General features: G+C 67.3%; 54 protein-coding genes and 1 riboswitch. Of the genes, 29 read left to right on the forward strand and 25 right to left on the reverse strand.

The window, feature by feature from the left end:
* Window positions 1–280 precede the first annotated feature (280 nt).
* From BJG92_RS02120 to BJG92_RS02130, 3 genes are all read left to right on the forward strand, one after another.
* On the forward strand, window positions 281–538 hold the full coding sequence (locus BJG92_RS02120) for a mycoredoxin (protein WP_024367105.1): 258 nt from the start codon (window positions 281–283) through the stop codon (window positions 536–538).
* Window positions 539–635: 97 nt separating this feature from the next.
* Window positions 636–1721 carry an S-(hydroxymethyl)mycothiol dehydrogenase gene (locus BJG92_RS02125; protein WP_232082368.1) on the forward strand — a complete coding sequence of 362 codons (1086 nt, stop codon included), beginning with the start codon at window positions 636–638 and terminating at the stop codon, window positions 1719–1721.
* Window positions 1718–2362 (forward strand): MBL fold metallo-hydrolase, encoded by a 645-nt coding sequence (locus tag BJG92_RS02130; protein ID WP_232082369.1) that lies wholly within the window; start codon window positions 1718–1720, stop codon window positions 2360–2362. Before BJG92_RS02125 ends, BJG92_RS02130 begins: the two co-directional genes overlap by 4 nt.
* A gap of 76 nt (window positions 2363–2438) precedes the next feature.
* Here the strand turns inward: BJG92_RS02130 and BJG92_RS02135 are convergent, their stop codons facing one another.
* A complete protein-coding gene (locus BJG92_RS02135; RefSeq protein WP_232082370.1) occupies window positions 2439–3212 on the reverse strand; it encodes a lipoate--protein ligase family protein in 774 nt (257 codons plus the stop codon).
* Here BJG92_RS02135 and BJG92_RS02140 point away from each other — a divergent pair.
* The 3 genes from BJG92_RS02140 to BJG92_RS18350 all read left to right on the forward strand — a co-directional run bounded on the left by BJG92_RS02140 (window position 3205) and on the right by BJG92_RS18350 (window position 4430).
* A complete protein-coding gene (locus tag BJG92_RS02140; RefSeq protein ID WP_232082371.1) occupies window positions 3205–3588 on the forward strand; it encodes a DUF2177 family protein in 384 nt (127 codons plus the stop codon). The genes BJG92_RS02135 and BJG92_RS02140 overlap by 8 nt on opposite strands.
* A 226-nt stretch (window positions 3589–3814) precedes the next feature.
* Window positions 3815–4294, forward strand: coding sequence for a DUF6325 family protein (locus BJG92_RS02145; RefSeq protein WP_232082372.1), 480 nt, complete (start codon window positions 3815–3817; stop codon window positions 4292–4294).
* Between the two features lies 1 nt (window position 4295).
* Window positions 4296–4430, forward strand: coding sequence for a hypothetical protein (locus BJG92_RS18350; protein ID WP_269461655.1), 135 nt, complete (start codon window positions 4296–4298; stop codon window positions 4428–4430).
* A gap of 139 nt (window positions 4431–4569) precedes the next feature.
* Here BJG92_RS18350 and BJG92_RS02150 read toward each other — a convergent pair whose 3' ends face one another.
* Both BJG92_RS02150 and BJG92_RS02155 read right to left on the reverse strand, forming a co-directional pair.
* Complete coding sequence (locus BJG92_RS02150) at window positions 4570–5373, reverse strand: thioesterase family protein (protein WP_232082373.1); 804 nt, start codon at window positions 5371–5373, stop codon at window positions 4570–4572.
* Between the two features lie 98 nt (window positions 5374–5471).
* Window positions 5472–5756 carry a DUF427 domain-containing protein gene (locus BJG92_RS02155; protein WP_232082374.1) on the reverse strand — a complete coding sequence of 95 codons (285 nt, stop codon included), beginning with the start codon at window positions 5754–5756 and terminating at the stop codon, window positions 5472–5474.
* Window positions 5757–6000: 244 nt separating this feature from the next.
* Here BJG92_RS02155 and BJG92_RS02160 point away from each other — a divergent pair, with 244 nt between their 5' ends.
* The gene (locus BJG92_RS02160; protein ID WP_232082419.1) at window positions 6001–6714 is read left to right on the forward strand and encodes an endonuclease/exonuclease/phosphatase family protein; all 714 of its coding nucleotides are present in this window, start codon (window positions 6001–6003) and stop codon (window positions 6712–6714) included.
* Window positions 6715–6753: 39 nt separating this feature from the next.
* On the opposite strand, the gene BJG92_RS02165 is transcribed toward BJG92_RS02160, so the two are convergent.
* The 5 genes from BJG92_RS02165 to BJG92_RS02185 form a co-directional block, all read right to left on the reverse strand.
* On the reverse strand, window positions 6754–7227 hold the full coding sequence (locus BJG92_RS02165; RefSeq protein ID WP_232082375.1) for an SRPBCC family protein: 474 nt from the start codon (window positions 7225–7227) through the stop codon (window positions 6754–6756).
* A 72-nt stretch (window positions 7228–7299) separates the two neighbouring features.
* Window positions 7300–7626: a YciI family protein gene (locus BJG92_RS02170; RefSeq protein ID WP_232082376.1), complete on the reverse strand. Its 327-nt coding sequence runs from the start codon at window positions 7624–7626 to the stop codon at window positions 7300–7302.
* A gap of 128 nt (window positions 7627–7754) precedes the next feature.
* Window positions 7755–8192, reverse strand: coding sequence for an SRPBCC family protein (locus BJG92_RS02175; RefSeq protein ID WP_232082377.1), 438 nt, complete (start codon window positions 8190–8192; stop codon window positions 7755–7757).
* 33 nt (window positions 8193–8225) lie between these two features.
* Window positions 8226–9203 carry a TIGR03086 family metal-binding protein gene (locus BJG92_RS02180; RefSeq protein WP_232082378.1) on the reverse strand — a complete coding sequence of 326 codons (978 nt, stop codon included), beginning with the start codon at window positions 9201–9203 and terminating at the stop codon, window positions 8226–8228.
* Window positions 9203–9565: a helix-turn-helix transcriptional regulator gene (locus BJG92_RS02185; RefSeq protein WP_232082379.1), complete on the reverse strand. Its 363-nt coding sequence runs from the start codon at window positions 9563–9565 to the stop codon at window positions 9203–9205. The genes BJG92_RS02180 and BJG92_RS02185 overlap by 1 nt, the downstream gene beginning before the upstream one ends.
* A 27-nt stretch (window positions 9566–9592) precedes the next feature.
* On the opposite strand from BJG92_RS02185, the gene BJG92_RS02190 reads away from it, so the two are divergent.
* Window positions 9593–11287 carry a SulP family inorganic anion transporter gene (locus BJG92_RS02190; RefSeq protein WP_232082380.1) on the forward strand — a complete coding sequence of 565 codons (1695 nt, stop codon included), beginning with the start codon at window positions 9593–9595 and terminating at the stop codon, window positions 11285–11287.
* 144 nt (window positions 11288–11431) lie between these two features.
* Window positions 11432–12889 carry a DUF5129 domain-containing protein gene (locus BJG92_RS02195; RefSeq protein ID WP_232082381.1) on the forward strand — a complete coding sequence of 486 codons (1458 nt, stop codon included), beginning with the start codon at window positions 11432–11434 and terminating at the stop codon, window positions 12887–12889.
* A gap of 49 nt (window positions 12890–12938) precedes the next feature.
* Here BJG92_RS02195 and BJG92_RS02200 read toward each other — a convergent pair whose 3' ends face one another.
* Both BJG92_RS02200 and BJG92_RS02205 read right to left on the reverse strand, forming a co-directional pair.
* Window positions 12939–13130, reverse strand: a complete 192-nt coding sequence (locus BJG92_RS02200) for a DUF1918 domain-containing protein (protein WP_232082382.1) — start codon at window positions 13128–13130, stop codon at window positions 12939–12941.
* A 75-nt stretch (window positions 13131–13205) separates the two neighbouring features.
* Window positions 13206–13880 carry a serine hydrolase gene (locus BJG92_RS02205; RefSeq protein ID WP_232082383.1) on the reverse strand — a complete coding sequence of 225 codons (675 nt, stop codon included), beginning with the start codon at window positions 13878–13880 and terminating at the stop codon, window positions 13206–13208.
* A gap of 10 nt (window positions 13881–13890) precedes the next feature.
* Here BJG92_RS02205 and BJG92_RS02210 point away from each other — a divergent pair, with 10 nt between their 5' ends.
* Window positions 13891–14136: a hypothetical protein gene (locus BJG92_RS02210; RefSeq protein WP_232082384.1), complete on the forward strand. Its 246-nt coding sequence runs from the start codon at window positions 13891–13893 to the stop codon at window positions 14134–14136.
* Window positions 14137–14523: 387 nt separating this feature from the next.
* On the opposite strand, the gene BJG92_RS02215 is transcribed toward BJG92_RS02210, so the two are convergent.
* Window positions 14524–14721, reverse strand: coding sequence for a helix-turn-helix domain-containing protein (locus BJG92_RS02215; protein WP_232082385.1), 198 nt, complete (start codon window positions 14719–14721; stop codon window positions 14524–14526).
* A gap of 222 nt (window positions 14722–14943) precedes the next feature.
* Here BJG92_RS02215 and BJG92_RS02220 point away from each other — a divergent pair, with 222 nt between their 5' ends.
* The 5 genes from BJG92_RS02220 to BJG92_RS02240 all read left to right on the forward strand — a co-directional run bounded on the left by BJG92_RS02220 (window position 14944) and on the right by BJG92_RS02240 (window position 18835).
* Window positions 14944–15507 carry a dihydrofolate reductase family protein gene (locus BJG92_RS02220; RefSeq protein ID WP_232082386.1) on the forward strand — a complete coding sequence of 188 codons (564 nt, stop codon included), beginning with the start codon at window positions 14944–14946 and terminating at the stop codon, window positions 15505–15507.
* Window positions 15508–15635: 128 nt separating this feature from the next.
* Window positions 15636–16400 (forward strand): phosphatase PAP2 family protein, encoded by a 765-nt coding sequence (locus tag BJG92_RS02225; protein ID WP_232082387.1) that lies wholly within the window; start codon window positions 15636–15638, stop codon window positions 16398–16400.
* A gap of 9 nt (window positions 16401–16409) precedes the next feature.
* Window positions 16410–17156 carry a DedA family protein gene (locus BJG92_RS02230; protein ID WP_232082388.1) on the forward strand — a complete coding sequence of 249 codons (747 nt, stop codon included), beginning with the start codon at window positions 16410–16412 and terminating at the stop codon, window positions 17154–17156.
* A 1-nt stretch (window position 17157) separates the two neighbouring features.
* Window positions 17158–17832 (forward strand): response regulator transcription factor, encoded by a 675-nt coding sequence (locus tag BJG92_RS02235; RefSeq protein ID WP_232082389.1) that lies wholly within the window; start codon window positions 17158–17160, stop codon window positions 17830–17832.
* Window positions 17825–18835, forward strand: a complete 1011-nt coding sequence (locus tag BJG92_RS02240) for a HAMP domain-containing sensor histidine kinase (protein ID WP_232082390.1) — start codon at window positions 17825–17827, stop codon at window positions 18833–18835. Before BJG92_RS02235 ends, BJG92_RS02240 begins: the two co-directional genes overlap by 8 nt.
* Before the next feature lie 225 nt (window positions 18836–19060).
* On the opposite strand, the gene BJG92_RS02245 is transcribed toward BJG92_RS02240, so the two are convergent.
* Window positions 19061–19855 carry an NlpC/P60 family protein gene (locus BJG92_RS02245; RefSeq protein ID WP_232082391.1) on the reverse strand — a complete coding sequence of 265 codons (795 nt, stop codon included), beginning with the start codon at window positions 19853–19855 and terminating at the stop codon, window positions 19061–19063.
* Window positions 19856–19859: 4 nt separating this feature from the next.
* A riboswitch (cyclic di-AMP (ydaO/yuaA leader) is annotated at window positions 19860–20060 on the reverse strand.
* Window positions 20061–20228: 168 nt separating this feature from the next.
* On the opposite strand from BJG92_RS02245, the gene BJG92_RS02250 reads away from it, so the two are divergent.
* Window positions 20229–20498 carry a hypothetical protein gene (locus BJG92_RS02250; RefSeq protein WP_232082392.1) on the forward strand — a complete coding sequence of 90 codons (270 nt, stop codon included), beginning with the start codon at window positions 20229–20231 and terminating at the stop codon, window positions 20496–20498.
* A gap of 26 nt (window positions 20499–20524) precedes the next feature.
* Here the strand turns inward: BJG92_RS02250 and BJG92_RS02255 are convergent, their stop codons facing one another.
* A complete protein-coding gene (locus tag BJG92_RS02255) occupies window positions 20525–21193 on the reverse strand; it encodes a DNA alkylation repair protein (protein WP_232082393.1) in 669 nt (222 codons plus the stop codon).
* A gap of 94 nt (window positions 21194–21287) precedes the next feature.
* Here BJG92_RS02255 and BJG92_RS02260 point away from each other — a divergent pair, with 94 nt between their 5' ends.
* The 3 genes from BJG92_RS02260 (at window position 21288) to BJG92_RS02270 (ending at window position 23555) form a co-directional block, all read left to right on the forward strand.
* Entirely contained in the window at window positions 21288–21821 is a 534-nt protein-coding gene (locus tag BJG92_RS02260; protein ID WP_232082394.1) for a hypothetical protein, read from the forward strand.
* Between the two features lie 202 nt (window positions 21822–22023).
* Window positions 22024–22491, forward strand: a complete 468-nt coding sequence (locus BJG92_RS02265) for a sensor histidine kinase (protein ID WP_232082395.1) — start codon at window positions 22024–22026, stop codon at window positions 22489–22491.
* A 53-nt stretch (window positions 22492–22544) separates the two neighbouring features.
* Window positions 22545–23555 carry a hypothetical protein gene (locus BJG92_RS02270; protein ID WP_232082396.1) on the forward strand — a complete coding sequence of 337 codons (1011 nt, stop codon included), beginning with the start codon at window positions 22545–22547 and terminating at the stop codon, window positions 23553–23555.
* A gap of 27 nt (window positions 23556–23582) precedes the next feature.
* Here BJG92_RS02270 and BJG92_RS02275 read toward each other — a convergent pair whose 3' ends face one another.
* From BJG92_RS02275 to BJG92_RS02285, 3 genes are all read right to left on the reverse strand, one after another.
* Window positions 23583–24566, reverse strand: a complete 984-nt coding sequence (locus BJG92_RS02275; RefSeq protein ID WP_232082397.1) for a dienelactone hydrolase family protein — start codon at window positions 24564–24566, stop codon at window positions 23583–23585.
* Between the two features lie 15 nt (window positions 24567–24581).
* Window positions 24582–24767 (reverse strand): hypothetical protein, encoded by a 186-nt coding sequence (locus BJG92_RS02280; protein WP_232082398.1) that lies wholly within the window; start codon window positions 24765–24767, stop codon window positions 24582–24584.
* Window positions 24768–24835: 68 nt separating this feature from the next.
* The gene (locus BJG92_RS02285) at window positions 24836–25654 is read right to left on the reverse strand and encodes a nuclease-related domain-containing protein (RefSeq protein ID WP_232082399.1); all 819 of its coding nucleotides are present in this window, start codon (window positions 25652–25654) and stop codon (window positions 24836–24838) included.
* A gap of 332 nt (window positions 25655–25986) precedes the next feature.
* Here BJG92_RS02285 and BJG92_RS02290 point away from each other — a divergent pair, with 332 nt between their 5' ends.
* From BJG92_RS02290 to heR, 4 genes are all read left to right on the forward strand, one after another.
* Entirely contained in the window at window positions 25987–26265 is a 279-nt protein-coding gene (locus BJG92_RS02290) for an alpha/beta fold hydrolase (protein ID WP_232082400.1), read from the forward strand.
* Between the two features lie 286 nt (window positions 26266–26551).
* Window positions 26552–26929 (forward strand): hypothetical protein, encoded by a 378-nt coding sequence (locus tag BJG92_RS02295; RefSeq protein WP_232082401.1) that lies wholly within the window; start codon window positions 26552–26554, stop codon window positions 26927–26929.
* A 2-nt stretch (window positions 26930–26931) separates the two neighbouring features.
* Window positions 26932–27474 (forward strand): hypothetical protein, encoded by a 543-nt coding sequence (locus BJG92_RS02300; protein ID WP_232082402.1) that lies wholly within the window; start codon window positions 26932–26934, stop codon window positions 27472–27474.
* A gap of 96 nt (window positions 27475–27570) precedes the next feature.
* A complete protein-coding gene (heR, locus tag BJG92_RS02305) occupies window positions 27571–28371 on the forward strand; it encodes a heliorhodopsin HeR (RefSeq protein ID WP_232082403.1) in 801 nt (266 codons plus the stop codon).
* A gap of 12 nt (window positions 28372–28383) precedes the next feature.
* Here heR and ggt read toward each other — a convergent pair whose 3' ends face one another.
* The 7 genes from ggt to BJG92_RS02340 form a co-directional block, all read right to left on the reverse strand.
* On the reverse strand, window positions 28384–30201 hold the full coding sequence (gene ggt, locus BJG92_RS02310; RefSeq protein WP_374199751.1) for a gamma-glutamyltransferase: 1818 nt from the start codon (window positions 30199–30201) through the stop codon (window positions 28384–28386).
* A gap of 93 nt (window positions 30202–30294) precedes the next feature.
* Window positions 30295–32172, reverse strand: coding sequence for a plasmid pRiA4b ORF-3 family protein (locus tag BJG92_RS02315; protein WP_232082405.1), 1878 nt, complete (start codon window positions 32170–32172; stop codon window positions 30295–30297).
* 94 nt (window positions 32173–32266) lie between these two features.
* A complete protein-coding gene (locus BJG92_RS02320; RefSeq protein WP_232082406.1) occupies window positions 32267–33325 on the reverse strand; it encodes a LacI family DNA-binding transcriptional regulator in 1059 nt (352 codons plus the stop codon).
* Between the two features lie 43 nt (window positions 33326–33368).
* On the reverse strand, window positions 33369–34826 hold the full coding sequence (locus BJG92_RS02325) for a glycoside hydrolase family 1 protein (RefSeq protein ID WP_232082407.1): 1458 nt from the start codon (window positions 34824–34826) through the stop codon (window positions 33369–33371).
* Window positions 34823–35761, reverse strand: a complete 939-nt coding sequence (locus tag BJG92_RS02330) for a carbohydrate ABC transporter permease (protein WP_232082408.1) — start codon at window positions 35759–35761, stop codon at window positions 34823–34825. The genes BJG92_RS02325 and BJG92_RS02330 overlap by 4 nt, the downstream gene beginning before the upstream one ends.
* The gene (locus BJG92_RS02335) at window positions 35758–36747 is read right to left on the reverse strand and encodes a carbohydrate ABC transporter permease (RefSeq protein ID WP_232082409.1); all 990 of its coding nucleotides are present in this window, start codon (window positions 36745–36747) and stop codon (window positions 35758–35760) included. The genes BJG92_RS02330 and BJG92_RS02335 overlap by 4 nt, the downstream gene beginning before the upstream one ends.
* Window positions 36748–36750: 3 nt before the next feature.
* Complete coding sequence (locus tag BJG92_RS02340) at window positions 36751–38043, reverse strand: ABC transporter substrate-binding protein (protein WP_232082410.1); 1293 nt, start codon at window positions 38041–38043, stop codon at window positions 36751–36753.
* Between the two features lie 302 nt (window positions 38044–38345).
* Here BJG92_RS02340 and BJG92_RS02345 point away from each other — a divergent pair, with 302 nt between their 5' ends.
* Window positions 38346–40292, forward strand: coding sequence for an adenylyl cyclase (locus tag BJG92_RS02345; protein ID WP_232082411.1), 1947 nt, complete (start codon window positions 38346–38348; stop codon window positions 40290–40292).
* A gap of 144 nt (window positions 40293–40436) precedes the next feature.
* Here the strand turns inward: BJG92_RS02345 and BJG92_RS02350 are convergent, their stop codons facing one another.
* Window positions 40437–40724 carry a hypothetical protein gene (locus BJG92_RS02350; RefSeq protein ID WP_232082412.1) on the reverse strand — a complete coding sequence of 96 codons (288 nt, stop codon included), beginning with the start codon at window positions 40722–40724 and terminating at the stop codon, window positions 40437–40439.
* Between the two features lie 351 nt (window positions 40725–41075).
* On the opposite strand from BJG92_RS02350, the gene BJG92_RS02355 reads away from it, so the two are divergent.
* From BJG92_RS02355 to BJG92_RS02365, 3 genes are all read left to right on the forward strand, one after another.
* On the forward strand, window positions 41076–42698 hold the full coding sequence (locus tag BJG92_RS02355) for a M1 family metallopeptidase (protein ID WP_232082413.1): 1623 nt from the start codon (window positions 41076–41078) through the stop codon (window positions 42696–42698).
* Window positions 42699–42757: 59 nt separating this feature from the next.
* A complete protein-coding gene (locus tag BJG92_RS02360; protein WP_232082414.1) occupies window positions 42758–44179 on the forward strand; it encodes an ATP-binding protein in 1422 nt (473 codons plus the stop codon).
* 546 nt (window positions 44180–44725) lie between these two features.
* Window positions 44726–46363 (forward strand): HNH endonuclease signature motif containing protein, encoded by a 1638-nt coding sequence (locus tag BJG92_RS02365; RefSeq protein ID WP_232082415.1) that lies wholly within the window; start codon window positions 44726–44728, stop codon window positions 46361–46363.
* Between the two features lie 39 nt (window positions 46364–46402).
* Here BJG92_RS02365 and BJG92_RS02370 read toward each other — a convergent pair whose 3' ends face one another.
* On the reverse strand, window positions 46403–46582 hold the full coding sequence (locus tag BJG92_RS02370; protein ID WP_232082416.1) for a hypothetical protein: 180 nt from the start codon (window positions 46580–46582) through the stop codon (window positions 46403–46405).
* A gap of 18 nt (window positions 46583–46600) precedes the next feature.
* Here BJG92_RS02370 and BJG92_RS02375 point away from each other — a divergent pair, with 18 nt between their 5' ends.
* Complete coding sequence (locus BJG92_RS02375; protein WP_232082417.1) at window positions 46601–46993, forward strand: VOC family protein; 393 nt, start codon at window positions 46601–46603, stop codon at window positions 46991–46993.
* 50 nt (window positions 46994–47043) lie between these two features.
* Window positions 47044–47754: SDR family NAD(P)-dependent oxidoreductase (locus BJG92_RS02380; protein WP_232082418.1), on the forward strand; the 711-nt coding region annotated here is incomplete at its 3' end.

The raw sequence follows: 47754 nt of genomic DNA on the forward strand, positions 1-47754 counted from the left end.
CCCCGACGCCCCACCGCCCCACCGCTGACAGCCGGGACCCCGGACAATGCCTAGGCGAGCCTCAGGAGCGTGACGTTCTGTGCAGGCGCCTCCCGACGAAAGCGGCGCTTTCGGGTTAGCTTGTGCAGACGACTGATAAATGACCGGGCCCCTGTGCGGCCACGTCGCGGGCTGCGCGGGAATAGCGGCCCGCGGGTTACGGTTATTGGCAGTGACATACGACTTTCGTCGGCAACGGCACTGCCACCGCAGGCCGTCAACCAGCTTTGAGGAGAACTTCGTGGATTTCACCCCCGAATCCGGCACCATCACCATGTTTTCGACTACCTGGTGCGGCTACTGCAACCGCCTGAAGAAGCAGCTGGACGCCCAGGGCATCGGGTACACCGAGATCAACATCGAAGAAGTTGAAGGCACCGCAGACCTCGTGGAGAAGCTCAACGGAGGCAACCGGACCGTCCCCACGGTGCTGTTCCCGGACGGCACGGCGGCCACCAACCCCTCCGCGGCGGAGGTCAAGAGCCGCCTCGCGGCATAGTCCGCCCCAGTTCAAGCACGACATCAACCACGACGGCGCGGCCCCCACGGGACCGCGCCTCACCGCGTGTTGCGACGCGCATGAGGGAGCAATTTCCATGGTCCACAAAGTCAAGGGCGCAGTCGTCCGTTCCAAGAACGCCCCCGTCACCCTCGAGACCATCCTGGTCCCGGATCCCGGCCCCGGCGAGGCCCTCGTGGACATCCTCACCTGCGGCGTCTGCCACACCGACCTGCACTACAAGCAGGGCGCCATCAACAACGATTTCCCCTTCCTGCTCGGCCACGAGGCCACGGGCGTCGTCAGTGCCGTCGGACCGGACGTCACCGAGGTAGCTCCCGGCGACCGTGTGGTGCTGAACTGGCGCGCAGTGTGCGGCGAATGCCGGGCGTGCCGCCGCGGCCAGCCGCAGTACTGCTTCAACACCCACAACGCCGCCCAGAAGATGACCCTTGAGGACGGCACAGAACTCAGCGCGGCGCTGGGCATCGGCGCCTTTGCCGAGAAGACCCTCGTCGCCGCCGGCCAATGCACCAAAGTTGACCCCGACGCCGACCCCGCCGCGATCGGGCTGCTCGGCTGCGGCGTCATGGCAGGCCTCGGCGCGGCCATCAACACCGGAAACGTCAAGCGCGGCGATTCCGTCGCCGTCATTGGTTGCGGCGGCGTCGGCGTGGCCGCCATCGCCGGCGCCGTGCTCGCCGGCGCCACCACGGTGATCGCCGTCGACATTGACCCGAAGAAGCTGGATCGGGCGAAGGACCTCGGCGCCACCCACACGGTTGACTCCTCCGCCGTCGACCCGGTCGAGGCGATCCGCGAACTGACTGGCGGCTTCGGCGCAGATGTGGTGATCGACGCCGTCGGACGTCCCGAGACGTACAAGCAGGCCTTCTACGCCCGCGACCTCGCCGGCACCGTGGTCCTGGTCGGTGTGCCCAGCCCCGAGATGACGCTGGAGCTGCCGCTCCTGGATGTCTTCGGCCGCGGCGGCTCGCTCAAGTCCTCGTGGTACGGCGACTGCCTGCCCTCGCGCGACTTCCCCATGCTGATCGACCTCTACCGGCAGGGCAAGCTGGACCTGGACGCCTTCGTCACGGAGCGGATCACTATCGACCAGATCGAGGAAGCCTTCGACAAGATGCACTCCGGCGCGGTGCTCCGCTCGGTGGTCGAACTGTGAACGGCGGCGTGGGCGGGCTCCGGATCGACCGGCTGGTCACCTCGGGCACCTTCTCTCTCGACGGCGGCACCTGGGATGTCGAGAACAACGTCTGGATCGTGGGCGACGACGCGGAATGCCTCGTGATCGACCCGGCGCACGACCCGGCTGCCATCGAGGCCGCCGTCGCCGGCCGCAAGGTCACCGCGATCCTGCTGACCCACGGCCACGATGACCACATCGGCGCCGTCGGCGAGCTCCGGAGCCGCGTCAACGCCCCGGTGTACCTCAACCGGGAAGACTGGATGCTGTGGGACCGGGTCTTCACGGGCACCGAACCGGACCAGGCGATCGCGGACGGAGACACGTTCGGCGTCGCCGGTGCACGCCTGGTGGCCCAGCACACGCCGGGCCACTCCCCCGGCTCCATGTGCTTCACCCTGGCCAGCGAGAGCACCGTCTTCAGCGGCGACACCCTCTTCCAGGGCGGCCCGGGCGCCACCGGCCGGTCCTTCAGCGACTTCCCCACCATCATCGAATCCATCAGGAACCGGCTGCTGACCCTCCCGGCGGACACCGTGGTGCTGACCGGCCACGGCGATTCGACGACGGTCCGCGCCGAGGCGCCGCACCTGGAGGACTGGATCGCCCGGGGACACTAACTGACTGGCAGTTGGGGCCGTTTTGAGCGCTCAGAACGGCCTCTGCTGCCAGCCAGATGGGCGGGGGCACCAGCCCTCAGCCGAGGAGACTGCCAAAGTCGCCATAGCCCAGCGTTGCGTAGCGGGAGTAGGTGTCGATCACGGCGGCCTCGATGGCGTCCACGTCCAGGTGCGGGACGAGGTCGTTGACGGCACCGGCCGTGGCGGGATCCCAGTCCAGTCCCAGGGCTGAGTAGCTGGCCTCCAGCACCGCGCGGATCGGGGCCGAGTTCTCCACCACGATGACCGAGCTGAACAGCCAGCCGCCCGCCACCACCCGCTGGGCCGTGCCGATGAGCTTGATCCGGTGCTGCGGAAACTCCGGATCCTGCCCGTGGACGCTGAATTCGCCCGGGCAGTACTCGCCGGGGATCTCCCCCACCGCGGCGTCCACGCCGGCGCTGCGCAGCGCCACGGCCAGCAGTTCGCCGAAGAAGGAAAAGCGCCCCTTCGCGCCGGCGATCGCATCCGTGGCCGGTTCCAGGTGATCGATCACGAGAGTCCCCTCGTGGTAGGCGGCGGCGCGTCCGCCTGCCTTCCGGATCAGCGGCTCGAATCCCAGGTCACGGCAGGCCGACGCCGCAGCCTCGAAGCCCGGCAGATGGGTGTCCCGCTGACCGAACGCCACGGTGGGGGCGGGCCGGTAGAGCCGCAGCAGGGGCCCCGCCCCGCCGGTCTTGACCCTGCGCAGGAGCTCGACTGCGAAGTCCAGGTCCCGGGCAGCGCCCAGGGAATCCCCCTGCCGGAAAACCGTCAGGGTCCGCGTTGCGCCAGCGTCCTCCGGCATGTTGTTATGCTCCCTTATGGTCATTTTGCAATTCCTCGTCGTAGCCGCCGCATTCGCCGCCATCGATTCCGTGTGGCTGAAGTCGACGAGCAAGTTCTACCGCCGGAATCTGGGCCACCTCATGGCGGACAAGCCCAATCTAGGGTACGCCGTCGTCTTCTACGTCCTGTACATCGCCGGGATCGTCTTTTTCGCCCTCCAGCCGGCGCTCGACGGCGACAGCTGGCTCAGTGCGCTGGGCTACGGTGCCGCGCTCGGAACCTTCGCCTACGCCACCTATGACCTGACCAACGCGGCGACACTGAAGAGCTGGCCGCTGGTCATCATCGTTGTGGACATCCTGTGGGGTGCCGTGCTGACCGGACTCGCCACGGTGGTCGGCTGGCTCGTCTTCCACTAGGGACAGCGCCGCCACCCGGGCAGGCTGACGCGAAAAGTCCTCAGTCGTTGCCGGCTGGGCCCGATTACCGAACCCCGGGACGTGGGGAAGGCCTTCGTTGGGGAGCCGAAGCGGGGTGTGGGATCACCCTGCCCGGATGAGGCGCCGTGCTTCAGCGGGAGCAGAGAATGGAGCTGCGGCGGTCCGTCGGATCGCCTAGTCCGCAATGAAGACGGAGGTCATCAGCATGGCTGAGACATTGGATGAACTAGGGCCGGTGGACTGGCTCGTTGTGGAGTTCCCCGGGCCCGACTTCGGTAAGGGCCAGATCGCCCCGTATCTGGAGGACCTGGTCAAACGTGACCTCGTCCGGGTGCTCGACATGGTATTCCTGAGGAAGACCGAGGACGGCGAACTCGAGATGGCGGAGATCTCCGACCTCGACATGACCGAGCTCGGCGAGATACGCACGGCCGAGGCCGACCTGGCCATGGTGCTCTCCGAACAGGACGTCCTTGACCTGGCCGAGACGATCCAGCCCGGCCACTCCGCCGCGGTGCTGGTCTGGGAGAACCAGTGGGCGGCCCCCTTCGGCGCGGCCATCCGCAAGGCCGGCGGCCAGCTCGTGGCCAGCGGCCGAATCCCGACCCAGGCAGTCATCGCCGCCTTCGAGGCCGACGCCGAAGCCGAAACCCAGTCGCCCGACGAAATGAAGGAAGGAGCCTGACATGCCGCTCGTAGCACGACGCAGGCGCCGGACCGCCGCCGCAGTCGGCGGGGCCGTCGTCGTCGCCCACGGGATAAACCGCCGCCATGACCGGCGCGACGACCGGCGGGACGACCGCCGCGACCGCCGCGACTGACCCCGCGGCTGACGCCACAGAGCCGGCTCCCGGCTCCGTCAGGTGCGCGTGACCCTCCCGGGGTCACGCGCACCCCACCGTCCGCCTGCTGAGGCCATCGTGTTCACCAGAGTCAAAAAGCCCCTAGGGCGGCCGGGCCCTAGGACTTCCGGAGCGTCAGGATCTGCTCGGCGCGGCCGAACGGGCCCTTGAGGTCGTGAAGTACGGTCGAGGTCAGGCCAATGCCGTCGGTGCCGAAGGAGACCTCGTTGTCCAGCCCCAGCCATTCTCCTTCCGGGCGCCGGTACATGTGGATCTGGAGGTCCAGGTTGGGGAAGGCGTAGCTGTCCTTGCCCGGCGGGACACGTGCGGCGATCCCGTTCGCAGTGTCCACGAGGCCCACCAGCCTGGCCAGGTCACTGCTGTCCTTCTGGTCCGTCAGCGGGTGTGCAGTGCGCAGCCAGACGGTTCCGGACCCGGCACGGTGGCCGTCCGCGATCCTCATCTCCAGCGACGCGATGTAGCCGCCCGGCCAGATGCTTGCGGCGTCGTAGGGTTCGCACGCCTCCGGCGCGGGGATCCGGGGGTCCTCGAAGGCGGCGATGGCGGAGGTGTCGGAAGTGATCATCCGCCAGGCCGTGGCGCGGATTGCCGTGCGGTCGCCAGCCACGAGCTCCGCCTGCACCAGCTCGATGGTTCGGCCTGGCCGCAGGGTGGTGGTGACCACTTCGAACTCGCCGCCGGGGATCAGTCCGAGGATCTCGTAGCTGAGCCGCGCCATGCGCATGTCTTCCCTCGGCTCGTGCCGGGCCAGGCAGTCTGCCATAATGCCTGACGCGGGCGCCATGTGCTGTTCGTGTGCGTTCCAGGCGCCCTGGGCGTGGATCGTGGAGCGGAACTTTCCGCCGCCCAGTGCCTCGTAGTAAAAATCGCCCTCGGCAAGCACCGGTAGTTCAGCAGTCAACGTAGACCCTTTCGCAGCTTCAATCGGAGAATCCCCGTCCACCCTATCGCCTGCCGCTGCCTGCCTGCCGCTAGCTGCCCTGACTGCCCCTGCCTGCCTCAGGCTTCTACGCGGACGCCCCGCCAGAACGCCACATGGTCCTTGATGTGCGCCGCATCGGACTTCGGCTCGGCGTAGAACCAGGCCGCGTCCTGGTTCCGCTGGCCGTCCACCACGAGGCTGTAGTAGCCGGCCTCGCCCTTCCAGTGGCAGACGCTGCTGTGGCTGCTGTCCTCCAGGTACGCGGAGTTGACCGAGGAGAGCGGGAAGTAGTGGTTGCCCTCCACCATGACGGTGTTGTCGCTCTCGGCGATGACCGCGCCGTTCCACAGTGCCTTTGCCATGATGTTGTTTCCTTGCTGGTAGACGGGAAGTGCGGGCCGCGGGCGGCCAAGGCCCCCGCTACTGGCTCAACGCGATACAGGGCCCATAGGTTCCGCCGGGACATTGGGTCCGTGGCGGAGAAACGATGAATCCTGCGTGAAATCGGGCCTGACCCGCGCGGCCAGCGTTCCCGTCCGCTCCGCAGGACTGGGTAGACTCGCAATCAGGCTATCCACGACTATCCTCCGAAGAGGTGCTCCCCTGATTCGAGTCATCAGCTACAACCTCCGCAATCACAAGGCCAGTGGCGAGCTCGTTGATCTGGCCAACGAATTTGAGATTGATGCATTGTGCCTTCAGGAGTGCGATACCGACGATCTGCCGGAAACCATCGGCGACCTGCACCTTGCCGACGCCACCAAGGGCAACCGGCTGGGCCTGGCGATCTACTACCGCATGGACCGCTTCACGGCCTACGAGACCAAGACGTTCGCCCTGAAGAAATCCCTGCACGACCGCGTCATGTCTCCGGCGCACGAGCGGCTCATCGGCACCCGGGTGACCGACAAAGACACGGACCATGATCTGATCATCGCCTCCTTTCACGCGGCCCCGCTGACCGCGTCGAATTCGCTGCGGCGGAACCAGATCCACGCTGCCCATGGGGAACTGCTCAGCATGGGCGAAGGCCTGATGTCGCTCATGGTGGGCGACTTCAACTACCCGTTCTTCACCAAGTACCTGACGGCCCAGATGAAGGACGCCGGGTACGACCTCACTCTCAGCGACCGGCGGACCTACACGAGGTACAAGGTCTTCAAGGGACACTTCGATTTCGCGACGTCCCAGGGGCTGGAGATCGAAAGCGTGGAGACGCTCCCGCGCGGCGCCTCCGACCACCTCCCGATCCTGATTTCGGCGGAATACGGCCAGGCCTCCCCGGCAGCTGACGGTGCGGCGACACCGACCGCAGACTGACCGCCTCCGCCAGGAAGCTCCTCGGCAGGCCAGCGGACCCTATGATCCCGTCTTCCCGTGGGCGACGGCGCCGGCGAGCGAGGCCAGGCCTTTTTCGAAGTCCGTGCCCACCATCTTGTCCATGTTCATGAACAGGGAGAAGAGCTTGCCGATGCCCTTGTTCTCGCCGGTCATGGTCCAGGTCACCTGCGTGCCGCTCCCGGCAGGGGCGAAAGTGAAGGTTGTGGGGTTGACCGCTTTGAACGGCTTGGTGAATTCAATGCGGATCTTGATGCTCTGCGGCTGGGCGGATTCCACGATTTCCATGGTCCCGCTGCCGGCCTTCCGGTCGCCGCTCCAGGCGTACTTGGCCCCGACGCCCGACTCGCTGCCCGAGTAGCTCCGTTGCATGGCGGGATCCACGGACTCCCACGGTGACCATTTGGCCCATTCGTGGAAGCTGTTGACCAGCGGGAAAATGTCCGCGGCCGGGGCGGGAATTACGGCGTTTCGGGTGACTTCATAGGTTGACATGGGGTTATTCTAGGGCGCGGCAGGTCCGGTTGGACACCGAACCGGCCGCCGCATTCGTGCCGGTTTGTGAGACTACATCTCGCCGAGCTCGAAGATCTCCAGGGTGAATTTTCCGTTGCCGTCGGCAAGGAACGGGTGGCCGTCAGCCAGGGCTGTGGCCGCCGCGAGGTTTTCGGCTTCCACGATCGAGTAGCCGTTCAGGTCCGAGGCTGCCTCCACGGCGCCGTCGTCCACCAGTGCGGTGCGGGACGGAGCGAAAGGCGCGCCGATGTCGAGCAGGGCTGCGCCGGTTTTCTCGATCCAGACGCCCCAGGCGGCTGTCTGCGCCGCCGACAGCTCCTCGCTGAACTGATCCACCGGTGTGGCCGGACCCTTATAGAGATAGATGAACTTGCTCATGACATGTCCTTTCATTGGGTGTTCGCTGTTAGTACGGCCTCGCGTTGATGCTTCAGCCGCCCCTGCCCGCGCGAATCACACCGGGCCGGGATCCTGGGCGGATGATGCCGTGCCCGGAGGCGCGGCATTCACTCCGCTTCGAGCAATTCTTTGAGCTTGGCGAGGTCCTTCCGCATCGCTTGGCGCATCATGGGAGCCATTACGAGATTCACGACGGCGGAGAACCCCGCCGGATTGCCCGTGTTGCGCAGGGTCATGCGGGTAGATGAGCCCCCCGCGTCAGAGAAGGTATAGGTGGTCTGCATCGGAAACGGCCCCTGCGCTGTCCGCATGACCAGCTTCCTGCCCGGATCCAGTTCGGTGAATTCGTAGACGTAGTCCAAGGTCCTGCCCAGGAACTGCGCCCGGAACGCGAGTCTGGATCCGACGACGAGGGGCGGCGCTGATTCCCAGCTGACTTCCTTGATATTCGTGTACCACTCGGGGGCGTTCCCGGGGTCCGCGGCGAAGCCGGCCACTACCTCGCGTGGCCGGTGGATGAGGATTTCCGTTGCTACATCAACCATGGCAATCTCCTTTCGGCGGGGCATCGTCGCCGGTCAGATGCCGGCGACCTCGCGGCCCGTGAACGCGATGAGACGCTCCAGGCTGGCTGCCGATTCGTCCACCAGGGTCTCCTCGGCGAAGGTGGTGCCGCGCATCTGCGGGCGGATGGTGTTCCGCGCGAGGCCCAGCACATAATCGGAGAGCACGGGCGATACGGCAAGGTCCTGCCCGGTGGCATTGGCGAAATCCCAGGCGTGGACCAGCAGCTCCAGGTTGAGGATGTTCGCGACCAGCGTGGCTGGAAGCTCGGCGAAGCCCATATCCAGGCTTCCTGCCAGGCCGTGGGCGCGGAAAGCTTCCAGCGTGTCCTGCGCGGCGTCTGCAATCCGCGCCTCCGGCGACGCCGCCGGCCGATCGGCGACCGACACGCCGAGGGCCTTGCCGATCGAGGCAATGGATCCGAAGAGATGCTCCAGCAGTCCGTGAACCGTGAAGTCCTCGCACGGGGTGGCCAGCTCCATGTCCGAGGGCTTGAGCCCGCGGAGGATGCGCTGGGCCGCGGCAAGGGCGGCCTCGGCGCTGGCGAGTTCGTCGATGGGGTCCGGGGCGGCCGACCACTCGTCGGGGCCGGCATCTCCGTGCGCGGCCAGCTGCACCAGGCGTGCCAGGAAATGGGTCCAGCCCTCGGCATGCATGACTTCCTGTTCCGGGGTCAGGCCCTCGTGGATCAGCTGGACGGTTGTTCCGCCGTCGACGGCCTCCAGGTTCACCCGCACCGTCGAGGCGCCCGGCGGCAGTTGGCCGTCACCCTCCCAGCCCCAGGTGTAGACCACCCGCTTTCCGGGCTCGATTTCCGTGAAGGTTCCCATCGCCACGTGGCCGGGAGTGACGGTCCAGCGGTATTCCCCGCCGACGCGAAGGTCCACCCTCGCCGCCACGGTTTTCCAGCGGCGGAGCCTCTCCGGCTCTGTGAGGAGCGCAAATGCGGCATCCGGATCCACCGGGAGGAAGACGGTTTTGTTGAATGACATCAGATTGTCCCTTGCGATGTTGGGGGGCGGAGCCGGCCGGCGTCGGACACCAGCAGGTCCAGTTCGTTTGTCCAGAAAGAGTCAAATTGTTCACGCAGCCGGACCATTCCTGCCGTGTCCAGGCGGTAATACCTGTTCCTGCCGTCCTTCCGGGCGGAGACCAGCCCCACGTCGCACAGCAGCAGCAGGTGCTGGGAGATGGCCGACCGGCTGACCGGAAAATGCGCGGAGAGCTCGGTCACGGTCCTCTCCCCCTCAGCCAGCAGCCGAAGGAGTGTGCGCCTGTTCGGCTCCGCAGCTACTTCCAGAAGATCAGGCACACTCAATACGTTAGCGCTCACTAACGTATTGCACAAGTCCATTCATCCGATCCGGGCTACGCTGGCATCGTGCAGAGCAAGTGGACGCGGGCCGTCCCGCCGGGCATCCGCCTCGTCCGCGGGTATCGATGGCCCTGGCTGAAATCCGATCTGGCCGCCGGGGCTGCCCTCAGCGCGGCGCTCATTCCGGCCGGCATGGCGTATGCCGAAGCCGCGGGCCTGCCGGCGGTCACCGGACTCTACGCCTCAGTGGTTCCGCTCCTGGTTTACGCCTTGTTCGGGCCGTCCCGAGTCCTGATCCTGGGCCCGGACTCGAGCCTCGCACCGATGATCGCGGCCGCCGTGCTGCCCCTGGCCGCGAGAGGTTCGGACCACGCGGTGGCACTGGCCGGCATCCTGTCCCTGCTGATCGGCATGTTCCTCCTCTCCGGGCGGGTCCTGAGGCTGGGGTTCGTCACCGGCCTGCTGTCCAAGCCCATCCGGGTCGGGTACCTCAACGGCATCGCCGTCGCCGTTATACTCAGCCAGCTGCCAAAGCTGCTCGGAATACCGTCCCAGGGCGGCTCGCTGCTGGACAACGCCGGCGGCACCGCCCGCGCGGTGTTGCAGGGGGAGATCAATCCGCTCGCCTTACTGTTCGGTGTCGCGTCAATCGCCCTCATCGTCGGCTTCCGCTACCTGCCGTGGAAGATACCCGGCGTGCTGATCGCCGTCGTGGCTGCCACGGCGCTTACCGCCGCCCTGGACCTGACGGCGGCGCTGCCCACTGTGGGGGCGCTGCCTCGCGGGCTTCCGGCGCCCGCCCTCGGCGGAGTCAGCCTGGCTGAAGTTCTCGCCCTGCTTGGCCCGGCGGCCGGCATCGCGCTGATCGCTTTCGCGGATACCTCGGTGCTCTCGAAGAGCCTTGCCGCCAGACAGGGCAGCGAGGTGAACGGGAACCAGGAAATGGCCGCCCTGGGCCTGGCGAATGTGGGCAGCGGGCTGTTCGGCGGTTTCCCGGTCTCCGGCAGCACATCGCGCACCCCGATCGCCCTCCAGGCCGGCGCGCGCAGTCCCGCCAGCGGTGTGGTGGCGGCCGTTCTGGTGGTGATCTTCATGCTGGTTGCGCCCGGCGTGACAACGTTCCTGCCCTCCAGCGTGCTGGCCGGCGTCGTGATTGTTGCGGCGGTCTCACTCCTTGATGTGAAGACATTTCTTCGGCTGCTCAAGGTGAGCAGGACTGAGGCTGCCTTGCTGGCCGCGACATTCCTGGGGGTGGCGATGATCGGCGTGCTGCAAGGCATCGTGCTGGCGATCGGCCTGTCTCTGATCGCCTTTGTGCGCCGCGCCTGGGACCCCTACCGCACGGAGTTGGGCAGCGTGGAGGATGTTCCCGGCTACCACGACCTGAGCCGGCACCCTGAGGGCCAGCGCATCCCGGGACTCGTCATTGCACGCTTCGATGCCCCGTTGTTCTTCGCGAACGGAGCCGTCTTCACCGAACACCTCCGCACGCTGGTAGCGGGGGCGCCGGGGCCGGTGCGGTGGGTGATCGTGGCCTCCGAGGCCATCACCGATCTCGACACCACCGCACTGGATGACCTCGTGGCGCTTGATGACGAACTCGCCAAGCGCGGGGTCAGCCTCGTCTTTGCGGAAATGAAGGGCCCCATCAAGGACCGTCTGATCCGTTTCGGCGTCAGCAGCCGCTTTGGACCGGACCACTTCTTCCCCACCGTCAACAGCGCGGTGCGAAGCTACAAGAAGATCTTCGACCTGGAATAGCCGGGCCTCGGCCGGCCACGCCGGTGATGCTGCCCGCGGCCGCTTCGGTGGGGTCGACGACGCCGGGCGCGGCGTTCTTCTTGACGGATTCCATCCCCGCCCGGCGCCGTCGACGCGGCCGGAAGCAGGCACTACGCTCAACAAATGGGAATCATGCGGAAAGTGCTCGGCGTCCTGATCCTGGTGATGATCGGGCTCCTGGGCGCCGTGCCGGCGGCGCTGGCTGTCCGGCCGGTCGACGTCGTCGTAGAGGACCGGGCAGGTGTCCTGGACCGCAACACGCTCCTGCCCGCTGTACAGGGCATGGAGTTCTATCAGCCCACCAAGGTGGCTGTGTATACCTACAACGGCTCGGCGGAAGAGAACCTCAACGAGGAGGTCCTGCGCTTTGCCCGGGCCGAGCACCCGGAGTGGATCAGCGCGGACGGGCAGAAGTGGGCGGACGGGCTGTTTATCTTCGCGCTGGACCCGGTGGGCCGGCACGTCGGAACGTACATGGGCGAGGACCGGAAGGTCTCCCCCGCGCAACGCGACGACATCCAGAACGCCGCCAAGGAACTGCTGCGCGACGCCCAGTGGACGGACGGCACGATTGCCGGAATCGAACGCGGCGCGGAGTTGATAAATCAGCCCTGGTACCGGTCCACCGCCTTCCTGGTGACGGCCTGGTTGACGGTGGCGGCCGCCGTCGCCGGCGCCGGCACCTGGCTGATAGTCCGCTGGCGGACCAGGGTGGGCAGCCGCAAGGAACTGGCCCGCGCCGATGCCAGCTACTCGAACGTCAGCATGGACCTGGAGGTTACCGAGCTCAACGCCGGCACCATCCCGGAGTCCTCCCGCTATGGCAGCACCGTCCTGGAGAAGCACCGCACCTTCCTGGCGAAGTACAACCGGGCCACCGGGCTCGCCAACCAGGTCCACGGCATGTCTGCCAGGGACCTGAGCCGGCGCCCGAACCTGAAAGTGGTCCGGGAATTCGCAGATTCCGCGGCCGAGCTCGACGCGTTGGATGACGTCATCGCGGACACCAACGCCCTGCTCAACCGTGGCTCCGCGTGGGCGTCGGCCTGGGACCGGCAGCTGGCGCCCTTCCGCACCGACCTCGGCGCCCTCGAACAGATGCTCAGCCGGCCCCACGCAGAAGGAGAGTCCGCGAGCGCGGCGGCGCTCAGGTCTTTCCGGGATGAGAGCCACCGGGAGCTCGAGCGGTGGACCGCGGAAATTTCGGACGGGACGATCACGCCCGAAACGGCCCTGGACCGGTTGCGGGACGCGCGATCGCACCTCTCAGAGCTGTTGAAGAACCACGCAGACACCGTCATCGAGGGCTTCGCCAAAAACGAGAAGGAGGCCGGCCTCATGCGCCGGCAGATGGAGAGCGCCCAGGCCGGTACGAAAGCCAAGTACGGCCGCACCTATGAGCCCAGCATCCTGGGCACGGTCTACCCGTCCTACTATTTCTTCTCGGTGCCCACCTTCAATTCCGGCTTTAACACAGGCGTCAGCTCGGTCAGCAGCACCCGCGGCGGGGACGGCGGTACCACGGGTTACGGGAGCACCGGCGGAAGCTTCTCAGGCTCCGGCAGCTCGTCGAGCTTCTAGGGGCCCGGGCCTCCCGCGCGGCAATTCCGCCTCCCGGTGCACAGGACCGTCAGGTCCTTCCGTGGCGCTCGACGACGAAATCGCCGCCGGGAAACATGATCGTCTCGTGACCGTCGTCGAACCGTACATGGTACGGCGGCGCTCCGTCCGCTCCCTTGACCTCGAGGATCTCACCGTGCCGGTCCGAGGATTCGACCGTGGTGCCGCGGATGACGATGCGGTCTCCTGTGGCTGCTTTCATGGCATTCACCTCCCTTCTCCAGCGTACGTTTGCCGCTTCCCGGGGGAAAGAGCCTGCGGCGACAAGAGGCCGGGGTCAGAAGACCCCGGCGGTGACCGTCCTGGTCAACTCCTGGATGACCCGGGTGCGCGCAGCCATATCCGAGGTGTCCTTGCCCAGGGTGTAGACGACAAAGACGCAGGCGCGCTCCCGCCCAACCAGGATGCTTGCGTCATGCAGGTTGCCGAAGAGCAGGCCATATTTGTGGAAGACGCTGATGCCAGCCGGTACCGCCGCCGGGATCAGCGCTTCGTAGTTGGTGTTCCGCATGTAGGACAGCAACTGGGCGGTGTTCTCCGCGTTGAGTAACCGGCCGCTGTAGAGCAGGTGCAGCGTCCTGGCCGTTTCGGCCGGCGTCAGGGTGTTCATGGTGCGGTCGTAGCTGATCCCGATCGACGACGCATAGTCGGTCAGACCCGCCTGGCCGACGGCGCCCATGATCAGCGCCCAGGATTCATTGTTGCTCTGCTGCACCATCTGCCGGATCTGAACGCCCGCCGTGGACACCCCCATCCGGGCCCCCAGCGAGGCCCGGCCGGTTTCCACCAGATGGTAGTAAGACGCCGCAGCGAGGATCTTCGCCGTGCTGGCGGCGACAAACTTGGCTTTCACCCCGTATTCGTGGACCACGCCGTCGGTCACGTCAATCAGCGCAACGCCCACCTGGTAGCGGCTGTTGGCCCCGATGACGGCATTGATCCGGGCGTCCATTTTCGGACTGATGCGCGGGACTGCGGCAGCCGGAACGACGGCGGCCGGCGCCGCCGTCGACTTCGCGTTTGCCATTGCCGCCGCACTTGCCTTTGCCTTTGCCGTCGGCGCCGCCCTCACCTTCGCCCTCGGCGAGGATGCTCCAGTTGACGGGTGCGCAGGCGCTGAAGGCACTGAATGCTCCCCCGGAGCGGAGAGGGCAGCCTCGGGCGGCGTAACTGCATCTGCCGGCACCCTCGCCTGGATGGCAACGTAGAAGCTGGTTGCCGAGATGAGCGCCAGCACGGCGGCGGCCGCAGTCGGCAGCTGGGGGCGGATCCTGACCGTGACCGTCCGCGGCGGCCGGGCTGGGCGGCTGACGGCGTCCGGTCTGTGGCGGCCGGAACCGTAGTGGCGGCCGGGTCCCTCGGGCTCCATCGGATCTCATCCCCGGCACAGCGAAGAGAGCCGGACAAGTGCTGCTGCCAAGGGCGCGTTCGCAGGCATGCTCCTCCTCCGAAGGTAAGAACCGCGGTGCGGTGGGTGTCAAAGTCTCTGCATTCTGCTCCGTGCCGGATCCGGGCGCAAGGCGTTGAACTTGGGAAAACCTTGGACCAGCACCCGGCGCCAGCTTTCGGCGCGCCAGCTCCCAGCGCGCCAGCCCTCAGCGCACCACGATCTGGAGGCCCAGGACATTGGTCACGGCCACCACGGCTTGCAGGGAGGGGTTGCCGGAGGCCTTCTCGATCGCCCGCACGGTCCGCACGGAGGTCCCGGCAAGCTTCGCCAGGTCTTCCTGCGTCATGCCTGCGTTCTTCCGGGCCGTCCGGATCATTGCCGCAATCGACGCCACATCACGCATTGGATGCTCCCCTCCGGCAGGACGCTGCCGGTGCCGGCAGCCCAGACTCTTTCAGGGTGGCCCACCGTGCGTCATTCGGCAAGATGCTGCCGGTATCGCGCGCAGTGTGGTTCTGCCTTTCGGCCCTTCCGTTCGGTGCTGCCCTTAGGTGCTGCCCTGCCCCTCCCGCGGCCTGCGGCGTACGCTGGGGACGGAAACCCTGGCCCCTGAAGGAGCACGCCGATGCGCAAGGTCATCCTGATGATGCAAGTGTCCCTGGACGGCTATATCGAAGGGCCGGACCAGGACATCAGCTGGCACCAGGTCGACGAGGAACTGCACCGCCACTTCAACGATGAGCTCCGGCAGATGGGCGGCTTCCTCAACGGCCGCGTCACCCACGAACTGATGGCTGACTTTTGGCCCACGGCCGACGCGGACCCCACAAGCAGCCCAACCATGGTCGAGTTCGCCGGAATCTGGCGGGACATGCCCAAGACCGTATACTCCAGGACCCTGGGCAACGCCGGCTGGAATACCACGGTGGTCCGCGACGTCGCCGTCGAGGAGGTCCTGCAACTCAAGCAACAGCCGGGCGGTGACCTCTCGCTCGGCGGTTCCGACCTCGCGGCGTCCTTCAGGCGGCTGGGCCTGATAGATGAGTTCCGAATTTACGTCCACCCGGTCCTGATCGGGCGGGGCAAACCGCTCTTCCAGGAGACGGACGCCACGACGGGGTTGCGGCTGCTGGAGAGCCGCACGTTCGGCAACGGGGTAGTGCTGCTGCGCTACGCCCCGCAGTCCTAAGCCGGCTGTACCGCTGCCGGCACGGCTTCAACGTGCCCGGCCGCACTTCTTACGCGTTTCTTAACGGCGTGGCGGGAAGGTAGTTGCAGGCGCCGACCGCGCGCACTGCCCCCGAGCCTGAGGATCCCATGCCTGGACCCACCCCCCTTCACCGCGTTGAGACGCCCACGGCGCCTGCCGCTGCGCGTCCCGCCGACAGCCCCCGATTCTGGGCCCTCCCGCAGCCGCGACACTGGCTGCTCCTGGGCGTTCTGCTGTCCGCGGCCGTCCTGGCACTTGGCCTGACGGCACAGCTGGTGCCCGGCGGCAGTGCGGCCGAGCTGGGGGTGGACCAGATTCTGAGCCAACATCACGCGGCCGTTCTGACCGGCGTAGCGATGGCGCTCAGCGTCGTGTTTGGCCCGGCGCCCGGCGTCGTCCTCATCTGCGCCGTCTCCCTCTTCCTCTGGGTAGTCCGGCGGTCCCTGGTCAAGGCCGTTGCGTTTGGCCTCGTGGCCTCCTCAGGCTGGGTGGCCAGTGAATTCTTCAAAGTCATCGTTGCCCGCCAGCGGCCCAACCCGGCACTGCTCTTCGATCCGCTCGGCCCGGAAACCGGGTCCGACAGCTTCCCCAGCGGGCACGTCTCCTTCGCGGTCGCGCTGGGATTCGCACTGTACTTCCTGGCCCGCGGAACCCGCTGGGCCAAGGTCACGGCCGCCGCCGCAGCAGTGCTGGCCCTCGCGGTGGCGTGGTCGCGGCTGTACATCGGAGTCCACTACCCCACCGACGTGACCGCGTCCTTCCTCGCCGCGAGCGCTGCAGTGATCCTGCTCGCCGGGCTGTGGAACCGTTTCGCTCCCGGCCTGGCGGACCGCCTCCCGGCAGCCGCATCCCCCCGATCAGCCCGACGCTAAGGAATGACCATGCATAGCCTGTACGCTTCAGGACTCGCCGCAGCCGCGGCCGGATCCCCCTCCCTCCTGGACCCGGCGAGCCTGCTCGAGGGCCTGGGACCGGCCGCCCTCGGCGTGATCGGCCTCATGGTCTTCATAGAATCCGGTGTGCTGTTCCCCTTCCTGCCCGGAGACTCCCTGCTCTTCACTGCCGGCCTCCTGCACGAGCAGCTGCAGCTGACGCTGCCGGTCCTGATCGGCGTAGTCACCGCGGCTGCCATTGCCGGCGACCAGGTGGGCTACATGCTGGGGCGCACGTTCGGCCGGAGATGGTTCAAAGACGATGCCCGGATCCTGAAGACAGCCCATCTGCGCACCACGGAAGACTTCTTCCGCCGCCACGGCGGTGCCGCGGTGGTGCTGGCCCGCTTCGTGCCCATGGTCCGGACCTTCGCGCCGTTGAGCGCGGGGATCGGCCGCTACGGCTACAGGTCCTTCACGCTCTGGAACATCGCGGGAGCCCTGGCCTGGGCCACGTCCGTGACCCTGCTCGGCACCTGGCTGGGCCACTTCGAGGTCATCGCCAAGAACATCGACATCATTGCCGTCGTCATGGTCCTCGCCTCCGTCCTGCCCTGGGGCATCCAACTGCTCAAACGCCGCCGCCTGAACCGCCGCGCCCCTGCCCTGGCCGCGGACAATGCCACGGATGCCGGCCCCGCGGACAACACGGCCCATGACGTGCCGGTCCAGGGGATGTCGGGGAAGAATAGCTGACATGACACCTGTTGCCCTGCCCTCCCTGCTGCTCGTGGAGGACGACGCCGAGCTGGGGCCGCTGATCGCCGAACTGCTGGCCGAGGACTACCGGGTCCGCCTCGTCGCCACCGGCCAGGACGGGCTGCACCTGGGACTCACGCAGACGTGGGACGTGATGGTCATCGACCGGGGCCTTCCCGTGATGGACGGACTCAGCGTGGTCAGGGCGCTGCGGGCGAAAGGAATCTCCACCCCCGTCCTGGTCCTGACCGCCCTCGGGGAGACTGATGAAAAGGTCACGGGGCTCGACGCCGGCGCCAACGACTACGTGACCAAACCGTTCGACGCCGGCGAACTCGCCGCGCGTTTGCGCGCCCTGACCCGCACCTTCGCCTCGAACTCCACGCCCGTCAGCATCGGCGAATGGGAACTGGATCCGGCGTCGCGCTCCGTGCGGTCTGTCTACGGACAACTCGTGTCCCTTACGGCGAGGGAGAGCGAACTGCTCGGCGCCCTGGCCGGGGAGCCGGACCGGGTTTTCACCCGGGAGGAACTGCTCAGCCGGCATTTCCATGCCGCAGACCAGCCCGGAGTGATCGACACCTACGTCCACCATCTTCGCCGGAAGATCGCCAAGAGCGTGATCCGCACCGTCCACGGCGTCGGGTACCAGATCGGCGACGCACATGAATAGCCGGGGTCCCGCGCCCATCGACGCGGACCAGGACACCCTGCGCAAGGCCTCACTGAAGGTCGCCCTGCGGATCAGCGCCGCCTGCGCCGTGCTGGTCCTCTTTCTCCTCGCCGCCGCCACTGCCTACCTGATCAACAAGCTGGCGAACCCTGACGTGCCCGCCTCCGCTGCCGCCGGGAAGGCCTACACCTACCTCGATTCCAAAGACCTGATCGAGGCCATGATCATCGCCGGAGTGGCGGGGATCGTCCTGGCCGGCGTCATCGGGTGGCTCAGTGCGCGGAGCGCCATCCGTCCCCTGGGGGACGCGCTGGCCCGTCAGCGGCGCTTCGTCCAGGATGCCAGCCATGAACTGCGCACACCCTTGGCCATCCTGGACGCACGCATCCAGCTCGCCCAACGCGATGCCGTCCCGGATTCGAAACCGGGCCGTGCCCTGGCCAAAATCCGGGAGGACACGGCAACGCTCACGGGCATCGTCAACGAGCTGCTCCTGGCGGCAACCGGGGCAACCCCGGATCCCGGGACCGAGCCTGCCGATCTGGCCGCCGTCGCCTCCTCTGTCGCCGAGAGCCTGCAGCAGCTCGCAAGGCGACAGGACGTCAGGCTGTCCTTTTCCGCGGATCCCTCCGCCGGCCCGCCACCGCTGGCCCGGATCGACCCGGACTCCTTCCGGCGCGCGGTGCTTGCCCTGGCCGCTAACGCCCTGGCGCATACCCCGGCCGGCGGGCAGGTCAGCATCAGCACAACTGCTGAGAACAACCAGGCGGTCATCACCGTTGCGGACACCGGGGCAGGCATCACCGGAGTGGACCAGGCCCGGATCTTCGACCGCTTCGTGAGAACCCCCGGCTCCGACGGAACCCGGGGGCAGCGAAGCTTCGGGATCGGGCTGGCGCTGGTCCGCGAAATCGCCACAGCCGCCGGCGGCACAGTCGGCGTCGCCCGGACCGGCCCGGACGGAACCGCCATGGAACTGCGGCTCCCCCTCGTGGTGCGCTGACGGCCCGGACTGCAGGTTCGGGCCACCGGGTTCGTCCGCCGGGGAAGCGGGGTGCGGCGGTGCGGAGCCCGTCAGCGCAAAAATGCTCGGGCCCCGGACAGCGGAAAGACCGGTTGATCCTTTGCCCAAGGCAAATCATCAACCGGCCGTTCCGGGTGTGGCTACAACGAGCTAATGCTGCTCGATGCCGCTACGAGATTCCGGTACTGCTAGATTCCGGTACTACTAGATTCCGGCGCGCACGAACGTGACGGGACCCGTGGCGGTGAGCCAGGACAGCGGGTGCGTCATGGTGGCGTTCACGCCGTTCATGCCGGCACTGACGGCCTGGCCGTTGCCCGCGTAGATGGCCACGTGGCCGGACTGGACGATCATGTCGCCGGGCTGGGGATCGCCCACCACTTTGCCGTAGCCCATGAAGGCCATCGGTCCGATGTCGCCGACCGGGATGCCGGCAGCATTCAGGGCCTTTTCCACCATGGCGGTGCAGTCCTGCGTGATGCCGATCTGGCCGTAGGCCACTGAGAGCAGCGTGGCGTTGACTCCCCCGGCAGCGGCCGGAGCCGGGGCCGCGGCCGGAGCTGCGGCGGGAGCCGGAGCTGACTGGACCTTCACGGTCGCCTTGGCGGCGGCCGGGGCCGCGGCCGGCGCTACAGCTTGGGCCGCCGGCGCTGCAGCCGGCGCCGTCGGCGCTGCTGCTGCCGGTGCGGGCTGCTCGACCACCGGGGCCGGAGTGGAGGTCACTGCCGGGCGCTCAAACGTAATCTGGACGGCGGAATCCGCGCTGACGGCGGCGCCCACCTGGCCTTTGACGTCAACGGATGACGCCGGCGCGGAGTCGCGCTGAACCGGGGCCTCGGCAGCGTTGGCTGCCATGGCGCTGCTGAGCACCAGCCCGGAAGCGGCGGCGATCACTGCGGCCTGGCGGCCGAAGATGCCTGCCTTGGTGGATGAGAATGCTGCACGGCGTTTGCTGCGGACGTCGGCGCGCTTGGGCGCAAGGGTATTGCTGAAAGTCATGAAAGTAGCCTCTCCCAATGCCTGCGAGGTGAGCTGTCGGATTCGGATGGGAGGCACCCGGCCGCACGCTGGCCCGTAACTTCGGGCTGTGCGGCTTCACCCCAAGACCCTGCATTAATAGCGGGTCAAAAGTGGTTTCCCCGTCTCTGCCGGACGTTGTTGCGAGTTATCCCCACGCCGCGGCAGAGTTAGGCAATCGGCTGGGGGAGAGCCCGTCTCGGAAACAACAGGCACCTAACAACGGTAACGGAATGATCACGTCATGTCACATTGAGGTAACGGACGCAGGGTCCGGACGGGCGAAATCCCGGCGGCAGGCCCCACGTCAGGCATAGGATGATGCCATCAGCGTTCCCCGAAGCGGAGGCCCGGCATGAACAGCCCCGAAGTGACCAGGCATTGTGTCGCCATTTGCCAGCTGAGCAATCAGCCGCACGAGGACTTCAGCGTCAACACCGAGCTGCTGGTCCTGGAAAACGGGGAAGTCCACGTCTCGACCTGGGATGCTGAGCCCCGCGACGGCGGTTTCGACGTCTTCGTCCTCAATGACCGCGCCGATGCTGCGGGGTTCATGGTGGTTACCGACTGGGAGTTCCTCGACGGGAAGGCCTATGCGGTGGTGGAGCGCCGCTCCGGCAAGTAGGAGCGCCGTCCGATTGGGACAGGCACTCAGAATTGCAGCTCCGGCCGGTGCTTTGCCGCAGCCGCGAGCACCAGGGCAGCCGCTTCCCTGACGATGCCGCCGTCGCCCTCCTGCGACTCCGACTCCGACTCCGACTCCGGGAGGGGCGTTTCCGCCAGCACGGCCCGGGCATGACGGACGATGCGCGCCCAGTCCCCCGATCCGGCGCGGAGCGCACGCAGCGGCGAAAGCAGGGCGGCCCGCCGCAGCCAGTTCTCAGGATCCCGGACCCAGCGATCGAGCACGCTATCCGCGCGCACCCTGCCGACGACGTCGAGCCCCGAGATCATGGGTCCTACGACGTCGACGGCGAGCGGATCGACCAGCTCGCGGAGCGCCGCGGAGCGGATGAAGCCTTCAATCCGGGTCAGATCGGTGTTGGTCAGCACTGCGACGCTGGCCTGCAGCAGGACCACGGCGGCCTGCCGGCGCTCGAAGACGGGCACATCCCACAACTCGGTGCAGAGCGCAGTGATGCCGTCGTGGTTCAGCTCCGGGTGACGGCGCAGGGCATCGCGGACCGTCCCCCGAACCGCTCCGACCGAGGCTCCGTAGATCGCCACCCCGGCGCCCAGCCGGGCCCGGGTCTCCTCCGCCCGCCTCCACGACGACTCGCGCTGGAGCGCGAGGTCAATGAATTCACCGGCATCGCTCATCGGTTCATTGTTACGCATCCCATCCGCCCGAGTTGTGGGGCGGCCGGAAGGAATATCGTGAGCACTCTTGGCATGAGCGCAATCTACTGACAGGGTGACCGGCATGAAGACGCGGACGTTTATCCGATCACGTGCCGTTGGTGTGGCCGGGGCACTGCTGCTGGGCGGCTGCGCTTCCCCGCAGACCCAGGGATCCAGCGCCAGCTGGGCCAACGCATACCCCACGCTGAGGGAACTGACCGGGGCCTCGGACGCCATTCTGGTGGGAACGGTGCAGAAGTCCACGCCAGTGCCAGCCGTGGACGGCATCCCCTTCACGGACGCAACTGTGGCTGTGAAAACGTGGCTCAAGGGGACACCAGCGGCATCCGCCATCACGGTGCACCAAACCGGCTCGGCCGCACGGGACACGTTCGTCAGCGCGGGTGACCCCATCATGGAACCGGGAGAGTCTTCGATGCTCTTTGTCCTCAAGAACAGCGACGGCACTTATACGGCCCTGTCGGGCCCGACAGGCCGGCTGCTGATCTCGGGGACTGCTGTTGAAAAGATGCCGGAGACCAGCCTCGCCGAGTCACTTCCCGGGACGCTTCCCGAATTGATCGCCGCTGTTAAGCGTCTGCTCTAGTTCTTTCCGAAGTCTCCCACTCCTCTGCGAGGAGCTGGCATTTCGGCTCCAACCTTCGGCCTGGCGAGGTCGAAGGGTTGGGTGCGCTCGGCGTCGTCGAACTGAACGGGCCGGCCCAGTGCCGCAGGAAACTCATCCGGCGAGCGCCGCGTCCGTGACGAAACACCAGAAAATGCCAAGGACGCACGCGCACAGTAGAGCCATGAAATCAGTGCTGAGCGACGAAGTGGTCGCCGTACATGGCGTCCTTACTGATACTCATCCGGTCGATTTCCAGGTCCTCGGTGTCGCCGGAGCCATCAACCGCATCACTCTTCCGTTGCGGGAGCGCGGGACCACGGTGCAGCTTGAGACGCCCCACCACGGAATGGACGTGGACCGGCAATCCGCGCTGCTGCTCTATAGGGCGGCGCAGGAACTCCTCAGCAACATCTATAAATTCGCGGACGCGTCGGCGGTGACGGTCCGACTGGGTTGCGTCAGCCACGCCGTGCAGCTCAAAGTGACCGACGACGGCGGCGGTTTCGATGTTCGGGCAGCCACCCACGGCAGGCATGCCGGCATGGGGCTGCGCCTCATGCGCCTCGCCGTCGGCCTTGCCGGCGGTGAGATGACCATCGACTCGTCCGCCGCAGGATCCTGCATCACGATTACGCTGCCGCTGGACTAGCTCTGCTCCCGATCGGCCGCTCCGGCGGGCCGCTACGCGACTAGACTTTTGCTATGTCCCGACACATCGTGCGAAGGACGCTGTTGCTCGCAGCACTCGTTGCAGGATGGGCACTCCCCGCTGGCGCCCACGCCGCACCCGTGGATACACCCCGGGAAGCGGCTCAGGAGCCAGCGCCGTGTGCCAAGCTCACGGCCGGGCAAGTTCGTTTCCCCGCGGCGGACGCCGCCAGGGTTGTGTTCGTGACGGCCACGGACTTCCAGGTGAACACCGTCCTGATCACCGGGTGCGCCAGGGGGCCCGACGGGTACATCCAGGAGTGGCAGGCGGCAGGCTTCGTCGGAGCGAACGGATTCGCCCCTGAAGGCGCCCTCAGGGAAGGTCAATACCGGTCGCCAACCGGCTCTTTCTCTGTGACAGAGGCCCTTGGGCTGGCCAATCCGGGGACCAAACTGACGTATCACGCGGTCAATCCGAGGTCGCGCTGGGGCGGTCCGGGAAGCCGTTCCTACAACAGTTACCTTGAGGGCGGCTCTCGCGCTGACGAAAACCTTTGGTACTGGGCAAATCAGGGCACCTACGCGCAGGCCGCCGTCGTCAACTACAACCGCCTGCCGGACGCGCCTCCCGTTCCCGGCGCAGATTACGCGATCTTCTTCGGAGCGGGGAACAAAGTCTCGGCAGGTTGTGTGTCCACCACCCTCGAAACGTCGACGCTGGTGGTGAAGACGCTCGTCCCCGGCGACCGCTTCATCATGGGGGTGGCGGCTGACGTCTTCCTGCCAGCCCCGCCCAGCGCTGCAGCCACACCCAGCGCTGCAGCCGCACCCAGCGCTGCAGCCCCGCCCAGCGCTGCAGCCGCTCCCCCGACGGCGTCGGCCCTGCAGGTTCCCCTCTCCACTGCCCCATCCCAGGCCCAGGGCGCCCCGGCGTCGGCTATAAACCAACCTGACCTCGTCCCCCTCGGGGCACTGCTGCTCGCCGGCGGGGGCACAGCGGTACTGGTTCTCCTGGTGCGCGGCAGGCACAAGGGAAGGCACTTGCAAGGAGTTCACCACCTGTGAACGCAGGCACCCCTGAACGCCACGGCGTTAGACATAGCGGCTGAACCAGGCCAGCGTGTCGTTCCAGGCTGCGGTGGCCTGTGCCTCCACGTAACGCGGTCCAGTGTCGTTGTGGAAGGCATGGTCGACGCCGGGATACACCGTGAGCTGGTGGCGGACCTCCGTTGCAGCCAGGGCATCGCGCAGCGCCGGCATCGCGCCGGTGATCCTCGCGTCCAGTTCGGCGTACACGCCAAAGACCGCGGCCTTGACGGCCGGGACCTTGGCCAGGTCTGGTGAGGGCCCGTAAAACGCCGCCGTGGCCTTCAACCCCGGAAGCTCTGTGGCCGCCTGCCAGGTGATGCCGCCGCCGAAGCAGTAGCCGTTCATGGCGATCCGGCCCTGGTCGACGAAGGCCTGTGACTGCAAATAGTCGAACCCTGCCGAAAAGTCAGAGACGTGGCGTTGCGCTCCGGCCTGGGTCAGCGCTCCGGGAACGGCGTCCGGGTCAAGGGCCGCCGTGCCTCCTTCCCGGCTTAACAGATCCAGCGCCAGCGCCGCGTAGCCGGCCTTGGCAAAGCGGCGCGCCACGTCCTGGATGTGCGGGGTCAGCCCGCGGTTCTCATGGCAGACCAGCACGGCTGGTCCCGCTCCGCCGGCCTCCGGCCGTGCCAGGTAGCCGCTGAGCCCGGCCCCGCCGGCCGGGATTCGCACCGTGGCCGTCGTGAGGCCTGGGGCGCCTTCCGGGACGGACAGCGGACTCCTGGCACCGGGGACAGCCCCAGCGGAGGAAGCACCAGCGGTGCCGGTCCCCGCGCTCGACGACGGGTTGGGCGTCGGCATGGGGTCGGTGCTGCGCGGAACTTCGTTGGGTGTGCAGCCGACCAGCAGCATTGCGGCGGCGGCTGCTGCCATGCTGCCGGTGATGAACGCGACCCGGCGCGTGAACGTGCGCTGGGTCATGGTGCCGGCGCGGTAGTCGTCGAAGAATTCCTCGATCAGGTACTTCTCAAACTTGCCAAGCTGGGTCATGTCGGACCTCGTGCGCTACTGCTGGTAGGTGATGTAGGCCTCGTACTGGACCCGCCACTTCTCGGGAACCTGGGGGTCAGGCACGCTCGTGGTGAGGAACTGGACGCTGGTCACCTGGCCCTTGAGGTACGCCAGCCATTTGGTGACCTCTTCCGAAACGTCCCGGTCGAGCTGGGCGACGTGGTGAACCTTCATTGCCATGGGGGCCTCCTTGCTGGTGGGGAGACTTTACTACCAGCGCCGGAGCACAGCTACCCCCTCGAGGCTGCCTAGTGCCCCGCGAGACCCTGCAGGATCGCCTGCCCCAGCGGGCCGCCGCCGGCCACGGCCACCAAACCTGCTGCCGGAACGCCCAGCAGCCAGGCCGCCCGACGCCGTCGTGCCTGGTTGACGAGCCTGCGAAGGGCCATGAACTTTTCCAGGACCTCGTCAGCGTTGCGCGGCCGCAGCGGACTGCGGTGCCAGGTCCCGGCCCGGGCGGCCACCGAGGAAATCCGGGCTACCTCCTCCGGACTCAGCTCGCGGCGGCTCCGGGTGAGCCAGCCCAGGAGCTGGCGCTCCGTGACAACTGCACCGTGCTCCGGCCGCGCCTTGATGGTCAGGTTCTTGGCTGCAACCACCACCACCACGCCGGTGACGTCGACGACGGCGCCCGCCGCTTCGCTGAGGAGCTTCGACGCCCGCGCGGCCTCATACTCTGCGTTGTGGAGGTGGCCCGTCCTCCTTCCCGCCACCATGAGCGTCCGCCCGGCGACCCACACGGACTGCCCCGGGTGGTATTTGGTGTTGAGGGTGAACACCCCGGCCGGGCCAATCACCACATGGTCGATATCCGACTTAGCGGCGCCGACCGGCACCGCATGCAGGACCAGCCAGTCCGGGCCAAGGCGTGAGAGGATCCGTCCGACGGCGATCTCGCCCAGCGCGCCTTTGTACCACGGCAGGCTGTCCGGGCTCAGCGGGCTGACGCCAAAGATCCGCCCCAGCGTGGAGCGGGGGGCATCCTTCCGCCGGGCTGCCAGGAGTTCCTCGATCACTGCCTGGGCCGGTATCCGCTCACCCAGCAAATCGGCAGGGTCGAGGTTCATGGATGAGTCTTTGCTGGGCGGCGTGGCATGGGGACGAGCCTAGGGCCGCAGTACTCCCCGCAGCCGCCGGACAGGCCAGGTTCCGGGAATCTTTGGACAACGCTTGCACAATCTTTGGGGTCCGCACCCTGCGACGGACTGCGAGTCCGCGTCCCGAGGCTAGGGCGTCAGCACAATCCGAATAGGGTTCCCGTTATTTTCATTGAGCATCCGCACGGCCTCGGCAGCCTCCGCCAGGGGCATCACGCGGCTGACTCGGCGTTCTCGACGTCGTCGGCAACTCGCTCGGCGGCGCCGTCGCGAGCCTCGCCAGGGACTCAGAACCCGGCGCCATGCGCGCGTTCCGGGAAGTTGCCCAGAACCTCGGCACGTTCCGGGGTATCCGGGCGGAGTGGCGCTCACGGTTGCTGTCCGAGGTTGCCGCCGCGGACAAGCCGGTGCTGGTCATCTGGGGCGATTCGGACCTGATCCTTCCGGCCGAGCATCTGCCCCAGGCCCGGCGCCTCCTCTCCCGCGCCACGACGCACCTGTTCGAGCAGACCGGGCACATGCCCCACCTCGAGCGCGCGGCAGAAACGGCCGGGCTCATCCGGGACTTCCTCGCCTCCTAATGGCCTTGCGCGCGCCGAATAGCGCGGACGGACACTATCCCAACCCGTCGGCAGCCTCTATTCTCGTGCCATGGGAGTTAGGGGCATCACCGCCTGCGAGCGGCTCATGAACAGCAAAGGGACCGCGCCTTGTGACAATTACGAGGCATTCCTGTCGCGGTTGGATGCCGCAACTACCAGCCTGAGCACGCGGGCTCGCTCATTGGACAAGGCACAGGCAGCCGTCTCATTGCTCCTGGGACCTTACGAATCCGCCGTTCGGAAATGGGAACGACGCCGGCATTACGTGAGCGGGCAGCTCGCCCGGCACCCGGGGTCGCCACAGTCGTACACGGCGCTCAGTGAGCTCCACGAGGTGGCAGTACAGATGGAGTCGATGCTCCGCAGCCGCGTCCAGCGCCTCACGGAAAAGTTGGCGGTCATGCGCGGGCGGCGCGAGGCGATCGGCACGTCTCTCCGGGAGCTTGAGTTGAGCAGAGTCAAACTCTCGTCGTCCCGGCTGCTCGCCCAGGACCGTGAAGAGTTGAGCAGGATCTTTTCTGCGCTTGCCGGTTCCACCGATGCTTCAACAGCACGTCCAGACACGGGCCTGTTGGACGATCTTAGGGAAGCACGCAAGGCAGTCATCCTGGCCGAAGCACTGATGGAAGTGAAGGGGTACTAGTCATGGAAAACACCCTGCAGGATCGGTCCCGAAAGGACAGCGTCGCTGTTGTCCGGTGGTCGAAGAAGCCAGGCGAAAATCCTGCGGTCAGGTTTGTGTTGTTAGGGATCGTTGGGCTGATTTTGTGCCTGTTCCTCATGATCTTCATGTCGGGACTGAGAAGTTTCGGTGCTGTTGTGCTGTTCATGGCCATCTTTCCGGCAATTCTTACGGTTCCCACCGTCTCAAGTCAGCGATCCTTCATGCGGGGCGTGACCAGACGGGTGAACGACGCCATCGCCGAGGTGACCAACACGGCGGGTGACCAACTGTCGGTCAGGGAATTCGGGCGACTGGTCAAGAGCGGCGAGCGGCTGGCGCTCCTTGTTAGCGGGGTGCCCGGATTGAACCTGCACGTGGAACGGGTTGCCTCGGCGGAGAACGACACTGCGGAGAAATGGTGTGCGGTCTTCAGCGTGGTCCCTCCGGAGAACGGGACGGCAAGCTTCGATCGGTTGGTTGCCGCTGCAATGGACGCCGACGCCGGCAGCACCAGCGCGGCCTGACGCCGCCCGGCTCGCTCCGGCCGCATTCGCCGAGACACGTTCCTCTGCGCCCGTGGCCCTGCTAGTGTCTGCCTCATCCCTCTGAAGGAGTCACCGATGGCACGCAAAGTACGCACCGCTGATCAGACGATCTCCCGGCTCAGGGCGTACAACATCGTGGCCGGCTCCCTGCATCTGGTGCAGGCCCTCGGCTTCGCCTACGTGCTCACCCTGCTGACCAGCCAGGTCACCTTCGCCGTCACGGCCGACTACCTGAATGGGCCACCCGGAGTTCCGTTGCCGCCCGAACGCGTGACCTTGTTCGACGTTAACGTGGGTATGGGCGTAGTGGCGTTTCTTGCTTTGTCCGCGTTTTTCCATTTCCTCATCTCATCGCCGTGGTTCTTTCCCCGCTACTCGGCCGGGTTGCAGAGGAACCAAAACTACTTCCGCTGGGTCGAGTACTCACTCAGCTCGTCGATCATGATCTGGCTGATCGCGCAGATTACCGGCATCACGGATATCGCGGCGCTGTTCTCGATTTTCGCCGTCAACGCAGCGATGATCATGTTCGGGGCCCTGCAGGAGAAGTATGAGACGCCCGGAAACGGCAAGTTCCTCCCCTTTATCTTTGGTTCAATGGTGGGTGTGGTGCCGTGGATCGTGATCCTCATATATTTCATCGCTCCCGGCTCCACCAGTGAGGCCTCGCCGCCGGCCTTCGTCTACGGGATCATCATTTCGCTCTTCCTGTTTTTCAACACGTTCGCCGTCAATCAGCTGCTGCAGTACCGGCAGGTCGGCGGCTGGCGCGACTATCTGCGCGGCGAGCGGGCTTACATCACGCTGAGCCTGGTCGCCAAGACAGCGCTGGCGTGGCAGGTTTTCTCCGGCGCGATCATCCCGGCGCTCACCTAGCCTGCGCCGGCCCTACCTCGCCGGCTTAACTACCATCGCGGATCCGCCCCCGCGCCGCACCGGCTCCGCGGCTGCGACCAGGCCGCCCCCGGGCAGGAACTCAATGGCCGTCGCGGCGCCGATCTCCGCAGCCGAGGTGAACGCATCCCCCGACGGCGTGAACTGATGGCCGTAGGGTGTCAGCTGGCTGCCGTACGCGGCGATGAACTCCGGCTCGGCGGTGACCTTGGCCGTGTTGCGCTGCGAGGCGCGCGGGGCCGCGATCGCCGCGGAGACGCTCATGCCGAGGTCCACCCGGTTCAGGATGGTCTGCAGGACCGTTGTGATGATGGTCGATCCGCCGGGCGAGCCGAGGGCGAGGAACGGCTTGCCTTCCTTGAGGATGATGGTCGGCGCCATCGACGAGCGCGGGCGCTTCCCCGGCTCAATCCGGTTCGGGTCGGCCGGGTTGTACACGGTGGAGAAGTCGGTCAGCTCGTTGTTGAGCAGGAAGCCGCGGCCGGGAACCACGATGCCGGACCCGCCGGTCTGCTCGATCGTGAGTGTGTACTCGACGACGTTCCCCCACTTGTCTGCGACGGTCATGTTCGTCGTCGAGATGTTCTCGGTGTCCAACTCGAGCGCCGGCGCCACGGCGGCAGCCGGGCAGGCGCCGTCGAACGCGGCCACGTCCCCCGGTGCGACGGGCTTCGCCGCCGCGCGCAGCGGGTCGATCTGGCAGGCGCGCTCCTTGCCGAACAGCGGGTCAGTGAGCGCGGCAGTGGGGACGCGGACAAACGCGGGGTCACCCACGTACTTGCCGCGGTCGGCGAAGGCCAGGGCGCTCGCCTCGAGGTACTGATGCAGGGCGCCGGGCGTGGACATCGCGGACAGGTTGGACGGGTCCAGGATGTTCAGCGCCTCGCCGACTGTCGTGCCGCCGCTGCTGGACGGGGCCATGCCGTAGACGTCCAGGTCGCGGTAGTCCACGTGCGTGGGCGCCTGGTCCAGGGCGCGGTATGCGGCGAGATCCGCCGTCGTCAGGTGGCCGGCCGGAACAGGCAGCTGAGTGCTGGACGTCTTGGGCGGAGCCTGCACCGTGGCCGCGATCTCGGCTGCGAGCGGGCCGCCGTAGAAACTGCTCGTGCCCTTCTTCGCGAGGAGCCGGTAGGTCTCGGCGAGGTCGCGGTTCTGGAAGACACTGCCGACGGCGGGGGCGTCACCGCCCGGGAGGAAAAGGCTGCTGGTCGAGGGGAACGCCTCGAACCGGAGCTTGTTGTCCAGCGTCTGCTGGCGGAAGGTCTTGTCAACCACGAACCCACGGGTCGCCACCTTAATGGCAGGCTTGAGGGCATCGCCAAGGCTCAACGTGCCCCACCGGTCGAGGGCACGCTCCCACGTGGCCGGCGTGCCGGGGACGCCCACGGAGACGCCGCTCGTGACGAGCTCGGGCGTGAAGCGGTACGGCTGGCCGGTTGCCGGGTCGATGAACGCGTTGTGCGGCATTCCTGCCGGTGCGCTCTCGCGGCCATCGATGGTGCCCACCTTGCCGGTCTTCGCGTCGTAGAAGACGAAGTAGCCTCCACCGCCAATGCCGGCGCTGTACGGCTCGGTCACGCCAAGGGTCGCGGCTGCGGCGACGGCGGCGTCCGCCGCGTTGCCGCCCTTGCGGAGGACCTCGATCGCCGCAGCAGACGCCTCCGGGTCCACAGTGCTCACGGCGCCGCCATATCCGGTGGCCGTCGCGGTCTTTTCCGTCTCCCGCGGATCGGCGAATGCGGGGCCGGCGACGGCGCCGCCGGTCACGCTCAGTGCCAGCGCGGCGGTGAGGGCCACCAGCCCGCGTGTCATATATGCCATACTCACTCCCGGTGCGCGTGATGGGTATTGACTACTATTGTCACGCTACTCCGCCGAAGTGCGGCACTCAACACATACGGGCCCTCAGTAGAGGTCTGCGAGGGTTCCGTTCACGTCGTCAGGATTGAACGCCCTGGGGTCCAGTGTGTCGCCCGGCAACATCCCGAGCCACTCCCGGTACTCCAGGTGCTGTTCGTGCCCGGGGTCATTGACGGCCTGGACAATGCTCGCCCAGCCCCACGTGCCGCCGCTGTCCTCCGCCGGCGCCGCGCCGCGCCCCGCGGTGCACCGTGGAAGCTGCCCGCCGCCGTCGTCGGCTGCCAGAATCTTCTCCACCTTGATCGCGTGCACCCAGTTATCGCCGAAATCGTACGTGTAGCTCATGGTGCTGCCCACGGCCGGCAGCAGATCACCGGCGGTCACCGTCGATTCGTCGCGGGACGGCTCGCCGAAGAAATCATCCTCGCCGTCCGGGTCTGCCGGCGCGTACGCCGGGCCGTCGAATCCCCCGACCCGGAACTCGTGCAGATGGTAGCCCAGCCAGCCGAACAACGCCTGGATCACCTCGTGGAGCTGAGGGAGCGGCATGCCGGCAGGGACCAGGACCCGCCGCCAGATGGGCGGCTTCGAATCGTCGAGCATGATCTTCAGCTTCAGGATCGGCGTACCGGCCTGCGGCGCCGGCCCAGCAGCCGTCAGCTCCACACTGGCCTCGTCGCGGCCCTCCCCCAGGCCCAGGTCAGCCAGGACCCGGTGGTCGTCGAAGACATTCGCGACGCAGCGGATAAGGGCCGGGGGCACCCGGAAATGCGTGTCGATGGTCAGCAGCCCCAGCTCGGCGAGCTCTTCCAGGCGGCTCACGGCCACGCCGGTCAGCACCCGGGCCATGGCCTTTTCCGCTGCCGGAGCGTGGTCAGGGGCGGCCAGGACACGCTTTCTCTCCGGCGGATCCGCCGTTGCCGCAGCCAGCAGGATCGATGCCTGCAGCCCGGAGACCGTTCTTTCCCACGGCTGCGCGGGATCATAGTCGAGCACCGCGGTCGCCAGGAACCGGTCAACGAAAAACACCAGATCCTCCAGTTGCTCCGAAGGCCTGCCGGAGAGGAAAGCCTCTGAGCCCTCGAAGGGCACCACTTTCGTCGTCGTGATCTCAATCAGCTCGGCTGCCTCAAGCGCAGCCCACATCCGGGCCAGCAGCGGCACCTCGTACATGCTCCGGACCGTGGGCACGTGGTCCGGTGAACCTGAGCCCCCCGGCAGCGGGGACTCCGAGCGCTTGCTGGCACCCCTGACGGTGACGCCGACGCAGGCAGCGGCCGCTTCCAGGTCCCGCAGGCGGAGCGCTCCGGTCCCGGTGACGGGCTTCCCCTCGCCGACCCACTGCAGCAGCGCCGTGGCCCGCTGGACCAGGGGGAGGTTGGAGAAGGCGTCCAGGGCCTGCCGTTCGGGGATATCCGGCACGTCGACGTAACCCCACCCGCCGTCGTCCTCCGCCGCGGCGGCGACGACCTCCAGCACTTCCGCCAGCTGATCCGCGGAACCGCTCCAGCTGCCGGTCTCCACGAGAAATTCGACGAAGGCGTGAACGGCGTCAAGGACGAACTTGGTGCTCTCCATGGCACCGACGCCGGCCGCGCCACCGGCGGCGTCTATCGTGGCAAGAATCTCCTCCGAGACAGCTTCCAACAAGCCGGCCGGTTCAAGGTTTGTCACGTCGGCCGCGGCCGTTCGCTCCATGTAGCGGCCCGTAACGGCTTTGATCTCCGCCAGGCATTCCAGTGCGGCAGCCGCCGAGCCAGGCGATCCGTCCTCGAACCAGCGGACAAAGGCCGGCGTGAGCGCGTCCACTGCACGTTCGGCCCGGAAAGCGCTCAGGGATTGGGGAGCGGCGGACCGCGTTCCGTGGCCGCCCGTCCCGCCAGCGCCCTTGCCCTTTCGCTGGTTCCCGCCTTTTTTGCTCATGGTGCCCCGCCTTGCTTGCGAACTTGTTGTGAGGACGACGCTACCGACCCCTTGGGCGGCATGCCACTCCCGGGTTCGGCGCGCCGCGCCGGGCCTAATCGGCCTGCGGCGTGCTGCTTGCCCGCACCACAAGTCGTGCCGGGTAGATCACCGGATCCCGGCCGGCCCCCGGGTCTTCAATGTCCGCCAGGAGGAGGCGGCCCGCCTCAGCGGCAATCTCCACCATTGGCTGGTTGATCGTCGTCAGGGGAAGTTCGCCCGGCGCCGGCAGGTGGTCGTCAAAACCCACGACGGCGACATCCCCGGGGACCGCACGCCCCGAGGACTGGACGGCCAGGATCGCGCCGCGGGCCATGAGATCGGAAGCGGCAAAGATGCCATCCAGGCGGCCGTCCTGCGCCAGCAGCAGATCCGCTGCCGCGGTGCCTCCGGCAGCGGTGAAGTCTCCGTGGGCAACCGGGCCCTGCGGCAGCCCGGCTTCCCTGAGACCCGCCTGCCAGCCGGCGAGCCGGTCAGCGGCCGCCGTCATGTCCAGCGGGCCGGTGACGGTTCCGAGCCGTGTGCGCCCCGCGGCTGCCAGGTGAAGCGCGGCAAGCCGGGCGCCCTGAAAACTGTCCACGTCAACGTAGTGGATGCCGAGCGCCGTGTCCCACGGCCGGCCAATAAACACGGTGGGCAGCCCCGAAGCGGCCAGCTCTTCGGTCCAGCCATCGGCTTTGTGATGCGAGACCACGATGGCTCCGTCGACGTGGCCGCCACGCAAATAGCGGACCGTCCGGGAGGGATCGCCGCCGGCCCGGGACATCAGCAGAACCAACTGCATGTCGGTCTCGCGCAGCGCCTCCGTCACCCCGGTGATGACGGCGGCGAAGAACGGGTCCATCATGACGCGCGCGTCGGGTTCGTTGATGACCAGGGCGATGGATGAGGTCCGGCGGGTGACCAGGCTGCGTGCCGCCCGGTTCGGGGTGTAGCCCAGGGCAATGACCGCGTCGTCAACGGCCGCCTGGGCTTCCGGGCTGACGCGGGAACCGCCGTTGATGGCCCGCGAGGCGGTGGAGCGGGACACTCCCGCCGCCCGCGCGAGGTCTTCAAGGGTGGGGCTGGGCCTGGCCGGTTCGGCCCGGAGGCTCGGGCGGATCTGTTCGCTCATCACTTCGAGAATACGACATCCCCTGCCTACCCCTTTGCCGGGGTCATCCGGTGCGTGCGGGTACGGCGTTCGCGGCCGCCACCTCCGCGTACCACAGGCCGCTCGCCTTGGGTATCCGTTCCAGGGTGTCGTAGTCCACCCGGACCAGGCCGAAGCGCTGGTGGTAGCCGTAGGCCCATTCGAAATTATCCAGCAGCGACCAGGCGAGGTAGCCGCGGACGTCCGCACCGCCGTCGATCGCATCCCGCACTGCGCGCAGGTGCGCGTCGAAAAACGCCAGCCGGTCCTGGTCATCGACGAAGCCCTCGGCGTCGGGAGCGTCCGGGTAGGCAGCACCGTTCTCGGTCATGTAGATCGGGATGCCCGCCGGACCGGTGTACTCGCGCTGGAGCCGCATCAGCAACCGGCACAGGCCCTCAGGCTGGACCTCCCAGCCCATGCCGGTCACCGGCAGCCCGCGCGGCACCGAATGCACGCCGTCGGCGGAAACAAAAGGCGATGCTACCGGCCGGACGGCCGACGCCGGTGCGGCCTGCGCTGTGGTGGTCACCGTCTCCGGCTGGCCTGGTTCTTCGGCGGGTGCCGCCTTGGTCAGGGCCTCGCCCTGGTAGTAGTTGACCCCCAGCAAGTCCATGGGCGCCGAGATGACGGCCAGGTCACCGTCCTGCACCACGGCGTCGAAACCCAGGCCAGCAACGTCGTCGAGGACGTCCGCGGGGTACTCCCCGCGGAAGAGCGGGTCGAGGAAGATCCGGTTGTGCAGCCCGTCGATCCGGCGGGCTGCATCCCGGTCGCCCGCCGAGTCCGGGTCGGCCGGGTCCGCGACGGTGAGATTCAGCGTGATGCCCAGGCTCGCCTCCGGGTCGCGCCGGCGCAGTTCCGCGGCGGCCAACCCGTGCCCGAGGAGGAGATGGTGTGCCGCCGCGAGGGCGGCGGCCGGTTCCTGCCGGCCCGGGGCGTGGACTCCCGCGGCGTAGCCGAGGAACGCCGAGCACCAGGGCTCGTTGAGGGTGGTCCAGATGCGGACCCGGTCGCCGAGTGCCTCATGCATAACGACTGCGTAGGCCGCAAATAGTTCGGCCGTTTCGCGGTTTGCCCAGCCGCCCTCATCCTCCAGGGCCTGCGGCAGGTCCCAGTGGTACAGGGTCAGCCAGGGGGTGATGCCTGCGGCGAGGAGTTCATCCACCAGACGGGAGTAGAACGCGATCCCCTCCGGGTTGGGTGTCCTGCCGTCCGGCATGCACCGGGCCCATGACGTCGAGAAGCGGTACGCCTTGAGGTTCAGCGACCTCATCAACTCCACGTCCTGGCCGGTTCGGTGGTAGTGGTCGCACGCGATATCGCCGTTGTGGGCATCTGCCACGGCACCCGGAACCCGGGCGAAGGTGTCCCAGATAGAGTCTTGCCGGCCGCCCGTGCGGGCAGCTCCCTCGATCTGGTAGGCGGCGGTGGCCGCGCCCCAGAGAAAACCGTCGGGGAATGCTAGCGGGGTGGTGCTCATCCTTTGACTGCTCCTTGCATAATTCCTGATACGAGTTGGCGCCCTGCCGCGATGAACAGCAGCAGCAGCGGGATGGTGGCCAGGACGGCACCGGCCAAAACCACTGAGTAGACCACAAAGTGTGCGGCCTGAAGCAGCTGCAGCGCCACCGGGAGGGTGGGGTTTGACGGGTCTAGGACGATGAACGGCCAGAAGAAGTTCGTCCAGGTGGCCACGAAGGTGAAGAGGGCCAGCATGGCAGCGGCGGGCCGGGCAGCCGGGAAACCGATATACCAGAAGGCCTGGATCATGGAAGCGCCGTCCATCCGCACCGCCTCGATGAGCTCATCCGGAAGGGCGTCACGGAGATATTGGGTCATCCAGAACACTCCGAAGGCCGTGACAACGCCGGGAATGATGACGGCCCACAGGGAGCCGGTCCAGCCCAGCTTGGCCATCACAATGAACAGCGGGACCACCCCCAGCTGGGTAGGTACCGCCATGGTCGCGATAACAAAGACGAGCAGCCCCTTGCTCCCGCGGAACCGCAGCTTGGCGAACGCGAAGCCGGCGAGCGTGGAGAACACCACGACGGATGCCGCCGTCACGCTGGAGACGACCAGGCTGTTGCCCATTGCTTTCCAGAAAGGGATGCTGTCGAAGACTTTCGCCGCATTGGCGAGGAAGTTTCCGCCGGGCAGCAGCGGGATGCCTCGGCTGAGCGCGGTGCTGTCGTGGCTGCCGACCAGGAAGGACCAGTACAGCGGGAACAACGACGCCAGCATCACGGCACCCAGGGAACCGTAGGTCAACGGCCCTGGACGGCGCACGGCCCCGGCGCCGCCCCGGTTGCGCGGGCGCCCGCCGCCCCGCCCGCCGCTGCGGTTCATCCTGTTGGCGGCCTTCCTGGCGGCCCCCTCGCCGGCGGTCTGTCGGATCATGGGAATGGAGCTCATTTGCGGCCTCCCTGGCTGGCAATGCGCCGTGTTAGCAGGAAATTCAGAAGCGCGATCAGCACAATCATCAGGAAGAGCAGCCACGCCACCGCGGAGGCCCTGCCGAAGTTGCGCTGGCCCCAGCCCAGCTCCCAGATGTACATGGTGAGGGTCTGCCACTGCCGGTTAGCGCCGCCGAGTCCGGACTGGTCGAACACCCGCGGCTCGTCAAAGATCTGCAAGCCGCCGATTGTGGAGGTGATGGCCACGAAAATCACGGTGGGTCGAAGCATCGGAACTGTCACCGACAGGAACTGACGGGCGCGGCCGGCGCCGTCAATGGTGGCGGCTTCGAAGACATCCCGCGGGATGGCCTGCATGGCTGCCAGGAAGATCAGCGCGTTGTAGCCAACCCAGCGGAAATTCACCATGGTGGCGATCGCCAGGTGGCTGGCCAGTTGGTCGGAGTGCCAGCGGACCGGGTCAAGGCCGAGGAGAGCCAACAACTCGTTGACGAGACCAAACTGGTCCGCGAACAGGTTGTTGAAGATGAGTCCTACCGCTACGGGAGCCACCACGAAGGGCACCAGAACACCCATCCGCCAGAACGTCTTGGCCCGCAGGTTGGCGTCCAGCACTGCTGCGATCAGCAACGCGAGCACCACCTGCGGCACGGAAGAGAGCAGGAAGATGCTCAACGTATTTCCGACAGCGTTCCAGAAGTACGGCTGCCCGAGGACGAAGCCGAAGTTCTCCGCGCCAATGAACTTGCCCTGGCCACCGATCAGGTTCCAGTTGTGCAGGGATACCCAGCCGGTGTAGAGCAGCGGAAACAGCCCCGTGAGGGCAAACAGCAGGAAGAAAGGCGAGATGTACAAGTATGGCGAAACCTTGACGTCCCACCGTGAGAGCTGCTGCGAAAACGCGAGCCGCCGGACACTCTTGCTGCTGGGTCCTTCCTCGTCAGATAAGTGACCTTGCGGCCTGACCCGGTCCGTTACCGACATGATTTAGAGGGACTTCACAGCGGCGAGAAACTTCGTCCAGGAGGAGCCGGCGTCGTCCGACTTGTCCACGTCTACGCGGGTGAGGGCCTGCTGCATGGCATCGTTGATGGCGAAGAACTTCGGGCCCTTGAACGGGGAGGCGCCCACGGCTTTGGCACGCTCGGCGAAGATTTTGCCGGTGGGGGCGCCGTTGAAGAAGGCGTTGGTCTTGCCCAGCAATTCGTTGCTGTCCAGCGCCTGCTTCTGGCTGGGGAAGGTGCCCTTCGCGGTGAAGGCCTTGATCTGCTGCTCCGGGGCGGTCAGCCAGCCGGCCAGTTTCTTGGCCTCGGCCTGGTGAGCGCTCTGGGTGGGAACGGTCAGGTAGGAGCCGCCCCAGTTTCCGCCGCCGCCGGGGAAGACGTTGGCGACGTCCCAGCCCTCGACGCCGGCGGCGTTGCCCTCAATCACGCCGAGCATCCAGCCCGGGCAGAGGGTGGTGGCGAACTTCTGGGACTGGAAGCCGGCCACCCAGTCGTTGCTCCACTGGCTCAGGTGCGCGGAGAGGTTTTCCTTCGTCGAGGCGTCGAGGACCTTTGTGTAGGTATCCTTGACGGCCGGGTTGTCGGCGGCGATGACGGTGCCGTCTTCGTTCTCGTAGGCCTTCTCCAGCTGGTTGCTCATGCCCTGGTAGACGGATCCGGCGGAATCGAACCAGGCCGGGCCGGTCTTCGCGGCGACGAACTTCTTGCCGGCGTCGAAGTAGCTGTCCCAGGTGGTGCCGAGCATCTTGGCCACAGATTCTCGATCCGTGGGCAGCCCTGCCGCCTTGAACAGTGCCGAGTTGTAGCACACGGCCTCGGGCCCGGAATCGGTGCCGTAGCCGATCAGGTGGCCGTCTTCGGTGGTGGCTGCCTTCGCCTTCCAATCCAGCCAGCGGCCTTCCACTGCAGGATCCTTCAGGTCCACGAACTTGTCCGGATACTGCTTGAGTTCGGACAGCCAGTCGACCTCAATTGCCTCGATGTCCGAAAGCCCCGATCCCGCGGCCAGGCGCGTGGTCAGGTTGTCGCGCGCCTCGTTCGTGGTGGCGGCCTTCTTGTGCTGGATCTTCACGTTGGGGTTGAGGGTCTGGTACTCCTTGAGCAAGTCCTCGTAACCGAACTCGTTGAAGGTGGCCACGGTGAGGGTTACCGGTTCCTTGCCGGTTTCACCGGTGGGGCCAGTCGTTTTGGGAGCCTCTGCACCGCAGCCGCTCAGGGCAAGGGTGAGGCAGGCAGCGGACGCCGACAGGGCGGCGAGCTTGCGGGGAAATTTCACGCGGGACTCCTTTGTCAGGGTGGTGCACCGGACAGGTGCGGGGCTGGCCGCCCCAAACGCTCTGTGAGAGCGCTCCCATATTGGACATGGGAGCGCTCTCACGAGCATGGTGTCTCACATCACAACAGGTTGTCAAGGTGCGGGTTGTGGCAAGGTTTGACGTCTTGCCCGGGGCCGGGCCCGGTGTTACGCTTCCCGCCGGGAGCGCTCCCACACCACCCGTGCGTGGCCTGCACCCTCAGCTCGCACCCCATTCCGCACCCCACACACCGCACCGCACCCCACAGAGAGCAGGACCAGCAATGCCGCTAGCCCACTTCCGCCTCCGCCCCGCGGCCTTACCGCCCCACCTCCGACGGCCTTCGGGCCCGGCCGGCCGGCTGCTGGCCGGTACCGTGGCAGCCGTCCTGCTGGGCGTGCTGGCCACCGGCACCGGGGCCGCCTCCGCTGCCGACGTCGCCGCACCAGGCACTCCCGGCCCGTCCCAAGCAAAGCCCGCGGCCGCCCCGGACTTTGGCCCCAACGTCCGGATCTTCGACCCCAGCATGCCGGTCGCGGAAATCAAGGCCGCCGTCGATGCCATCGCGGCCAAACAGGTCGACGACGAGATGGGAACCAACCGCTACTCCCTGCTCTTCAAGCCCGGCACCTACGGCAGCGCCGCGGAGCCGCTCAACGTCCAGGTCGGCTACTCCACTGAGGTCGCAGGCCTGGGCGCCTCGCCCACCGATGTCACCATCAACGGGCACGTTGACGTCTACAACCGCTGCCTCACCGCGGACAACTGCATCGCTTTGAACAACTTCTGGCGCTCGTTGTCCAACCTCACCATCAACGTCACCGGCCTCGACGGCTGCCGCGGCTCCGCGAACTTCTGGGCCGCCTCGCAGGCCTCCCCCATGCGGCGCGTCAACATCACCGGCGGGAATCTCTCCCTGATGGACTACTGCACCGCCGGGCCGCAGTACGCCAGCGGCGGCTTCATCTCCGATTCAAAGACCGGAACCGTCATCAACGGCTCCCAGCAGCAGTACTACGTGCGTGACAGCAGCATCGGCGGCTGGTCCAACGGCGTCTGGAACCAGGTCTTCTCCGGCGTCAACGGCGCCCCCGCGCAGTCCTTCCCGAATCCGCCCTACACCAACCTGGCCGGCACCCCGGTCAGCCGGGAAAAGCCCTACCTCACCCTCGACCCGGCGGGCCGGTACAGCGTCTTCGTTCCCGCCGTCCGCAAGGACTCCGCCGGGACCACGTGGGAAAACGGTCCGACGGCGGGCCGCAGCATCGCCCTGTCCGACTTCTTCCTGGCCAGGCCCACCGATTCGGTCAAAACCATCAACTCCCAGCTGGCGCGCGGCAAGAACCTGCTGCTCACCCCGGGGGTCTACGACGTCGACCAGAGCATCGAGGTCAAGCGCGCCAACACCGTCGTGCTGGGGCTCGGCATGGCCACCCTCACCGCTGTCAACGGCGCCGTGCCGCTGACCATCGCGGACGTCCCCGGCGTCGACATTGCCGGAGTGACCATCGATGCCGGCGAAGTGAACTCGCCTGCGCTGATGCGGATCGGCAAGGCCGCCAAGCCTGCCAAGGACGGAAAACCCGAAAAGGCTGACGAATCCAGCAAGTCCGGCAAGCACAGTGACCCCGCCAACCCCACCACGCTCCACGATGTGTTCTTCCGCATCGGCGGTCCCCACGTGGGCAAGGCCACGCTCAGCCTGGAGGTCAACAGCGACAACGTGCTCCTTGACCACATCTGGGCCTGGCGCGCGGACCACGGCAACGGCGTGGGCTGGACCGTCAACACCGGGGACTACGGCGTCATCGTCAACGGCGACAACGTCACGGCCACCGGCCTGTTTGTGGAGCACTACCAGAAGTACAACGTCATCTGGAACGGCGAGCACGGAAAGACCGTCTTCTTCCAGAACGAGCTGCCCTACGACGCGCCCAACCAGGCTGCCTGGCAGCACGACGGCGTATTGGGCTGGGCAGGCTACAAGGTGGCCGACCCGGTCAAGACCCACGAGCTCTGGGGCGGGGGCAGCTACGTCTACAACAACGTCGACCCCACGATCCACGCCACGCGGGGCTTCGAGGTGCCGGTCACGCCCGGCGTGAAACTTCACGGCCTCCTGACCGTCAACCTCGGCGCCGGCACCCTGGACCACGTAGTCAACGACACCGGCGCACCGGTCTCGACAGACGCCGTCGGGGTGCCCAGCTACGTCGCCAACTTCGGCTGATAGAGCCGGCGGGCGGGGCCAACGGGCCCGCCCGCCGGCCACCAACGCGCAACAGTTGCGGAGGTTACAGCGCAAGCTGGGCTTAGTGCGCTGCAGGTGGGTCCGGCTGAGGTGGTCAGCATGTAGTTGGCGACGGGGAGGCCGCTACGCGCCAATGCGGCCCGAGTCCGGGAGGCTCCCGATGAAGGTAAAAATCAGAACCATGTAAGCGATGAAGAACAGCACCCCCATGACGAACAAGCCGATCCCCACCCAGCCGAGCACCCGTCCCTCGGGCGCAGCCACGCCGAAGGACTCAGCCTTCTTCGACCGTGCTATCGCCAACGGCCCAAACACGGCCCCCAGGCTGACGATCGCCAGGATGCCGAACACCGTGGCCAGCCGGGCGTGCCGCATGCCCTCCATGTACCAGCGCAGCTGCCCCATCGTCACTGGCTGCTGATCCGGGTGCTGATAGGCGTTGTGTGGTGAGTACTGGCCGGCCGACATGGGTCCCCCGGGAGTTCTGTGGTGCTCGCGATGGTTGCCGTCACAGCATATGGCGTTTGCCGCACGCACAGGCGAACTAGCCCGCTGCACACCCGTGCCGGAAATGGAGGTTGGGGGTATTCCCGGAGTGCCGCGAGGAGGATAATGGCCCACATTCCACAGACCGGCATCTACGGCATTCCGCCCCACGGGCCGCCGTTCGGCCGGTGCCCTGACCCGCCCGGTTCCCGCGAAGGCCGCTGGGTCTCGATCAACCTTGGACGTCCAGACTAACGAGCAGGAAAGGACCGGCTGATGATCGAATACCTAAGCTCGGCCGAGGGACTGAAGGTCGCTTCCAGTAAGCCAAGCAAGAGCCGACTTCGCCGCATATCGATCGCCGTAGTGCTGGCGGCAGGCGCGGCCGCGGCGATCGGCGGCACGGCACAAGCCGCCCCCGAACCCGCCAAGCCAGGCTACACGGCGGGCGCTCCCGGCAGCGGCGACGAATACTTCCCCTACGCCGGAAACGGAGGGTACGACGTCCTGCACTACGATCTCGCCCTCCGCTACGCTCCGCCGGCAGATCCCGCGGTGCTCGAAGGGCACCTCGACGGCGTCGCGACCGTCACCCTCCGCGCGACGCAGGACTTGCAGTCGCTCAACTTTGACCTGCGGGGCCTCGACGTCACGTCGGTCAAGGTCGACGGCAAGGCCGCTAACCACGGGAAGTCGCAGGGCAAGGACAGCGCCGAGTGGACGCAGCAGCAGGACGACGCGAACCGCATCTGGGAACTCACCATCGGGCTGCAGCCGAAGCTGAAGGCCGGCCAGACGACGACCCTCGTCATCGAGTACGGCGGGAGTACCGGCCGGCCGCTTGACACGACCGGGGCCCTGTACGGGTGGGTCACCACCGCGGACGGCTCGATGGTCGTCAACGAGCCCGAGGGCGCGGCCACCTGGTACCCCGTGAACGATGACCCCGAGGACAAGGCAACGTATACGTTCCACATCACGGTGCCGGCTGGGAAGACGGCGGTGGCGAACGGTCTGCCCGTCGGCCGGCCCGACAAGAAGGCCGGGTGGACGACGTGGACGTGGAAGGCCTCGGACCCGATGGCAAGCTACCTGTCGACGGCGAGCGTGGGTGACTTTGCCCTGTCGAACGACGCCGGTCCGGGCGGGCTGCCCATCATCAACGCGATCGACTCGGGCGTGACGGGCGCAGCCCTGGCGGAGACGAAGGCGTCCCTCGCGCTGCAGCCGAAGATGATCAGCTTCCTGGCGGGCCAGTTCGGGCGGTACCCGTTCGAGTCGTTCGGCGCGATTGTCGACGACGACACGGTGGACTATGCGCTGGAGACGCAGACGCGGCCGGTCTACTCGGAGGTCGCGGACGAATACACGGTGGTGCACGAACTGGGACACCAATGGTTCGGCAACGCCGTGAGCCCGGCTGACTGGAAGGACATCTGGCTGAACGAAGGGTGGGCTACGTACGTCGAGTGGCTGTGGGCCGAACAGCAGGGGAAGGCGACGATGCCGGACCAGTTCGCGGACGCGGTGGCGTACCTCGATGCTGAGAACCGCTGGGCGCTGAACATTGCCGACCCGGGCCGCGACAACCTGTTCGCGGCTCAGGTCTACGTCCGGGGAGCGGCTGCCCTTTACGCGTTGCGTGCAAAGATCGGCGACAAGGCATTCCTCGCGGGCGCCCGGCTGTGGTTGACCCGGTACAACGACTCGACGGCGAACACGAAGGACTTCGAGGCCGTGATGGAAAAGGCCTCGGGTCAGCAACTCGGCGCGTTCTTCGACGACTGGCTGCGTCAGGGCGACCGCCCGGCGATGCCTCGGCTCGCAGCCCAGCAGACCCATGTGGCGCCTGGAACAGACCGGCAAGCGGGCCACTACAACTTCTCGAGGAGTAGGTAGCTCGCAACGAAGGGTTCAGCGCCAAGTCTGCGGGGCGCGGTCGCTGGTAGGGTCTGCGCATGGATGAAAATTTGGGGAAGTTCATCGACAATTTCACACAGCTTGTGCAGCTGGCACAGAGCGGGCAGCCCCGGGTGCCGGCGGGAGCGCAACTGCTGGCCACGCTCACGGAGCATTTGGGCGTGCCGGCTGAGTCGGTCTCCGTGGTGGTGGAGGAAATTCCGCCACACCGGTTCGTGGATGCGGACATCCAGCTGGCCGAGCTGGCGCGCGCTGACCCTGCGTTCCGGCTGGTGGGCATCGGCGGCGGCGACCAGCGCCACCACCATTCCCTGAGCGACATGCTGCAGCAGGCGCAGCTCTTCCCCCAGTTCCCGCTCTCCCAGCCCGACTACACCAACCTCGCGGTGGGTCCGGACGAGCAGCGGCAGGCCGTGGCGCTGGGACTGTGGCTGTTCAGGCACGGCGGGTTACCGATCGCTGTGTTGCAGCGGGACGCCAACCCGCGGTACGGCCGGCAGACGGCGTCGCTCGAGGTCCTGGCCAGCGAGACCGGGACTGCTGCGGGCTTCCTGGCCGACTTCCGCCGTCGGATGCAGCACCGGAGCGTCCTGAAGGGGCAGGTTATTTCCCTGGTCATGGGCGATTACGGCCCCAGCGCGGCCGGCGTGACCTTCCACGCCCGGCCCGTCCTGGCCACGTCCGAGGTCATCCTGCCCGACGGCCTGCTGCAGAAGGTCTCCGATCACGCCCTGGGAATCGCCGAGCACCGCGACACGCTCACCCGGTACGGGCAGCATCTCAAGCGCGGCATCCTGCTGTACGGCCGGCCTGGCACCGGCAAGACCCACACGGTGCGGTATTTGCTGAGCCGGAGTGAGGGTGCCACGGCCATCCTGCTGTCCGGCGGATCGCTTGCCCGGATCTCGGAGGCGGCCACCATGGCGAGGGCGCTGCAGCCCTCGATTGTCGTTCTGGAGGACTGCGACCTCATCGCCGAGGACCGCAGCCTCGGGCACGGGCCTCAGCCACTACTGTTCGAGGTACTGGACGCGATGGACGGCCTGGCCAACGATGCCGATGTGGCGTTCGTCCTCACCACCAACCGGGTGGACATGCTGGAGCGGGCCCTCGCGCAGCGTCCCGGGCGGGTGGACCTGGCCGTGGAAATCCCTTTGCCCGCGCAGGTCGAGCGCGTGGCGTTACTCAGGCTCTATTCCCGCGGGATTCCCTTCAGCACTGCCGCGATCGAGGAGGCCGCGGCCCGTACCGAGGGAACCGCGGCGTCGTTCGCCCGCGAGCTGATCCGCCGCGCCGTCGTCGCCGCCGCCCTGCACGGCGTCCCGGTCGCTGACGGCCATTTGCGTACGGCCGTGAATGCCCTGATGGCCGACGGCGAGGCGCTCACCCGGAGTTTGCTCGGCAGCGGGGCCGGCGGGGGTCAACTGGACGGGAACAGCGGCCGCTCAGGCGCTTTCTGATTCGGCCCGGCGTTTGAGATTCGGGTACCGACGGCGCTGCATGACCACGTGTGGGGGTTCCACAACAACACGCTCAGAAGGGGCTGCAGCAACGTCGGCCGGAAAGACCAGAATCCGCTGACGACCAACCGGGGGCGCCCGCCGGGCGCGTCCTTGAGCTCGAACCCCCATGGCGTGTCGTGGCAGTACCGCGCCCGCTCCCCGAGGTAAGTTCCCTGCGCCTCCTCGGGCGTCGCGCCGGTGCGCAGCAGACTCGGGCGCACCTGTGCGAGGTAGCCGAGGGTCACGCCGGCGGCTGCCGGCACCGTCCATTGAGGCACACGGCGGTTCATCGGGTTTCCACCTCAAGGCTCAGGTGTTGCCGGAAGAATGCCAGGATGCGCCGGCGCGCGTCCCGGGCCGAGGCCTCGTGATAGCCGGCGGCCGCCAGTTTGCGAGCAGCTTGTCGCCAAGCGTCAGGTCCGGTGCAGGCACAAGCCGCGGTGCGACTTGCACGGGAGCGGCTGGCCAGCCTTTATTGTCGGTGCCTCTTTATAGGCTGTGGGTATGGGCAACGGAGTGGCGTTGAGTGCGGAGATCGGTGAGGCGGCGGCGGCCGTCGCGGCGTCGGCTAACTCGCTGGCTGCCCTGGCTGACGGCGTCGGTGCTGGTGCTCATCGGGCTGATCCGGCTGATCCCCTGAGCGGCGCTGATCCGTTGCGGGATGTGGCGGATGCCTGTCTGGACGGTTTGGCGGAGGTGGCCCGGTTGGAGGCTCAGGCGGCGGCGTTGAAGGTCCGGCTCGCCGCGGAGTACGTGCAAGTGTCCCGGGCCCTCGCGCGGCCGGCGGCGTCTGTGCGGGACTGCACGGCGCAGGAGATGGCGACGGTCGCCGAGCTCGCCTGTGTGCTGACGGTCAGTGAACGCAGTGCCGGGGCGCTGCTGTGCGAGGCCCAGGCGTTGACGGCGGGCCTGCCGTTGACCCTGGCGGCGTTGCAGGCAGGTGGGATTTCGTGGCAGCACGCCCGGGTCATGGTTGATGAGACCGCGGATCTGGATCCGGCCGCAGCGGCGGCGCTGGAGGCGCACTTTTTGGACCCGGAGGCCCCGGACCCGGCCCGGGGCTGCCCGGCCGGAGAGCTCGTGCCGGGCAGGTTCCGGGCGAAGGCGCGGACCTGGCGGGAACGCCACCACCCGGTCAGCATCGAGGAACGCCACGTGAAATGCGCGGCGGACCGGCGGGTCGAGTACGCCCCGGACCGGGACGGCATGGCCTGGCTCTCCGCATACCTGCCCGCGGACACGGCCGCGGGGATCTGGGAACGGATCACCACCGGTGCCCGTGCCCTGCAGGGCCCGGACGAGACCCGGACCCTGACCCAGCTCCGCGCCGACGTCGCCGCGGGCTGGTACCTGAGCAGCAATCTTCCCGGCACCGGCACCGGCACCGGCGGCGAGGCGGGCGGCGGAGCGCCCGGCACGGTCGCCGGGCTGTCCGGTCAGGTGCCGGTTCCACGGGCTCAGGTGCTGATCACCGTCCCGGTCATGTCGCTGCTCGGCGCCACGGACGAAGCGGCCATCCTGGACGGACACGGGCCGATCCCGCCCTCGATGGCGCGGCGGTTGGTCGCCGACGGCGCCGACTCCTGCTACCGGGTCCTGGTCGACCCCCGGGACGGGGCGCCGCTGGAAATTGGCCGGACCAGCTACCGTCTCCCCAGAGCCCTGCGGCAATGGCTGCGGCTCCGCGACGGGAAGTGCCCGTTTCCGGGCTGTAACAACCCGTCCCTGGACAACGACGCGGACCACCTGCTGGCCTGGGCCGACGGCGGCACCACCGGAATCACCAACCTGGGCCAGCCCTGCCGCAAACACCACCGCCTCAAACACAGCAGCGCCTGGACGCCCACCGCGGCGAGCAAAGACAACCCGCCGGGCTGGATTTCACCCTCCGGCCGGGAGTACCCCAGCGAACACCAGGACTGGGAACCACCGCAGTGGCCCCCGGAGATTTGGACCCGATACACGTTACTCGGCTCCGGCCCGCGCCCGGATGAAGAACCCGATCCGGGACTGGACCTGGGCCTTCCACACGACGAGGCCCCGGACGGGTGCCCGCCACCGGACCCCGGCCCGAATCCCACCGAAGCTCTGCCCGAGGATCCCTTTCCCGAATGGCACCGCCCTCTGCTCCAGCGTGCCTAATGGCACTCCCGGGAACTCTCGCGCAGTGCCAGCATGACCTCAGTGCAACGCCTTGGACTCGTTGAAGCGAAGTGGAGGACACATGGCCGACGGCGGGAACTTCAGGATCGTGGTGGGGGTGGACGGTTCGCCGCAGTCCTGGCAGCCCTGGACTGGGCCGTCGAAGAAGCCAAACTCCGTGGCGGCCAGTTGCTGGCGCTTGCGGATCCCACGGAGCACGTGGGCTATCGTGGTGCCATGCCCAGCCAATTAGCCACTATTGCCATCGACGCGATCGAACCGAAGCTGGTGGCCGACTTCTGGTGCGCCGTCCTCGGCTGGCAGGTCGTCGAAGTGGACACGGGCATCATCAGCATCGCGCCGCAGGACAGAACCCTGCCCTCGATCGATGTGATCGCGGTCCCGGAGGGCAAAACTGTCAAGAACCGGCTGCACTTCGACCTGCGGGCCGACGGCGTGTCCACTGCCGAGGAGCTCGAGCGCCTGCTCGACCTCGGTGCGCAGCGCACGGACGTGGGCCAGGGTCCGGACGTCAGCTGGGTGGTGCTGGCTGATCCCGAGGGCAACGAGTTCTGCCTGCTGTCCCGCTCCGTCCAGGATGTCGAGCAGGACGAAACCGTGCCGGAATAACCGGTTCAGCAGTTAGCGGCCTCCCAACGAACCGATGAAGGGAACAGTCCGTGGCACGCATCTTCATCACCGGCTCCGCCGCCGGGCTGGGCCTCGGCGCAGCCCGCGCCCTGCTCGATGACGGACACGACGTCGTCCTGCACGCCCGCACGCCCGGACGCGCCGGCGCCCTCGCCGAGGTGGCCGGTGAGGTAGCCGCCGGGGCGGCCGGCGTCGTCGTCGGCGATCTCAGCAGCGCGGCCGACACGCGCTCGGTCGCCGAACAAGTGAACAGCATCGGCCGCATGGACGCCGTCATCCACAATGCCGGCACGTATCTGGAGCCAACCCGCGGCACCACGCCCGAGGGCCACGCCCGGACGCTGGCAGTGAACACTCTGGCGCCCTACGTGCTCACGGCACTCCTTGACCGGCCGGACCGCCTGATCTTTCTCAGCAGCGGCCTCCACCGAATCAGCGGCGGCTCACTTGAGGACATCGACTGGTCCGAGCGGCGCTGGAATGCCGGCCAGGCCTACGCCGAGAGCAAGCTGTACGTCACCACGCTGGCCCTGGCGGCGGCACGCCGCTGGCCCTCGGTGCTGAGCAACGCCGTCGACCCCGGCTGGGTCCCCACCAGGATGGGTGGCCCGGGAGCGCCGGATGACCTGGAGCTGGGGCACCTCACCCAGACCTGGCTGGCCACCAGCAACGATCCGGCGTCCCTCACCAGCGGCGGGTACTGGCACCACCGGAAACTGCGCGCCCCCGCCCCGGAAGCC

It is taken from the genome of Arthrobacter sp. SO5 (genome assembly GCF_020532805.1).
Classification (GTDB): domain Bacteria; phylum Actinomycetota; class Actinomycetes; order Actinomycetales; family Micrococcaceae; genus Arthrobacter.

What these genes read in the sequence shown, in the direction of transcription:
- BJG92_RS02125 (WP_232082368.1), top strand. Translation starts at nt 636, where the DNA reads ATGGTCCACAAAGTCAAGGGCGCAGTCGTCCGTTCCAAGAACGCCCCC.
- BJG92_RS02140 (WP_232082371.1), top strand. Translation starts at nt 3,205, where the DNA reads ATGGTCATTTTGCAATTCCTCGTCGTAGCCGCCGCATTCGCCGCCATC.
- BJG92_RS02135 (WP_232082370.1), bottom strand. Translation starts at nt 3,212, where the DNA reads ATGACCATAAGGGAGCATAACAACATGCCGGAGGACGCTGGCGCAACG.
- BJG92_RS02145 (WP_232082372.1), top strand. Translation starts at nt 3,815, where the DNA reads ATGGCTGAGACATTGGATGAACTAGGGCCGGTGGACTGGCTCGTTGTG.
- BJG92_RS18350 (WP_269461655.1), top strand. Translation starts at nt 4,296, where the DNA reads ATGCCGCTCGTAGCACGACGCAGGCGCCGGACCGCCGCCGCAGTCGGC.
- BJG92_RS02155 (WP_232082374.1), bottom strand. Translation starts at nt 5,756, where the DNA reads ATGGCAAAGGCACTGTGGAACGGCGCGGTCATCGCCGAGAGCGACAAC.
- BJG92_RS02165 (WP_232082375.1), bottom strand. Translation starts at nt 7,227, where the DNA reads ATGTCAACCTATGAAGTCACCCGAAACGCCGTAATTCCCGCCCCGGCC.
- BJG92_RS02170 (WP_232082376.1), bottom strand. Translation starts at nt 7,626, where the DNA reads ATGAGCAAGTTCATCTATCTCTATAAGGGTCCGGCCACACCGGTGGAT.
- BJG92_RS02175 (WP_232082377.1), bottom strand. Translation starts at nt 8,192, where the DNA reads ATGGTTGATGTAGCAACGGAAATCCTCATCCACCGGCCACGCGAGGTA.
- BJG92_RS02180 (WP_232082378.1), bottom strand. Translation starts at nt 9,203, where the DNA reads ATGTCATTCAACAAAACCGTCTTCCTCCCGGTGGATCCGGATGCCGCA.
- BJG92_RS02185 (WP_232082379.1), bottom strand. Translation starts at nt 9,565, where the DNA reads ATGGACTTGTGCAATACGTTAGTGAGCGCTAACGTATTGAGTGTGCCT.
- BJG92_RS02195 (WP_232082381.1), top strand. Translation starts at nt 11,432, where the DNA reads ATGGGAATCATGCGGAAAGTGCTCGGCGTCCTGATCCTGGTGATGATC.
- BJG92_RS02200 (WP_232082382.1), bottom strand. Translation starts at nt 13,130, where the DNA reads ATGAAAGCAGCCACAGGAGACCGCATCGTCATCCGCGGCACCACGGTC.
- BJG92_RS02205 (WP_232082383.1), bottom strand. Translation starts at nt 13,880, where the DNA reads ATGGACGCCCGGATCAATGCCGTCATCGGGGCCAACAGCCGCTACCAG.
- BJG92_RS02210 (WP_232082384.1), top strand. Translation starts at nt 13,891, where the DNA reads ATGCGCGGGACTGCGGCAGCCGGAACGACGGCGGCCGGCGCCGCCGTC.
- BJG92_RS02215 (WP_232082385.1), bottom strand. Translation starts at nt 14,721, where the DNA reads ATGCGTGATGTGGCGTCGATTGCGGCAATGATCCGGACGGCCCGGAAG.
- BJG92_RS02220 (WP_232082386.1), top strand. Translation starts at nt 14,944, where the DNA reads ATGCGCAAGGTCATCCTGATGATGCAAGTGTCCCTGGACGGCTATATC.
- BJG92_RS02225 (WP_232082387.1), top strand. Translation starts at nt 15,636, where the DNA reads ATGCCTGGACCCACCCCCCTTCACCGCGTTGAGACGCCCACGGCGCCT.
- BJG92_RS02230 (WP_232082388.1), top strand. Translation starts at nt 16,410, where the DNA reads ATGCATAGCCTGTACGCTTCAGGACTCGCCGCAGCCGCGGCCGGATCC.
- BJG92_RS02235 (WP_232082389.1), top strand. Translation starts at nt 17,158, where the DNA reads ATGACACCTGTTGCCCTGCCCTCCCTGCTGCTCGTGGAGGACGACGCC.
- BJG92_RS02240 (WP_232082390.1), top strand. Translation starts at nt 17,825, where the DNA reads ATGAATAGCCGGGGTCCCGCGCCCATCGACGCGGACCAGGACACCCTG.
- BJG92_RS02245 (WP_232082391.1), bottom strand. Translation starts at nt 19,855, where the DNA reads ATGACTTTCAGCAATACCCTTGCGCCCAAGCGCGCCGACGTCCGCAGC.
- BJG92_RS02250 (WP_232082392.1), top strand. Translation starts at nt 20,229, where the DNA reads ATGAACAGCCCCGAAGTGACCAGGCATTGTGTCGCCATTTGCCAGCTG.
- BJG92_RS02255 (WP_232082393.1), bottom strand. Translation starts at nt 21,193, where the DNA reads ATGAGCGATGCCGGTGAATTCATTGACCTCGCGCTCCAGCGCGAGTCG.
- BJG92_RS02265 (WP_232082395.1), top strand. Translation starts at nt 22,024, where the DNA reads ATGAAATCAGTGCTGAGCGACGAAGTGGTCGCCGTACATGGCGTCCTT.
- BJG92_RS02270 (WP_232082396.1), top strand. Translation starts at nt 22,545, where the DNA reads ATGTCCCGACACATCGTGCGAAGGACGCTGTTGCTCGCAGCACTCGTT.
- BJG92_RS02275 (WP_232082397.1), bottom strand. Translation starts at nt 24,566, where the DNA reads ATGACCCAGCTTGGCAAGTTTGAGAAGTACCTGATCGAGGAATTCTTC.
- BJG92_RS02280 (WP_232082398.1), bottom strand. Translation starts at nt 24,767, where the DNA reads ATGGCAATGAAGGTTCACCACGTCGCCCAGCTCGACCGGGACGTTTCG.
- BJG92_RS02285 (WP_232082399.1), bottom strand. Translation starts at nt 25,654, where the DNA reads ATGAACCTCGACCCTGCCGATTTGCTGGGTGAGCGGATACCGGCCCAG.
- BJG92_RS02290 (WP_232082400.1), top strand. Translation starts at nt 25,987, where the DNA reads ATGCGCGCGTTCCGGGAAGTTGCCCAGAACCTCGGCACGTTCCGGGGT.
- BJG92_RS02300 (WP_232082402.1), top strand. Translation starts at nt 26,932, where the DNA reads ATGGAAAACACCCTGCAGGATCGGTCCCGAAAGGACAGCGTCGCTGTT.
- heR (WP_232082403.1), top strand. Translation starts at nt 27,571, where the DNA reads ATGGCACGCAAAGTACGCACCGCTGATCAGACGATCTCCCGGCTCAGG.
- ggt (WP_374199751.1), bottom strand. Translation starts at nt 30,201, where the DNA reads ATGACACGCGGGCTGGTGGCCCTCACCGCCGCGCTGGCACTGAGCGTG.
- BJG92_RS02315 (WP_232082405.1), bottom strand. Translation starts at nt 32,172, where the DNA reads ATGAGCAAAAAAGGCGGGAACCAGCGAAAGGGCAAGGGCGCTGGCGGG.
- BJG92_RS02320 (WP_232082406.1), bottom strand. Translation starts at nt 33,325, where the DNA reads ATGAGCGAACAGATCCGCCCGAGCCTCCGGGCCGAACCGGCCAGGCCC.
- BJG92_RS02325 (WP_232082407.1), bottom strand. Translation starts at nt 34,826, where the DNA reads ATGAGCACCACCCCGCTAGCATTCCCCGACGGTTTTCTCTGGGGCGCG.
- BJG92_RS02330 (WP_232082408.1), bottom strand. Translation starts at nt 35,761, where the DNA reads ATGAGCTCCATTCCCATGATCCGACAGACCGCCGGCGAGGGGGCCGCC.
- BJG92_RS02335 (WP_232082409.1), bottom strand. Translation starts at nt 36,747, where the DNA reads ATGTCGGTAACGGACCGGGTCAGGCCGCAAGGTCACTTATCTGACGAG.
- BJG92_RS02345 (WP_232082411.1), top strand. Translation starts at nt 38,346, where the DNA reads ATGCCGCTAGCCCACTTCCGCCTCCGCCCCGCGGCCTTACCGCCCCAC.
- BJG92_RS02355 (WP_232082413.1), top strand. Translation starts at nt 41,076, where the DNA reads ATGATCGAATACCTAAGCTCGGCCGAGGGACTGAAGGTCGCTTCCAGT.
- BJG92_RS02360 (WP_232082414.1), top strand. Translation starts at nt 42,758, where the DNA reads ATGGATGAAAATTTGGGGAAGTTCATCGACAATTTCACACAGCTTGTG.
- BJG92_RS02365 (WP_232082415.1), top strand. Translation starts at nt 44,726, where the DNA reads ATGGGCAACGGAGTGGCGTTGAGTGCGGAGATCGGTGAGGCGGCGGCG.
- BJG92_RS02375 (WP_232082417.1), top strand. Translation starts at nt 46,601, where the DNA reads ATGCCCAGCCAATTAGCCACTATTGCCATCGACGCGATCGAACCGAAG.